This is a genomic window from Pseudomonas sp. PDM24, assembly GCF_019218905.1.
In the GTDB taxonomy this organism is placed as follows: Bacteria; Pseudomonadota; Gammaproteobacteria; order Pseudomonadales; family Pseudomonadaceae; genus Aquipseudomonas.
Window position 1 is genome coordinate 1 of the sequence record NZ_JAHUWR010000009.1, and the last position, 56,916, is coordinate 56,916.

The 56,916-nt window shown below is 59.1% G+C and carries 52 protein-coding genes and 1 other RNA gene (1 of these 53 only partly in view); 36 read left to right on the top strand and 17 right to left on the bottom strand.

From position 1 onward, the window contains the following. Nucleotides 1-2,954 (bottom strand): M10 family metallopeptidase (locus KW837_RS24870; protein ID WP_218398912.1); only part of this gene is annotated, 2,954 nt, incomplete at its 3' end. A 211-nt stretch (nt 2,955-3,165) separates the two neighbouring features. On the opposite strand from KW837_RS24870, the gene KW837_RS24875 reads away from it, so the two are divergent. After that, the gene (locus tag KW837_RS24875; protein WP_218398913.1) at nt 3,166-3,810 is read left to right on the top strand and encodes an MBL fold metallo-hydrolase; all 645 of its coding nucleotides are present in this window, start codon (nt 3,166-3,168) and stop codon (nt 3,808-3,810) included. A 117-nt stretch (nt 3,811-3,927) separates the two neighbouring features. Next, nucleotides 3,928-4,653, top strand: a complete 726-nt coding sequence (locus tag KW837_RS24880) for an OmpA family protein (protein WP_218398914.1) — start codon at nt 3,928-3,930, stop codon at nt 4,651-4,653. A 263-nt stretch (nt 4,654-4,916) separates the two neighbouring features. Here KW837_RS24880 and KW837_RS24885 read toward each other — a convergent pair whose 3' ends face one another. After that, nucleotides 4,917-5,351, bottom strand: coding sequence for a YhcB family protein (locus KW837_RS24885; protein WP_192345494.1), 435 nt, complete (start codon nt 5,349-5,351; stop codon nt 4,917-4,919). 145 nt (nt 5,352-5,496) lie between these two features. Between KW837_RS24885 and KW837_RS24890 the strand changes: the two genes are divergently transcribed. The 3 genes from KW837_RS24890 (at nt 5,497) to zapE (ending at nt 8,694) form a co-directional block, all read left to right on the top strand. Further along, nucleotides 5,497-6,129 carry an alpha/beta hydrolase gene (locus KW837_RS24890; protein ID WP_218398915.1) on the top strand — a complete coding sequence of 211 codons (633 nt, stop codon included), beginning with the start codon at nt 5,497-5,499 and terminating at the stop codon, nt 6,127-6,129. Nucleotides 6,130-6,153: 24 nt separating this feature from the next. Continuing rightward, a complete protein-coding gene (locus KW837_RS24895; RefSeq protein WP_192345496.1) occupies nt 6,154-7,509 on the top strand; it encodes a tryptophan--tRNA ligase in 1,356 nt (451 codons plus the stop codon). Nucleotides 7,510-7,599: 90 nt separating this feature from the next. Further along, nucleotides 7,600-8,694: a cell division protein ZapE gene (zapE, locus tag KW837_RS24900; protein WP_192345497.1), complete on the top strand. Its 1,095-nt coding sequence runs from the start codon at nt 7,600-7,602 to the stop codon at nt 8,692-8,694. 174 nt (nt 8,695-8,868) lie between these two features. Here the strand turns inward: zapE and KW837_RS24905 are convergent, their stop codons facing one another. Continuing rightward, entirely contained in the window at nt 8,869-9,765 is an 897-nt protein-coding gene (locus tag KW837_RS24905; RefSeq protein WP_218399024.1) for a GlxA family transcriptional regulator, read from the bottom strand. Between the two features lie 244 nt (nt 9,766-10,009). On the opposite strand from KW837_RS24905, the gene KW837_RS24910 reads away from it, so the two are divergent. After that, on the top strand, nt 10,010-11,146 hold the full coding sequence (locus KW837_RS24910) for an acyl-CoA dehydrogenase family protein (protein WP_008004989.1): 1,137 nt from the start codon (nt 10,010-10,012) through the stop codon (nt 11,144-11,146). A 133-nt stretch (nt 11,147-11,279) separates the two neighbouring features. On the opposite strand, the gene KW837_RS24915 is transcribed toward KW837_RS24910, so the two are convergent. Further along, nucleotides 11,280-12,320 carry an NADP(H)-dependent aldo-keto reductase gene (locus KW837_RS24915; RefSeq protein ID WP_192345498.1) on the bottom strand — a complete coding sequence of 347 codons (1,041 nt, stop codon included), beginning with the start codon at nt 12,318-12,320 and terminating at the stop codon, nt 11,280-11,282. Nucleotides 12,321-12,565: 245 nt separating this feature from the next. Here KW837_RS24915 and rplM point away from each other — a divergent pair, with 245 nt between their 5' ends. The 7 genes from rplM to KW837_RS24950 all read left to right on the top strand — a co-directional run bounded on the left by rplM (nt 12,566) and on the right by KW837_RS24950 (nt 17,453). Continuing rightward, complete coding sequence (gene rplM / locus KW837_RS24920; RefSeq protein ID WP_007905295.1) at nt 12,566-12,994, top strand: 50S ribosomal protein L13; 429 nt, start codon at nt 12,566-12,568, stop codon at nt 12,992-12,994. Nucleotides 12,995-13,008: 14 nt separating this feature from the next. Then, nucleotides 13,009-13,401, top strand: a complete 393-nt coding sequence (gene rpsI, locus KW837_RS24925) for a 30S ribosomal protein S9 (protein WP_002555064.1) — start codon at nt 13,009-13,011, stop codon at nt 13,399-13,401. A gap of 267 nt (nt 13,402-13,668) precedes the next feature. Continuing rightward, on the top strand, nt 13,669-14,262 hold the full coding sequence (gene petA, locus KW837_RS24930; RefSeq protein ID WP_007905300.1) for a ubiquinol-cytochrome c reductase iron-sulfur subunit: 594 nt from the start codon (nt 13,669-13,671) through the stop codon (nt 14,260-14,262). Further along, entirely contained in the window at nt 14,262-15,473 is a 1,212-nt protein-coding gene (locus KW837_RS24935) for a cytochrome bc complex cytochrome b subunit (RefSeq protein ID WP_030129766.1), read from the top strand. Before petA ends, KW837_RS24935 begins: the two co-directional genes overlap by 1 nt. Next, entirely contained in the window at nt 15,473-16,255 is a 783-nt protein-coding gene (locus tag KW837_RS24940; protein ID WP_008072119.1) for a cytochrome c1, read from the top strand. Before KW837_RS24935 ends, KW837_RS24940 begins: the two co-directional genes overlap by 1 nt. 150 nt (nt 16,256-16,405) lie before the next feature. Then, a complete protein-coding gene (locus KW837_RS24945) occupies nt 16,406-17,023 on the top strand; it encodes a glutathione S-transferase N-terminal domain-containing protein (protein ID WP_007905304.1) in 618 nt (205 codons plus the stop codon). Between the two features lie 16 nt (nt 17,024-17,039). Beyond that, nucleotides 17,040-17,453 (top strand): ClpXP protease specificity-enhancing factor, encoded by a 414-nt coding sequence (locus KW837_RS24950; protein WP_008004998.1) that lies wholly within the window; start codon nt 17,040-17,042, stop codon nt 17,451-17,453. 84 nt (nt 17,454-17,537) lie between these two features. Here KW837_RS24950 and KW837_RS24955 read toward each other — a convergent pair whose 3' ends face one another. From KW837_RS24955 to KW837_RS24970, 4 genes are all read right to left on the bottom strand, one after another. Beyond that, nucleotides 17,538-18,116, bottom strand: coding sequence for a BON domain-containing protein (locus tag KW837_RS24955; protein WP_008072118.1), 579 nt, complete (start codon nt 18,114-18,116; stop codon nt 17,538-17,540). Beyond that, nucleotides 18,113-18,706: a phosphoheptose isomerase gene (locus tag KW837_RS24960; protein ID WP_007904374.1), complete on the bottom strand. Its 594-nt coding sequence runs from the start codon at nt 18,704-18,706 to the stop codon at nt 18,113-18,115. Before KW837_RS24960 ends, KW837_RS24955 begins: the two co-directional genes overlap by 4 nt. Before the next feature lie 104 nt (nt 18,707-18,810). Continuing rightward, nucleotides 18,811-19,173 (bottom strand): YraN family protein, encoded by a 363-nt coding sequence (locus tag KW837_RS24965; RefSeq protein WP_007904371.1) that lies wholly within the window; start codon nt 19,171-19,173, stop codon nt 18,811-18,813. Beyond that, a complete protein-coding gene (locus KW837_RS24970; RefSeq protein ID WP_192345500.1) occupies nt 19,173-20,984 on the bottom strand; it encodes a penicillin-binding protein activator in 1,812 nt (603 codons plus the stop codon). The genes KW837_RS24965 and KW837_RS24970 overlap by 1 nt, the downstream gene beginning before the upstream one ends. Nucleotides 20,985-21,194: 210 nt before the next feature. Here KW837_RS24970 and rsmI point away from each other — a divergent pair, with 210 nt between their 5' ends. The 18 genes from rsmI to lpxC all read left to right on the top strand — a co-directional run bounded on the left by rsmI (nt 21,195) and on the right by lpxC (nt 40,672). After that, nucleotides 21,195-22,067: a 16S rRNA (cytidine(1402)-2'-O)-methyltransferase gene (gene rsmI, locus KW837_RS24975; RefSeq protein WP_218398916.1), complete on the top strand. Its 873-nt coding sequence runs from the start codon at nt 21,195-21,197 to the stop codon at nt 22,065-22,067. A 74-nt stretch (nt 22,068-22,141) separates the two neighbouring features. Further along, nucleotides 22,142-22,495: RNase P RNA component class A (gene rnpB, locus KW837_RS24980), an RNA gene on the top strand. Nucleotides 22,496-22,848: 353 nt separating this feature from the next. Next, nucleotides 22,849-23,304 carry a division/cell wall cluster transcriptional repressor MraZ gene (gene mraZ / locus KW837_RS24985; protein WP_008147486.1) on the top strand — a complete coding sequence of 152 codons (456 nt, stop codon included), beginning with the start codon at nt 22,849-22,851 and terminating at the stop codon, nt 23,302-23,304. Further along, the gene (gene rsmH / locus KW837_RS24990; RefSeq protein ID WP_008072115.1) at nt 23,301-24,248 is read left to right on the top strand and encodes a 16S rRNA (cytosine(1402)-N(4))-methyltransferase RsmH; all 948 of its coding nucleotides are present in this window, start codon (nt 23,301-23,303) and stop codon (nt 24,246-24,248) included. Before mraZ ends, rsmH begins: the two co-directional genes overlap by 4 nt. Beyond that, nucleotides 24,245-24,538, top strand: coding sequence for a cell division protein FtsL (gene ftsL, locus KW837_RS24995; RefSeq protein WP_032830409.1), 294 nt, complete (start codon nt 24,245-24,247; stop codon nt 24,536-24,538). The genes rsmH and ftsL overlap by 4 nt, the downstream gene beginning before the upstream one ends. Next, nucleotides 24,538-26,277, top strand: coding sequence for a penicillin-binding protein 2 (locus tag KW837_RS25000; protein WP_177319036.1), 1,740 nt, complete (start codon nt 24,538-24,540; stop codon nt 26,275-26,277). The genes ftsL and KW837_RS25000 overlap by 1 nt, the downstream gene beginning before the upstream one ends. Next, the gene (locus KW837_RS25005; protein WP_218398917.1) at nt 26,277-27,740 is read left to right on the top strand and encodes a UDP-N-acetylmuramoyl-L-alanyl-D-glutamate--2,6-diaminopimelate ligase; all 1,464 of its coding nucleotides are present in this window, start codon (nt 26,277-26,279) and stop codon (nt 27,738-27,740) included. Before KW837_RS25000 ends, KW837_RS25005 begins: the two co-directional genes overlap by 1 nt. Further along, nucleotides 27,733-29,100: a UDP-N-acetylmuramoyl-tripeptide--D-alanyl-D-alanine ligase gene (gene murF, locus KW837_RS25010; RefSeq protein ID WP_218398918.1), complete on the top strand. Its 1,368-nt coding sequence runs from the start codon at nt 27,733-27,735 to the stop codon at nt 29,098-29,100. Before KW837_RS25005 ends, murF begins: the two co-directional genes overlap by 8 nt. Beyond that, nucleotides 29,100-30,182 carry a phospho-N-acetylmuramoyl-pentapeptide-transferase gene (gene mraY / locus KW837_RS25015; protein ID WP_007904350.1) on the top strand — a complete coding sequence of 361 codons (1,083 nt, stop codon included), beginning with the start codon at nt 29,100-29,102 and terminating at the stop codon, nt 30,180-30,182. Before murF ends, mraY begins: the two co-directional genes overlap by 1 nt. Before the next feature lie 5 nt (nt 30,183-30,187). Then, the gene (gene murD / locus KW837_RS25020; RefSeq protein ID WP_192345503.1) at nt 30,188-31,534 is read left to right on the top strand and encodes a UDP-N-acetylmuramoyl-L-alanine--D-glutamate ligase; all 1,347 of its coding nucleotides are present in this window, start codon (nt 30,188-30,190) and stop codon (nt 31,532-31,534) included. Continuing rightward, nucleotides 31,531-32,748: a putative lipid II flippase FtsW gene (gene ftsW, locus KW837_RS25025; protein ID WP_218398919.1), complete on the top strand. Its 1,218-nt coding sequence runs from the start codon at nt 31,531-31,533 to the stop codon at nt 32,746-32,748. The genes murD and ftsW overlap by 4 nt, the downstream gene beginning before the upstream one ends. After that, complete coding sequence (gene murG, locus KW837_RS25030) at nt 32,738-33,808, top strand: undecaprenyldiphospho-muramoylpentapeptide beta-N-acetylglucosaminyltransferase (protein WP_218398920.1); 1,071 nt, start codon at nt 32,738-32,740, stop codon at nt 33,806-33,808. The genes ftsW and murG overlap by 11 nt, the downstream gene beginning before the upstream one ends. After that, nucleotides 33,801-35,261 carry a UDP-N-acetylmuramate--L-alanine ligase gene (murC, locus tag KW837_RS25035; protein ID WP_218398921.1) on the top strand — a complete coding sequence of 487 codons (1,461 nt, stop codon included), beginning with the start codon at nt 33,801-33,803 and terminating at the stop codon, nt 35,259-35,261. Before murG ends, murC begins: the two co-directional genes overlap by 8 nt. Next, complete coding sequence (locus tag KW837_RS25040; protein WP_123494462.1) at nt 35,258-36,241, top strand: D-alanine--D-alanine ligase; 984 nt, start codon at nt 35,258-35,260, stop codon at nt 36,239-36,241. Before murC ends, KW837_RS25040 begins: the two co-directional genes overlap by 4 nt. Nucleotides 36,242-36,245: 4 nt before the next feature. Beyond that, nucleotides 36,246-37,112, top strand: a complete 867-nt coding sequence (locus KW837_RS25045; RefSeq protein WP_007904320.1) for a cell division protein FtsQ/DivIB — start codon at nt 36,246-36,248, stop codon at nt 37,110-37,112. Nucleotides 37,113-37,127: 15 nt separating this feature from the next. Further along, on the top strand, nt 37,128-38,387 hold the full coding sequence (gene ftsA, locus KW837_RS25050; protein WP_007904319.1) for a cell division protein FtsA: 1,260 nt from the start codon (nt 37,128-37,130) through the stop codon (nt 38,385-38,387). Nucleotides 38,388-38,454: 67 nt separating this feature from the next. Beyond that, a complete protein-coding gene (ftsZ, locus tag KW837_RS25055; protein ID WP_007904318.1) occupies nt 38,455-39,648 on the top strand; it encodes a cell division protein FtsZ in 1,194 nt (397 codons plus the stop codon). 112 nt (nt 39,649-39,760) lie between these two features. Further along, complete coding sequence (lpxC, locus tag KW837_RS25060) at nt 39,761-40,672, top strand: UDP-3-O-acyl-N-acetylglucosamine deacetylase (protein WP_007904315.1); 912 nt, start codon at nt 39,761-39,763, stop codon at nt 40,670-40,672. A gap of 198 nt (nt 40,673-40,870) precedes the next feature. On the opposite strand, the gene KW837_RS25065 is transcribed toward lpxC, so the two are convergent. The 3 genes from KW837_RS25065 to KW837_RS25075 all read right to left on the bottom strand — a co-directional run bounded on the left by KW837_RS25065 (nt 40,871) and on the right by KW837_RS25075 (nt 46,888). Then, the gene (locus KW837_RS25065) at nt 40,871-42,367 is read right to left on the bottom strand and encodes a sensor domain-containing diguanylate cyclase (protein ID WP_218398922.1); all 1,497 of its coding nucleotides are present in this window, start codon (nt 42,365-42,367) and stop codon (nt 40,871-40,873) included. A gap of 271 nt (nt 42,368-42,638) precedes the next feature. Continuing rightward, the gene (locus KW837_RS25070) at nt 42,639-45,731 is read right to left on the bottom strand and encodes a multidrug efflux RND transporter permease subunit (protein ID WP_218398923.1); all 3,093 of its coding nucleotides are present in this window, start codon (nt 45,729-45,731) and stop codon (nt 42,639-42,641) included. Then, on the bottom strand, nt 45,728-46,888 hold the full coding sequence (locus KW837_RS25075) for an efflux RND transporter periplasmic adaptor subunit (protein ID WP_218398924.1): 1,161 nt from the start codon (nt 46,886-46,888) through the stop codon (nt 45,728-45,730). Before KW837_RS25075 ends, KW837_RS25070 begins: the two co-directional genes overlap by 4 nt. Nucleotides 46,889-47,500: 612 nt before the next feature. On the opposite strand from KW837_RS25075, the gene KW837_RS25080 reads away from it, so the two are divergent. The 3 genes from KW837_RS25080 to KW837_RS25090 all read left to right on the top strand — a co-directional run bounded on the left by KW837_RS25080 (nt 47,501) and on the right by KW837_RS25090 (nt 49,714). Beyond that, nucleotides 47,501-47,869, top strand: a complete 369-nt coding sequence (locus KW837_RS25080) for a DUF6124 family protein (protein ID WP_218398925.1) — start codon at nt 47,501-47,503, stop codon at nt 47,867-47,869. Between the two features lie 302 nt (nt 47,870-48,171). Beyond that, a complete protein-coding gene (locus KW837_RS25085) occupies nt 48,172-48,429 on the top strand; it encodes a hypothetical protein (protein WP_123494455.1) in 258 nt (85 codons plus the stop codon). 142 nt (nt 48,430-48,571) lie between these two features. Further along, nucleotides 48,572-49,714: a transporter substrate-binding domain-containing protein gene (locus tag KW837_RS25090; protein WP_218398926.1), complete on the top strand. Its 1,143-nt coding sequence runs from the start codon at nt 48,572-48,574 to the stop codon at nt 49,712-49,714. A 53-nt stretch (nt 49,715-49,767) separates the two neighbouring features. Here KW837_RS25090 and KW837_RS25095 read toward each other — a convergent pair whose 3' ends face one another. From KW837_RS25095 to norR, 5 genes are all read right to left on the bottom strand, one after another. Continuing rightward, entirely contained in the window at nt 49,768-50,517 is a 750-nt protein-coding gene (locus tag KW837_RS25095) for a YkgJ family cysteine cluster protein (RefSeq protein WP_218398927.1), read from the bottom strand. An 83-nt stretch (nt 50,518-50,600) separates the two neighbouring features. Next, nucleotides 50,601-50,927: a hypothetical protein gene (locus KW837_RS25100; RefSeq protein WP_218398928.1), complete on the bottom strand. Its 327-nt coding sequence runs from the start codon at nt 50,925-50,927 to the stop codon at nt 50,601-50,603. Between the two features lie 178 nt (nt 50,928-51,105). Then, nucleotides 51,106-51,564 (bottom strand): GNAT family N-acetyltransferase, encoded by a 459-nt coding sequence (locus tag KW837_RS25105; protein ID WP_218398929.1) that lies wholly within the window; start codon nt 51,562-51,564, stop codon nt 51,106-51,108. Nucleotides 51,565-51,591: 27 nt separating this feature from the next. Further along, nucleotides 51,592-52,494 (bottom strand): chemotaxis protein CheV, encoded by a 903-nt coding sequence (locus tag KW837_RS25110; protein ID WP_007905472.1) that lies wholly within the window; start codon nt 52,492-52,494, stop codon nt 51,592-51,594. Between the two features lie 270 nt (nt 52,495-52,764). After that, nucleotides 52,765-54,318, bottom strand: coding sequence for a nitric oxide reductase transcriptional regulator NorR (gene norR, locus KW837_RS25115; RefSeq protein WP_218398930.1), 1,554 nt, complete (start codon nt 54,316-54,318; stop codon nt 52,765-52,767). A 147-nt stretch (nt 54,319-54,465) separates the two neighbouring features. Between norR and hmpA the strand changes: the two genes are divergently transcribed. Beyond that, entirely contained in the window at nt 54,466-55,647 is a 1,182-nt protein-coding gene (hmpA, locus tag KW837_RS25120; protein WP_218398931.1) for an NO-inducible flavohemoprotein, read from the top strand. Nucleotides 55,648-55,879: 232 nt separating this feature from the next. Then, entirely contained in the window at nt 55,880-56,656 is a 777-nt protein-coding gene (locus KW837_RS25125; RefSeq protein WP_218398932.1) for an ABC transporter substrate-binding protein, read from the top strand. A gap of 124 nt (nt 56,657-56,780) precedes the next feature. Here the strand turns inward: KW837_RS25125 and KW837_RS25130 are convergent, their stop codons facing one another. After that, nucleotides 56,781-56,916: the final stretch of a transcriptional regulator gene (locus KW837_RS25130; RefSeq protein ID WP_063341476.1), read on the bottom strand. 506 nt of this gene lie beyond the right edge of the window; 136 of the gene's 642 nt are visible here — the last part of the coding sequence; its start codon lies beyond the right edge, outside the window; its stop codon occupies nt 56,781-56,783.

Consider the following 56,916-nt stretch of genomic DNA (forward strand, 5'->3'; position numbering starts at 1 on the left):
TCGTCACCGGCACCGCCGCTGAGTGTATTGTTCCCGGTGTTGCCCACCAATACGTTGTTCTGGCTATTGCCGGCGCCGCCGAGGTTGTCGCCGCCGGTGAGGAACAGGTTCTCCACGTTGGCGGCCAGCGTCCAGCTGACCGACGAACGCACGGTGTCGGTTTCGCCGGCCAGTGCGCTGGTTTCAGTGATGGTGTCGCCAAGGTTGTCGATGATGTAGGTGTCGTTGCCCAGACCGCCGATGAGGGTGTCGGCACCGAGGCCACCGTCGAGGATGTTGACGCCATCGTTACCGGTCATGCGGTTGTTGACCGCGCTGCCGGTGCCGTTGAGGTTGGCATTGCCGGTGAGGATCAGGTTCTCGATGTTGCCGCCGAGGGTGTAGTCGATGGACGAGAACACCCGGTCGAGCGCGGTCAGCGAAGCATCGGTTTCGATCAGCGCATCGCCGACGTTGTCGACGTAATAAGTGTCGACGCCATCGCCACCGATCAGGGTGTCGGCGCCGAGGCCGCCGTCCAGGGTGTTGGCTTCGGCGTTGCCGGTCAGCACGTTGCCGAGACTGTTACCGTTAAGGTTGATTGCCGCATTGCCCAGCAGTACGCCGTCTTCGACGTTGGCGCCCAAGGTGAAGCTGACTGATGTACGTACCCGATCATGGCCTTCGTTGGCAGACTCGATCACTTGGTCGTTGATGTTGTCGACAACGTAAGTGTCATCACCGACAAGACCGAAAAGCGCGTCCGCTCCGGCTCCGCCATCAAGGGTATTGTTGCCGATGTTCCCGGTGATGCGGTTTTCGCTGTAGTTGCCGGTGCCGTTGAGGTTATCGGTGCCGGTGAGGGTCAGCGCTTCGAGGTTAATATCCAGGGTGTAGCTGGTGAGCGCGTAAACGCTATCGTAGTCGTTGAACCAGCCCTCGACGATGACGTCAGCGGTGTTTTCAACGATGTAGATGTCATTGCCGTCGCCGCCGATCAATTTGTCGGTACCGAGGCCACCATTGAGGATGTTATCGCCCGAGTTGCCAGTCAGAACGTTGTTCAGTTCATTGCCGTCGAGGTTCAGAGTGGCGCTGCCCAGCAGTTCTCCGTCTTCAAAGTTGGCGTCGAGGGTGTAGCTGACAGAGGTGCGTACCAGGTCACGACCTTCGTTCGCCTGTTCGACCAGCGTGTCATTCAGGCTGTTGATCACGTAGGTGTCGTTGCCTGCCCCGCCTTGCAGGGTGTTGGCAAAATCGTTGCCGATCAGGGTGTTGTCTTTAATATTGCCCAATACATCAAAGGCGCCTGGACCGTTCAGTGTGACGTTTTCGAAGTTGCTCAGTGTGCTGCTGTTCAAATCGATGAGGGTATTGTTTTGCACGCCGTAGTTGAGAATCAGGGTGTCGCTGCCCTGATTGGCGTTTTCTTTCGCAAGATTCAGTTCGGCGACTTGATCAATGACGTAAACGTCGTTGCCAGCACCCCCGATCATTGTGTCCAGGCCACCCTGACCGTCGAGTACGTTGCTGCCGGCGTTACCGGTCAGGACGTTACCCTGGCTGTTGCCCACGACATTGACGTTTGCGCTGCCGCTGAGCTCAAGGTTTTCCAGGTTGTTACCCAGTGTCCAGCTCACCGATGTGCGCACGGTGTCGACCTCGCTCACGACGGTGCTGGTCTCGAGGATGACATCACCGACGTTGTCGACCACGTACGTGTCGTTGCCGGCGCCGCCAATCAGTGTATCGGCCCCTTCGTCACCGTCGAGGATGTTGTTGCCGGCGTTACCGGTGATCACGTTACTCGACGCGTTGCCGTAGCCATTGATATTGGTGCTGGTTTGCAGCGTCAGGTTTTCCACGTTCTGGTTGTTAAGCAGGTTGTAGGTGGCCGTGGAAAAAACCGAATCGATTTCGCTGGTTGAGGTTCCGGTCTCGAAGAGCCTGTCATCCCGATTGTCGACGTAATAGGTATCGTTGCCGGCACCGCCATAGATCGAGTCCGTACCTGTGCCGCCATTCAGGACGTTGTCCAGGTCGTTGCCGCGCAGTATGTCGTTGTAGTTAGAACCAGTGGCATTTTCTATCTTGGCGCCGTAGGCAATGCCCAGACCGCTGATGAAAATAGATCCCCCAGTTCCAGTGAGAAGAGGCAGGCCGATGGAACTGTACGTGCCCTCATTTAAATTGATGCTGACGCTGTCCGCCTGGCTGCTCGCATCAATGGTGTCATTGCCGCCGGCATCCCAGATGGTCTCGAAAACCGGTTGGTAGGCTTCCCAGCTGTAGACGTTGTCACCGGTTTGCCAATGGGTGTTGGCGCCGTACAGCGCCTGGATGGCGAGGATGTCCAGCACCATCGGCGTCGTCGGCTGATAGGAGTAAGAGTTGTTGTAACTCATGACCGTGTAACGGACATCGTCCAGTGCCGGGTCGAGAATCGTGCTATTTGACGAATTGGCGGAGAACGGATGCTTGAGACCCAGGGCATGACCGATTTCGTGGATGTAGGTCATAAAGTCATAAGTACCCTTGGTCGGGTACTCGTTGGCCGGCTCGCCGATCCAGACATCACCGCCCTGCGGAGTGTTGGAGGGGGTGTACGCCCAGGCAGCTGCTTGATTACCCATCAACCCATAGCCACCGAAACGCAAGTCGCCGACGTTCGAGATGTTGTCGGTGGTCTGGGTGAAGTTGATATTGGCCACTGCGCTCCAGGCCGCAAGCGCACTCATGATGCCGTTTTTCTGATCGCCGGAAAGGGTATAAATCGCGTTATATTCGTTATCGGCGCTGTAATTGATGGCGAAATAGGAAGTGTTTGGCTCGATAAAGCTGTAACTCAGGTTGGTCGGGCCGTCGATGGTCCAATTGGAGCCCACCCAGTAGGATCCGGAAAGCAGGCTGTCGAGCGCTTTATAGCCCGTCAATTTTGAAGAAAGACTTAAAGAGTAACCAAGAGGCGTAGGCATGCGAAAATTCCTGAGTGCGCTGCGGCCCTTCCCGGATGCGACCGCTACAAAAGTACGATTTTGCACCATAACTGATGCGTTGACATCATATGGCCACTATTTTTTATTTGGTGGCGTCAAATAACTGGCCCGACGAGCTGTATCGGCGGGTGACGTAGAAATTTAAGCAAAGCGCTCTGCATTTCGTTCAATAACAGGCCATCGACTTCCCATGACCATTGCGAATCCCACCCTCGTCCGCGAAACCTTCCCCGTCGGACCCCTCCAATGCAATTGCACAATCATCGGCGACCCGATCAGCAAAAAAGCCATCGTCGTCGATCCGGGCGGCAATCACGAACTGATCCTCGCGCGCCTTGATGCGTTGGGCTTGAAGGTAGTCAGCATTATCCACACCCACGCGCACCTGGATCATTTCCTGGCTTCCGGGCAGCTCAAGGAGAAAACCGGCGCGACGCTGCATCTGCATAAAGAAGATCAATTCCTCTGGGACAACCTGGAGATGCAGTGCCAGATGTTCGGTGTGCCTTATACCCCCGTGCCATCGCCAGATCGCTGGTTGGCCGACGATGAGGAGCTGGCTTGCGGGTGTGGCGTGGCGTTGCACACGCCGGGTCATACGCCAGGTTCCATGAGCTTTTGGTTTTCAGAGGCTAAGCTGCTGATAGCCGGTGATACGCTTTTCAAGCGAGGGGTAGGGCGCACGGATTTATGGGGAGGCGATCAGGCGACTCTCGTGCGTTCGATCAAGCAACGGTTGTATACCCTCGACGAAGAGGCGACGGTGGTGACCGGTCATGGTCCGGACACGTGTCTGGGCGATGAAATGCGCGGTAACCCCTTTGTACGAGCCTGAAGATGCAGTTGTGAAAGGCACGACGGAATTTTTGGCGTTGGCCATGATCCAACGCCCGCAAAGGTTCATTGCTTAAGTCCGCTGCACCACAGAATGCAAAAAAAGTAGGAGCTCTCCATGTTCACCTCGCGTCGTTTGATTATTGTCGCTACTGCCGTGGCTTTGTTGTCCGGTTGCGCATCGCAGAACCCTTATGACAGCCAGGGTCAGGCTGATGGCGGCTCTACGGGCATGAGCAAAACCGCCAAATACGGTGGCCTCGGTGCCTTGGCCGGTGCGCTGGCCGGTGCTGCCATCAGTCACGATAACCGTGGCAAGGGCGCGCTGATTGGCGCCGCCGTGGTGGGGGCTTCTGCCGCCGGTTACGGTTACTACGCCGACCAGCAGGAGAAAAAATTGCGGGCCAGCATGGCCAACACTGGGGTTGAAGTGCAGCGTCAAGGCGATCAGATCAAGCTGATCATGCCGGGCAACATCACATTCGCCACCGATTCGGCGAACATCGCGTCGGGCTTCTACCAGCCGCTGAACAACCTGGCGGGCTCGCTCAAGGAGTTCAACCAGAACCAGATCGAGATCGTCGGCTACACCGACAGCACTGGCAGCCGTCAGCACAACATGGACTTGTCCCAGCGTCGTGCCCAGAGTGTGGCGACTTACCTGACCTCCCAGGGTGTCAGCGGTGCCAACCTGACAGCACGCGGTGCCGGGCCGGATAACCCGATTGCCAGCAATGGTGATGTGAATGGCCGGGCTCAGAACCGTCGCGTCGAGGTCAACCTGAAGCCGATTCCTGGTCAGGAGTATCAGCAGCAGGGTCAACCTGTTCAGCAATATCAGTAACAGCCTGACTGAATCCCAGGCTTACAAAAAAAACGCTCGATCCTCTACAGATCGGGCGGTTTTTTGTTTTTGTCAGTTAGGGCCTCTTCGCGAGCAAGCCCGCTCCCACATTCGACCGAGTTCTCTCAGGGGTATGCGGTCAAAATGTGGGAGCGGGCTTGCTCGCGAAGAGGCCCGGACAGGCAACGCAAAATAGCAACAGAAACAAAAAAGCCCTCGAACAATCGCTTGTCCGAGGGCTTTTTGTGTCGCGCGAAACCTGATTACTTCTTCAGGCCGTAATGCTCATCGAGCATGCCCGGCGCGTTCGGGGCTTTGGGGGCGTAGTCGCGAGGCGGTTCCTGATCGCGCGGTGGCGTCAGGCGTTCCCGTGGAGACTGCACCGCGTCGGCGTGCAAGGCAGCCAGCAAGCGTTGGCGAGTCTGCTCGTCCAGGGCCAGACGGTTGGCGCCCTCGGCGAGATGATCCTGCACTTCCTGATAGCTCGCAGTCAGTTTCTTGACCAGGTTTGCAGTGCTGTTGAAGTGGGTGACCACTTCGTTCTGATAACTGTCAAAACGTTCCTGAATGTCATCCAGCTGACGTTGCGTGCTGCTAGGCGCGGCATTTGGCACCAGGCGAGCGATCAGGAATCCAATGGCGACACCCACAACCAGGGCAAGAGTCGGCAACAACCAAACTAAGAGCGAGTGTTCCACGAGTCCTTCCTCTATAAACGGCTTTGCTTTACGTTAACGGCTCAAACCTGCGCTGTATACCGCGATTCACTCGCAATAGAATTGGCACAGACAATTGGCTAGACGAGTCGACCCGATTCGAGGTCACGGAGTTCCTTCCTTGCTTATGCGCGAAACCCCTGTAGTGATTGATGGCCCGGTCGGCCAACTGGAAGCCCTGTATTTAGATAGCGAGCAGCAGCCACGTGGCCTGGCGCTGATCTGCCACCCGAACCCGGTGCAGGGCGGCACCATGCTCAACAAAGTCGTCTCGACCTTGCAACGCACCGCGCGCGACGCCGGTTTGATTACCTTGCGGTTCAATTACCGTGGCGTCGGTGCCAGTGAAGGCATGCACGACATGGGCACTGGCGAAGTCGACGATGCCCAGGCGGCGGCCGAGTGGCTGCGGGCCAGGCATCCTGAAATACCTTTGACTCTGTTCGGTTTTTCCTTTGGCGGATTTGTTGCAGCAAGTCTCGGCGGACGCCTGGAAGCCAAGGGCGAGCAGCTCAAGCACTTGTTCATGGTGGCGCCCGCCGTCATGCGCTTGGGCGATCAGGATCAACTGCCGCAACAAGGTACATTGACTCTGATCCAGCCGGAAACCGACGAAGTCATCGATCCGCAGCTCGTTTACGACTGGTCCGACGCACTCGAGCGCCCCCATGAGCTGCTGAAAGTGGCAGAATGCGGACACTTTTTTCATGGCAAGCTGACCGATCTCAAGGATCTGATCCTGCCGCGTCTTTCGAATTGATTGCAGTCTGACAAGCGATTACCCATGACGACTCGTACCCGTATCCTCACCGGCATCACCACCACCGGCACGCCGCATCTGGGCAACTACGCTGGCGCTATCCGTCCGGCGATCATCGCCAGCCGTGACAGCAATGCCGATTCGTTCTACTTCCTGGCCGACTACCACGCCCTGATCAAATGCGATGACCCGCTGCGCATCCAGCGCTCGCGTCTGGAAATCGCCGCGACCTGGCTGGCCGGCGGCCTGGACGTGGACCGCGTGACGTTCTATCGCCAGTCCGACATCCCGGAAATCCCAGAACTGACCTGGCTGCTGACCTGCGTGGCCGCCAAGGGCCTGCTCAATCGCGCGCATGCCTACAAGGCCTCGGTGGACAAGAACGTCGAAACCGGCGAAGACCCGGATGCCGGCATCACCATGGGCTTGTACAGTTACCCGGTGTTGATGGCTGCGGACATTCTGATGTTCAACGCCCACAAGGTGCCGGTCGGTCGTGACCAGATCCAGCACGTGGAAATGGCCCGGGACATCGGCCAGCGCTTCAATCACTTGTTCGGCCAGGGCAAAGAGTTCTTCACCATGCCTGAAGCGCTGATCGAGGAAAGCGTCGCCACCTTGCCGGGCCTCGACGGTCGCAAGATGTCGAAGAGCTACGACAACACCATTCCGTTGTTCAGCAGCGCCAAAGAGATGAAAGACGCGATTTCGCGGATTGTCACCGACTCCCGTGCCCCGGGCGAAGCCAAGGATCCGGACAATTCGCACCTGTTCACCTTGTTCCAGGCTTTCGCTACGCCGGCACAATCCGACGAATTCCGCAGCGAATTGCTCCAGGGCCTGGGTTGGGGCGAGGCGAAGAATCGTCTGTTCCAACTGCTCGACAGCGAATTGGGCGAATCCCGCGAGCGTTATCACCAGCTGATCGAACGCCCGGCGGATCTGGAAGACATGTTGCAGCTCGGCGCCAAAAAGGCCCGCTCGGTTGCGACGCCGTTCCTCCACGAACTGCGTGAAGCGGTCGGCCTGCGTTCTTTCGTCGCTCAGACCCAAGTTGCAGCGACCACCAAGAAGAAAGCCGCGAAAGCCGCGCGCTTCGTCAGCTTCCGTGAAGATGACGGCAGTTTCCGCTTCCGTCTGCTGGCGGCCGATGGCGAGCAACTGTTGCTGTCGCGCAATTTCGCCGACGGTAAAACCGCAGGGCAAGTGACCAAGCAACTGCAATCCGGTCAAGCCTTGGACGTGCGCAGTGAAGACCTGAGCTTCAGCGTCTGGCTGGAAGGCGAGTGCGTTGCCGACAGCCCGGCCTTCGCCGACAGCGCTGCTCGCGACGCTGCCATCGGTGCTTTGCGCGTTGCCCTGACACCGGTTCAGGAATAATCAACGGCTCGGTCCGACCAAGGGCCGATTGCCATTCCCACGGGCCGTCGCTACAGTGACGGCCCGTTTTTGTTGCCTTGCTAACGAATTATGACGCCCCTAGAACGATATCAAGCTGATCTGAAACGCCCGGAATTCTTCCATGACGCCGCGCAGGAAACTGCCGTGCGCCATTTGCAGCGCCTGTACGACGATCTGGTCGCGGCCTCGCAGAACAAGCCAGGCCTGCTCGGCAAACTGTTTGGCAAGAAAGACCAGGTGCCGGTCAAGGGCCTGTACTTCTGGGGCGGCGTTGGTCGCGGCAAGACTTACCTGGTCGACACTTTCTTCGAAGCGCTGCCGTTCAAGGAAAAGACCCGCACTCACTTCCACCGCTTCATGAAGCGTGTGCATGAAGAGATGAAGACCCTGGGCGGCGAGAAGAACCCGCTGACCATCATCGCCAAGCGTTTCTCCGACGAGTCGCGAGTGATCTGTTTCGATGAGTTTTTCGTCTCCGATATCACCGACGCAATGATCCTTGGCACGTTGATGGAAGAGTTGTTCAAGAACGGCGTGACCCTGGTCGCGACCTCGAACATCGTGCCCGACGGCCTGTACAAGGACGGCCTGCAGCGTGCGCGTTTCCTGCCGGCCATTGCGCTGATCAAGCAGAACACCGAGATCGTCAACGTCGACAGTGGCGTCGATTACCGTCTGCGTCACCTCGAGCAAGCGGAACTGTTCCACTTTCCACTGGATGACGCTGCCCAGGAAAGCCTGCGCAAGAGCTTCCGGGCCTTGACGCCGGAATGCACGGCAGCCATCGAGAACGATGTACTGGTGATCGAGAACCGTGAAATCCGTGCCGTGCGCACCTGCGATGACGTGGCCTGGTTCGACTTCCGCGAACTCTGTGACGGCCCACGCAGCCAGAACGATTACATCGAACTGGGGAAAATCTTCCACGCCGTGTTGCTCAGCGATGTCGAGCAGATGAGCGTCACCACCGACGACATCGCGCGACGCTTCATCAACATGGTCGACGAGTTCTACGACCGTAACGTGAAGCTGATCATTTCTGCCGAAGTCGAGCTCAAAGACCTCTACACCGGCGGTCGCCTGAACTTCGAATTCCAGCGCACGCTTAGCCGTCTGCTGGAAATGCAGTCACACGAATTCCTGTCCCGGGCGCATAAGCCGTAGGATGGTTCGGAAAATAAAAAAGGGCCTGCAATGCAGGCCCTTTTTTGTGCGCACCGAAGCACCCATGTGGGAGCGGGCTTGCTCGCGAAAACGGTCTGACATTCAACATTGATGTCGACTGAACCACCGCCTTCGCGAGCAAGCCCGCTCCCACATTGGATTTGTGTTCAGTCCTTAAGCCGCCTGCTGAAACTGCTGCCGATACTGGTTTGGCGACAACTCCGTGTGCTGGCGGAACAGCCGTGCAAAGAAACTCGCGTCGTCGTAACCGACCTCATAACTGATGGTCTTGATGCTCTTGCGGCTGCCGGACAACAAGCCCTTGGCCGTCTCGATGCGCAGTCGCTGCAGGTAATGCAGCGGTTTGTCGCCGGTAGCGGTCTGGAAACGACGCATGAAGTTGCGGATGCTCATGCCGTGTTCGCGGGCCACGTCTTCGAAGCGAAACTTGTCGGCGAAGTGTTCTTCGAGCCAATGCTGGATCTGCAGGATGATCACGTCCTGGTGCAGCTTCTGCCCGCCGAAACCGATCCGCCCCGGCGCATAGCTGCGCTGCACTTCATAAAGAATGTCGCGGGCCACGGCCTGGGCCACGTTGGCGCCGCAAAAACGCTCGATCAAATAAATGTAGAGATCGCAGGCCGAGGTGGTGCCGCCGGCGCAATACAGGTTGTCGGCGTCGGTCAGGTGTTTGTCCTGATTGAGTTGGACCTGCGGGAAGCGCTCGGCAAATGCATTGAAGAAGCGCCAGTAGGTTGTCGCTTCCTTGCCATCGAGCAACCCGGCCTCGGCCAGCCAAAACACGCCGGTAGCTTCGCCACACAACACGGCGCCGCGTGCATGCTGCTGACGCAGCCATGGCAGGACCTGTGGATAACGTTTGCAGAGCGTGTCGAAATCGTCCCAGAACGCGGGAAGGATGATGATGTCGGCATTTTCCAGGCCGCCGTCCACCGGCATGATCACGTCGCTGAAGCTGTTCACCGGTTTGCCGTCGGGGCTGACCAGCCGGGTTTCGAACGCCGGTGTCAGGCCGTGGCCCAGTTGTTTGCCATAGCGCAGGCTGGCCAGATGGAAGAAATCCTTGGCTTGCATGAGGGTGGAAGCGAAAACCCGGTCGATAGCCAGGATGCTGACGCGCCGCAAGGGCGTGGAGACTTGGTTAGACATAATTCAACTTTATTCTTATAGGGGAAAGTGGTCACCAGACGGCTGGATCGTCTTATTTTTTGTCGGATGTGTCCAGTGTCCTGTATCGGAAGCGAGGCTTAGTCTCTAAAGGTCAATTCCGGCTAACAATAACCATAGGTGCCGCATGATCCCCAGAACCTTGTTCAGTTCCGAGCACGAACTTTTTCGCGACAGCGTGCGAACGTTCCTCGAAAAAGAGGCCGTGCCGTTCCATGGGCAATGGGAAAAACAAGGCTATATCGACCGCCAACTCTGGAACAAGGCAGGGGAGGCGGGGATGCTGTGTTCGCATCTGCCGGAAGAATACGGCGGGCTAGGGGCAGACTTTCTCTACAGTGCGGTGGTGATCGAAGAGGTCGGCCGCCTGGGGCTGACCGGCATCGGTTTTTCACTTCATTCGGACATTGTTGCGCCTTATATCCTGCATTACGGCAGTGAAGCGCTGAAACACAAATACCTGCCAAAACTGGTGTCTGGCGAGATGGTCACCGCGATTGCCATGACCGAGCCGGGTGCCGGTTCCGACCTGCAAGGGGTGAAAACCACCGCTGTGCTGGATGGCGACGAATACGTGATCAACGGTTCGAAGACCTTCATCACCAATGGCTTTCTGGCGGATTTGGTGATCGTCGTGGCCAAGACCGATCCAAAGGCAGGAGCGAAGGGCACCAGTCTGTTTCTGGTCGAGGCCAACACGCCAGGCTTCGCCAAGGGCAAGCGTCTGGAAAAGGTCGGCATGAAGGCTCAGGACACCTCGGAGCTATTCTTCCAGGACGTTCGGGTACCGAAGGAAAATCTGCTGGGCCAAGCCGGGATGGGCTTCGCTTACTTGATGCAGGAACTGCCGCAGGAGCGTCTGACGGTCGCGGTAGGTGGCTTGGCGTCAGCTGAAGCGGCGTTGCAATGGACGCTGGATTACACCCGTGAGCGCAAGGCTTTCGGCAAGGCCATCGCCGACTTCCAGAACACTCGCTTCAAACTCGCTGAAATGGCGACCGAAATCCAGATCGGCCGGGTTTTTGTCGATCGCTGCCTGGAACTGCATCTGCAAGGCAAACTCGACGTGCCGACGGCGGCGATGGCCAAGTACTGGGGCACTGACCTGCAATGCAAGGTGCTCGATGAGTGCGTACAGTTGCATGGCGGTTACGGGTTCATGTGGGAATACCCGATCGCCCGGGCGTGGGCGGATGCGCGGGTGCAGCGGATCTATGCCGGGACCAATGAGATCATGAAGGAGATTATTGCGCGGTCGCTTTGATGGTGTGGTGAATTCGAGATCGCCTTCGCGCAAGCCCGCTCCCACATGGGGTCTGTGTCGATGCACAAATATGTGCATCAACACTGATCAACTGTGGGAGCGGGCTTGCTCGCGAAGGCTTTTCACCTGGCTATCAAGGTGCAGGATTCGGATGGTCCTGGTGAATCGCCTCGATCCCCGCCAACACTTCGTCGGAAAGTTTCAGCTCGAAGCTGGCAATGTTGCTGTCCAGTTGCTCAAGCGTGGTGGCGCCAATGATGTTGCTGGTGACGAACGGTTGCTGTGTGACGAAGGCCAGTGCCATCTGCGCCGGATCCAGACCGTGTTCACGAGCCAATGCCACATAACGGCTGCACGCTGCCTCTGACTGAGGATTGAAGTAGCGGCTGAAGCGGCTGTAGAGGCTCAGGCGACCTTTGGGCGGACGCGCGCCACCTTCGTACTTGCCCGACAGAAAACCGAACGCCAGCGGCGAGTAGGCGAGCAGGCCGCACTGTTCGCGGATGGCGATTTCCGCCAGGCCGACTTCGAAGCTGCGATTGAGCAGGTTGTAGGGGTTCTGGATCGATACGGCGCGCGGCCAGCCACGGGCTTCGGCGAGGGCGAGGAAACGCATGGTGCCCCACGGCGTTTCGTTGGACAGGCCGATGTGGCGGATCTTGCCGGCCTTGACCTGTTCGTCCAGTGCTTCGAGGGTGTCTTCCAGCGGGGTGAGGTTGACTTCGCTCGTGTGCTTGTAGCCCAGTTGTCCGAAGAAATTGGTACTGCGTTCAGGCCAGTGCAGCTGATAGAGATCGATGTAGTCGGTCTGCAAGCGCTTGAGGCTTGCATCCACGGCCTGGACGATGTTCTCGCGGTTGTGCTTGAGGTTTTTGTCGCGGATGTAGTCGATGGTGTTGCCGGGGCCGGCGATCTTGCTCGCCAGGATCCAGTCGCCGCGATCGCCGCGACTTTTGAAGTAATTGCCGATGTAGCGCTCGGTGGTGGCGTAGGTTTCGGCCTTGGGTGGCACCGGGTACATTTCGGCGGTGTCGATGAAATTGATGCCCGCGCTCTTGGCTCGTTCGATCTGTGCGAAGGCTTCAGCCTCGCTGTTTTGCTCGCCCCAGGTCATGGTGCCGAGGCAGATTGCACTCACGTTCAGATTGGTTCGGCCTAGCTGGCGATAGTCCATCGGGTGCTCCTTGGGCAAAACAATCATAAAAGCAGGTTGAAATATTTTTCGCAATCTGCATAATTGCGCACCTCTTTCTGCAGTGGAAGTGATGCGCCGCCGCCGAAGAATCTTGCCGTTGAACGGACGCGCCGACCCGAGCCCCCGAAAGCGTCTGTATCCGGCTGCCTTTGACTTGTCAAAGTACGCACTATTCAGTAAGATCCGCCGTCTAATTTACAGGGCGGCCCCTGAGGCTATAAAGAATGAAAACTTTTACTGCTAAACCGGAAACAGTACAGCGCGACTGGTTTGTCGTCGACGCTGCAGGTCAGACCCTGGGTCGTCTGGCCACCGAAATCGCGAGCCGTCTGCGTGGCAAGCATAAAGCTGAGTACACTCCTCACGTTGACACCGGCGATTACATCGTCGTTATCAATGCCGAGCAGATTCGTGTAACCGGTGCTAAAACCACCGACAAAATCTACTACTCCCACTCCGGTTTCCCGGGCGGCATCAAGTCGATCAACTTCGAAAAGCTGATCGCTAAAGCCCCTGAGCGCGTGATCGAGACCGCGGTCAAAGGCATGCTGCCTAAGAACCCGCTGGGTCGCGACATGTATCGTAAGCTGAAAGTCTATGCGGGCGCTGTACACCCTCATACTGCTCAGCAGCCCCAAGAACTGAAGTTTTAACGGAATAGTTCATTATGTCGGCGACTCAAAATTACGGCACTGGCCGTCGCAAGACCGCAACCGCACGCGTTTTCCTGCGTCCGGGTACTGGTAACATCTCCATCAACAACCGTTCGCTGGATAATTTCTTCGGCCGCGAAACTGCCCGCATGGTAGTTCGTCAGCCGCTGGAATTGACTGAGACTGTCGAGAAGTTCGACATCTACGTCACCGTGATCGGCGGTGGTGTAAGTGGTCAAGCTGGCGCAATCCGCCACGGTATCACTCGCGCACTGATGCAGTACGACGAAACCCTGCGTGGCGCTCTGCGCAAAGCTGGCTTCGTTACTCGCGATGCTCGTGAAGTTGAACGTAAGAAAGTTGGTCTGCGTAAAGCGCGTAAGCGTCCGCAGTACTCGAAGCGTTAATTCGCTTTCGCGTTCAAAAAGAACGCCCAGTTTCCTCGCGAAGCTGGGCGTTTTTTTATGGGCGCGATTTATCGAGGAATTGCGCTGTGACAACTTGCCACATCCGCAGAAGCCCTATACTGCAAGGCTTGGCAGTGAAGCCCCTCGGTAATTACCTTGTCAGGATTGGGGCTTTTCATTACCATTCGGCAAAATTTTTATAAGTTCAGATTTTTACTTAGTAGACGCCTGATTTAACAGGCCACAAAGCTGATGGGAGAGGACTGAATGAGCAATGACGGCGTGAATGCAGGCCGGCGTCGCTTCTTGGTAGCAGCCACATCCGTGGTGGGTGCTGCAGGAGCGGTGGGGGCTGCGGTCCCGTTCGTGGGGTCATGGTTTCCCAGTGCCAAGGCGAAAGCCGCAGGTGCACCGGTGAAAGTGAATGTCAGCAAAATCGAGCCAGGTCAGCAAATGATTGCTGAGTGGCGCGGCCAGCCGGTGTTCATTGTCCGCCGTACCGAGGAAATCCTGGGGAATCTGAAAAAGATCGAGGGCCAGCTGTCTGACCCGACCTCCAAGAACTCGACGCAACCGACCTATGTCGACCCGGAGACGCGTTCGATCAAGCCAGAAGTTCTGCTGCTGATCGGTATCTGCACGCACCTGGGTTGCTCTCCGACTTTCCGTCCAGAAGTGGCACCTGCAGACTTGGGCAAGGATTGGGTAGGGGGTTATTTCTGCCCTTGCCACGGTTCTCACTACGATTTGGCTGGCCGCGTCTACAAGTCGCAACCTGCGCCTTTGAACCTGCCAGTTCCCCCGCATTCCTATGAGACCGATGACATCATTGTCATTGGCGTCGATACGGAGAAAGCGTGATGAGCAAGTTCATGGATTGGGTTGATGCGCGCTTCCCTGCGACCAAAATGTGGGAAGACCATCTCAGCAAGTACTACGCCCCGAAGAACTTCAACTTCTTCTATTTCTTTGGCTCCCTGGCACTGCTCGTTCTGGTCAACCAGATCGTTACCGGTGTCTGGCTGACCATGAGTTACACCCCGTCGGCAGAAGAAGCGTTTGCTTCCGTCGAATACATCATGCGCGACGTCGAGTACGGCTCGATCCTGCGTCTGCTGCACTCCACTGGCGCTTCGGCGTTTTTCATCGTGGTCTATCTGCACATGTTCCGTGGCCTGCTTTACGGTTCGTACCAGAAGCCGCGTGAGCTGGTGTGGGTGTTCGGCATGCTGATCTACCTGGCGTTGATGGCTGAGGCCTTCATGGGTTATCTGCTGCCGTGGGGCCAGATGTCCTACTGGGGTGCCCAGGTGATCATCTCGCTGTTCGGCGCGATCCCTGTCATCGGTAACGACCTGACCCAGTGGATTCGTGGTGACTACCTGATTTCCGGTATTACCCTGAACCGCTTCTTCGCCTTGCATGTGGTTGCCCTGCCGATCGTGATCCTCGGTCTGGTGGTGGTGCATATTCTGGCGCTGCACGAAGTCGGTTCGAACAATCCGGATGGCGTCGACATCAAGAAGCACAAAGACGAAAACGGCGTACCGCTGGACGGCATTGCCTTCCACCCGTACTACACCGTGAAAGATATCGTCGGCGTGGTGGTGTTCCTGTTCATCTTCTGCTCGATCGTGTTCTTCTTCCCTGAAATGGGCGGCTACTTCCTCGAGAAGCCGAACTTTGAAGTGGCGAACGCCTTCAAGACCCCTGAGCACATCGCTCCGGTCTGGTACTTCACACCGTTCTACGCGATTCTGCGGGCGGTTCCGGACAAGCTCCTGGGCGTAATCGCCATGGGCGCGGCCATCGCTGTGCTGTTCGTCCTGCCATGGCTGGATCGCAGCCCGGTCAAGTCGATGCGCTACAAAGGCTGGCTGAGCAAGATCTGGCTTTGGGTGTTCTGCATCTCGTTCGTGATCCTGGGTGTGTTGGGTGTTCTGGCGCCAACGCCAGGCCGTACGTTGCTGTCGCAGGTATGTACCTTCCTGTACTTCGCCTACTTCATTCTGATGCCGTTCTACACCAGGCTCGAGAAGACCAAACCGGTTCCGGAAAGGGTGACTGGCTGATGAAAAAGCTATTTGCTGTACTGATTCTTGCGGCGATGCCTGTACTGTCCTTTGCGGCCGAACACGGTGGTCCTGAGCTTGAGAAGGTCGACATCGACGTTTCCGACAAGGCTGCCATGCAGGACGGCGCACGTACGTTCGCCAACTATTGCATGGGCTGCCACAGCGCGAAGTTCCAGCGCTACGAGCGTGTCGCCGATGACCTGGGCATTCCTCACGAGTTGATGCTTGAGAAGCTGGTGTTCACCGGCGCCAAGATTGGCGATCACATGAACATCGGCATGCAGCCGGCTGACGCCAAGACCTGGTTCGGTGCGGCGCCGCCCGACCTGACGCTGGTGGCTCGTGTTCGTGGCACCGACTGGCTCTACGGCTATCTGCGTTCGTTCTATGAAGACCCGTCACGTCCATGGGGCGTGAACAACAAGGTGTTCCCGAACGTCGGCATGCCTAACGTTCTGGTCGGCCTGCAGGGTCGTCAAGTGGTAGGCTGTAAACAAGTTCAAGTCGTCGAAGACGGCAAGAAGCAATACGATCCGCTGACTGGCACCGCTTTGACCCATGAAGCCTGCGATCAACTGACTGTATTGCCGAAAACCGGCACGCTGAACGAAGAGCAGTTCGACGAGAAGGTCAAGAATCTGGTGACCTTCCTGGCCTACTCGGCCAACCCGGTGAAGCTGCAGCATCAGCGCATCGGTACCTATGTGTTGCTGTACCTGGCGTTCTTCTTCGTATTCGCTTACTTGCTCAAGCGTGAATACTGGAAAGACGTCCATTGATAAAGCTGTAAGCCATTGCTGTTAATCGCGCGCGCCCAGGGGCGTCTCTGAAGGTGTAACGAGTCTGGTGATCCAGGCGTTACGGGAGGCGCCCTCTGGGCGCGCGTGTTTTTCCGTTTCCGATAATTTCAACAAGCGAGGAGGACCGCCATGGGCGTGACCAATCGGTTGGCCTGTTACTCCGACCCCGCCGACCACTATTCCCACCGAGTGCGCATCGTACTTGCAGAGAAGGGTGTCAGCGCCGAGATCATTTACGTGGAAGCTGGTCGCCAGCCGCCTAAACTGATTGAGGTGAACCCTTACGGAAGCCTGCCCACCCTGGTCGATCGTGACCTGGCGTTGTGGGAGTCGACCGTGGTGATGGAATATCTGGATGAGCGTTACCCGCACCCGCCACTACTGCCGGTTTATCCTGTGGCGCGTGCCAACAGCCGTCTGCTGATTCATCGCATTCAGCGTGACTGGTGTGGCCTGGTGGATCTGATTCTGGATTCGCGGACCAAGGAAGCAGCCCGTGTCGTGGCTCGTAAAGAGCTGCGCGAAAGCCTGACAGGCGTGTCGCCGTTGTTTGCCGACAAGCCGTTTTTCCTCAGTGAGGAACAAAGTCTGGTGGATTGCTGCCTATTGCCAATACTCTGGCGATTGCCGATTCTGGGTATTGAACTGCCGCGGCCTGCCAAGCCGCTGCTTGATTATATGGAGCGCTCGTTTGCGCGTGAGGCTTTCCAGGCGAGTCTGTCTGGTGTCGAACGCGATATGCGCTAAGGCTTAAGGAGCCGCTATGAACTCCAGTCGACCTTATCTGGTCCGCGCGCTCTACGAGTGGATTGTGGACAACGATTGCACCCCGCACATGCTGGTTAATTCCGAGTATCCATCGGTGCAGGTGCCTCAGGGTTTTGCCAGTGACGGACAGATTGTCCTGAACGTTTCCCCGGCGGCCGTGCGTCATCTGCACATGGACAACGAGGCAGTCAGTTTCGAGGGGCGCTTTGGTGGCGTGCCGCACACCCTGTACGTGCCTATCGCATCGATCCTGGGTATTTACGCCCGGGAGAACGGTCAGGGCATGGTGTTCGATATGGAATCGCCTCTGGAAGACGAGGAAGAGATCGAGCCGGATGATGATGTTCCGCCACCCGACAGTGAGCCGCCGCGTCCCAGCGGTCGACCGAGTTTGAAGGTGGTGAAGTAATAAAAAAGGCGATCCGAATGGATCGCCTTTTTTATTACTTCACCACTTTCAAACCGTAGGCTTCTACCAGCGCTTACAGTCGCGTCAGTCGATGTACTCAAACAACTTCACGATCTTCTGCACGCCGGAAACGCCTTGTACCAAATTGGTTGCCTGAGCCGCTTCCTGCTTGGTCAGCAGACCCAGCAAGTAGACGATGCCGTTTTCGGTCACAACCTTGATGCGCGAACCCGGGATGGAGGCATCGGTAAGCATCTGGGTCTTGATCTTGGTGGTCAGCCAGGTGTCGTTCTGACGCGCCAGCAGCGAGGACGGTTGCAGCACTTGTAGCTCGTTGTGCACCTTCTTCACGCGCTGCACGGAGGCGGCAACCTGTTCGGCCTTGGCCTTGAGGTCGGCACGAGGGGTTTGCCCGGCGAGCAGCACCACGCCGTTGAAGCTGGTGACGACGATGTGCGAGTTGTTGTCCAGGTCCGGATCGGCCTTGGCGATGTTTACACCGGCCTTGGTTTCGATCAGGGAGTCGTCGATCTTGCTGCCGAAGGTGCGGGTGCCGCGGTCATCATCGATCGGCGCTTCACGGCTGGCGTTAACCACCGAGGTGCAGCCGCTGATGCCAAGGCACAGGGTCAAGGCCAGAAGGCCTAGGCGATTAGGGGTCATTCTTCACTCCCGAACAGTTGGCTGTCGATCAGATCGCAAAGGCAATGGATCGCCAGCAGGTGGACTTCCTGAATACGTGCGGTAACGTTGGCCGGTACGCGAATCTCGACGTCCTCAGGCAATAGCAGTGACGCCATGCCGCCGCCATCACGACCGGTCAATGCTACGACAATCATTTCGCGATCATGTGCGGCCTGGATCGCTTGAATTATGTTTGCCGAGTTGCCGCTGGTGGAAATCGCCAGCAAAACATCACCCGGCTGACCGAGGGCGCGGATCTGTTTGGAGAAGATTTCGTTGTAGCTGTAATCGTTGGCGATCGAGGTGATCGTCGAGCTGTCGGTGGTCAGCGCGATGGCGGGCAGGCTCGGGCGCTCGCGTTCGAAGCGGTTGAGCAGCTCGGAGGAGAAGTGCTGTGCGTCACCGGCGGAACCGCCGTTGCCGCAGGACAGCATTTTGCCCTCGTTGAGCAGGGCGTTGACCATGACCTGGCTGGCTTGCTCGATGTGCGGTGCAAGTACGTCCATCGCCTGTTGCTTGGTGTCGATACTGGCCTGAAAAAGCTGGCGAATTCGCGATTGCATGTCCATCTGTGTGACCTTAATTAGCGCGGCTACTCGGCACATGAATGTGCAGCCCGCAAAGCAAAGAGCAAAAGTGTTGGGTGAAGGTGTCCGGTTCGGGACGCAAGCGATCAGCTGTCGAAGGCATTCTGCAACCAGTTCAACTGATCAAGGTTGCTGTCGATGGCAACCACGTCGAAGCGGCAGGGGGAATTGGCCCAACGCGACTCGCGCTGAAGAAAATACTGCGCGGCAAAAATCAGTTTCTGCCGTTTGCGCCCATCGATGCTATCGAGCGCACCACCCCATTGGGTGTTTTTTCTATAGCGTACTTCGACGAATACTACTGTATCGCCATCAAGCATGACCAGATCAAGCTCGCCGCGTTTACACAACCAGTTCTGCGCCAGCAGGCGCAGACCTTGTTGCTGAAGATGCTCGAGCGCATGACGCTCGGCATCTTTACCGCTTTGCTGGCGTGACCTGTCAGGCATCAGCGCGAGGTGTCCGGCAGGCGTTGAACCTGACCGTTGATGAACTCTGCCCATGGCAACTGACGCTCGACCCGTTGACTCTGAGTCATGCCCAGGCTGCCCGATTGACCCTGGATGCGGCTATCCGGCAAGGCCTTGAGTTGCCCCAGGCGCGGTGCCAGGCGATAGGCGTCAACGCCCATCGCGTACAGACGGCCCAGGCTACCGCCGGCTTGTGGCCATTGTGCAGTGACCTGTTTGCGCAGCGGGTCATTGGCATCCAGTAACCATGGGGTTTCGCAGAAGCGAATACCGTTCATGTCGTTGTACTGGTTCTGATCGCCACTGGCGCTGAATACGTGGGAGGTGGCGTAAACCGGCACATCACCCGCGTACTGGAAGTTCAGGGTCGGTTTGATCTGTTGAGCCTGTTGCGGCGTCGCGGCCAGGAAGATGAACTCGATGTCCTGACGACGCGAAGGTTGTGCGGCAACCTGCGAGCCAACGGTGCTTTGCAGGCTCTTGGCACGGCCTTCGCTCTGGCGCAGCTGGAACATGTCGGCAATCTGCTGGGCCAGTTGTACCGGCTGGTCGACGCGCTCGGTAGCGACAATGCTGCCACCGTTGGCTTGCCAATCCTGGCTGAACGCCTTGTAGACGCGGTCGCCCCATTCGCCTTTCGGCACCATGATCGCGGCGCGATGCAGGCCATCGGCGCGTGCACGGCGAGACACTTCGCGGGCTTCGTCTTCAGCGGCAAGACCGAACTGGAACAGTTGGGCCGGACCTTGTGCGCCTTCGCTGTAGTTCAGGGCCAGGGTAGTGATCGGCAGTTGCGGGCGGGCGCTGAGCTGTTTGACCAGCGGCTTCTCCAGCGGACCGACTACCAGTTGCACGCCATCGGCCTGGGCCTTGCGATAGAACTCGTCGAGGGACGTCAGGCGCGAGCTGTCATAGAACTCGATGGCTGGTGGCTTCTGCCCGGCTTGTTGCGCCTGGTAGTGCGCAGCCATGAAGCCTTCACGTAGCGCTTTGCCAACCGAACCCAGTGGGCCGTCTTGCGGAAGCAGCAGGGCGATCTTGCTCAGGGGCTGGCTGGCCAGCTCCTTGAGTTTGGTCAGTGGCAGCGGCAGCTGGATGGCAGCCGGGTGTTTTGGATTCTGCTCGCGCCAGTTGTCGATCGCGGCTTGCTGCTGCTCCAGGGTGCCGGCCGTTTTCACCACCAGCGCCAGACGGATCCAGCCGCCGAGGTCATCGTCGGTGGTCGGCTGCAATTGATCGGTCGGCAGCGAAGCGATCAGGGTCCAGATCGCTTCGTGGTTTTTGCTGGCTGCTTCACCTTCAAGCATCGGCGCAATAAAGATGCGCTCCCGTGCGGCGGCCAGGGTCTGGCCGTCGGCCTCAAGGGCGCGGGCATGAACGGTGCCGGTGCGAACCTGTTGTTCGACGGGCAGTTCGCTCAGGCGTTGCAGGCTCGGATGGCTCAGGGCAGTCAGCGCTGCTTTGGGCTGATTGCGGACCATGGCCAGTTCAGCCGCCAGGGTGCTGGCGAAGACTTGTTGGCCAGGCTTGAGTTGTTCCACCGGCACCTGTTGCAGGATTTGCGCGGACTGGCCGGCATTGCCCTGGCGATAAGCCAGGTCTGCCGCGCTCAAGCGCAATAGAGCGGCTTTTTCCGGATCTTTGCTTCGAGTGGCCTGTTCGAGCAGTTGCTCGATACTGGCGTCCGGGGTCCGTGGAAGTTCGCCAAGGCTGGAAGAGGGCGAGCTGGCGCAAGCCGCCAGCAAGGCAGCGAGGCAGAGGGCAGTGAACAGCCGCAGGCAAGCGATCATGTAGTGTTCCTGATACTCGATCAAATTAGCGTGGAATTGTACCCAAGCGCTGGCCGGGGCGCGATGTTACTGGCGTGAATCGATCAATTTAGCTCGTACAAATGTTGCAGTACTGCACATAACGCTGGAAAACCCGCGGAGGGTGAAGCGTATCGCAAGCGCCGCTACGCGCTACAATGTCGCCTTTTTACCGATCATGAGGTGTGCGCTTTGACTGCTCCAGGTGCTTTGAATTCCGCTGCTGGCTCGCTTTATGTGGTGGCGACGCCCATCGGCAACCTGGACGACATCAGTGCGCGTGCGCTGAAGATCCTGCGTGAGGTCGCCTTGATCGCGGCCGAAGACACTCGCCATTCCCAGCGATTGATGCAGCATTTCGGTATTCCCACGCCGCTGGCGGCCTGTCATGAGCACAACGAGCGTGAGGAGGGTAACCGCTTTATCACGCGTCTGCTGGCGGGCGACGATGTGGCGTTGATTTCCGACGCCGGGACGCCGCTGATTTCCGATCCGGGTTATCACCTGGTGCGTCAGGCTCGTGCCGCAGGAATCAATGTGGTGCCGGTGCCGGGGGCGTGCGCCTTGATTGCGGCATTGTCGGCCGCGGGCCTGCCGTCCGATCGTTTCATCTTCGAAGGGTTTTTGCCGGCCAAGGCTGTCGGCCGACGGGCTCGTCTGGAGCTGGTAAAAGAAGAGCCGCGCACGCTGATTTTCTATGAAGCACCGCACCGCATTCTCGAGTGCCTGCAAGACATGGAGCTGGTATTCGGCGCCGAGCGTCCGGCGTTGCTGGCGCGTGAACTGACCAAGACCTTCGAAACCCTTAAAGGCTTGCCGCTGGCCGAGTTGCGCGAGTTCGTCGAATCGGACAGCAATCAGCAGCGTGGCGAGTGTGTTGTGCTGGTGGCGGGCTGGGCTGCCCCTGAGACCGAAGGCGCTGTCAGCAGTGAAGCCATGCGTATCCTCAATCTGCTGCTCGAAGAGATGCCGCTCAAGCGTGCGGCGGCATTGGCGGCGCAAATTACCGGCGAACGCAAGAATGTGCTCTATCAGGTCGCGCTGGATAAACAGAAGGGCGAGTAAAACCGATGTGCAGCGCCGGCCAGAGGCTTTTAGCGCTTGTTCTTCGGCCGCTCTGCCGTTAATCTTCGCGGCGGAGAGTCGATCGGACAGTCGCTGCCCTCTATGAAAATTAGGGGGGGGAGGAAAGTCCGGGCTCCATAGGGCGAAGTGCCAGGTAATGCCTGGGAGGCGTGAGCCTACGGAAAGTGCCACAGAAAATAACCGCCTAAGCGCTTCGGCGCCGGTAAGGGTGAAAAGGTGCGGTAAGAGCGCACCGCACGTCTGGCAACAGTTCGTGGCTAGGTAAACCCCACTTGGAGCAAGACCAAATAGGGTCCCAAGGCGTGGCCCGCGCTGGGACCGGGTAGGTTGCTAAAGATGTCCAGTGATGGCCATCGTAGACGAATGACTGTTCAAGACAGAACCCGGCTTACAGATCGACTCTCCACCTTTTTTCCTCTCTGCCGGATCATTGGCAGCGATGTGCGTAATGGCAATTTCCCTCCCTGCTGAATCAATAGCAGAAGCGCTTTTGTAATACCGAAAAAATCTTACTCTTAACAAACTACTTTAACTTCTGAGCGCAGCCTTCTGTGCTGATTCAAGTTATCGAGCGAATTCATCCGTCAGATTCTCGTTAACCCTCCTTTTACGCTCCTAAATCTCCGTTCTGTAAGGCTTTTCCTTTAATCCGCGCCTTGACGGTGTGGTGGGCGCATTCCTATAGTGTGCGCAAGTGGCGGAAAGTGGCATGAAGTGGGTTTTTTGAGCGTAAAACGCTAATATTTGGAGAAACGCTGACGTGTTTCGCGGAGCTAACGCTATCAGTCTCGATGCAAAGGGCCGTCTCGCAATGCCGAGCCGGTACCGTGACGAGCTGGTTTCGCGTAGTTCCGGTCAATTAATCGTCACCATCGATGCCGTTGATCCGTGTTTGTGTGTTTATCCCCTCGATGAGTGGGAAATTATCGAAACCAAACTGCGCGCACTGCCTTCGCTTCGCGAAGAGAACCGCCGCCTGCAACGTTTACTGATTGGTAATGCCGTCGACCTCGAGCTCGATGGCAGTGGTCGTTTTCTGGTTCCGCCACGTCTTCGCGAATATGCCAAGTTGGATAAGCGCGCAATGTTGGTAGGCCAACTGAACAAGTTCCAATTGTGGGACGAGGATGCCTGGGATGCGGTTTCTGCCGCTGACCTGGCTGCTATTCAACAACCGGGCGCCATGCCTGATGAACTGCGTGATTTAATCCTGTGACTATTGATAGCGGCTTTAACCACATCACCGTACTGCTTGACGAAGCCGTCGAGGCTCTCGCCGTACGTCCTGATGGCTGCTATCTGGACGGTACGTTCGGACGTGGCGGGCACAGTCGGTTGATCCTCAGCCAGCTCGGGCCTGATGGCCGGTTGCTCGGATTCGACAAAGATCCTCAAGCGATTGCCACCGGGCAAACGCTAGCGGCCGAAGACGGCCGCTTTGTCGTTGTGCAGCGCAGCTTTGCCGAGCTCGGTTCGGAAGTCGCCGAACGCGGTCTGGCCGGCAAGGTCAGCGGTGTTCTGCTCGACCTCGGCGTATCCTCGCCACAACTCGACGACCCGGAGCGCGGGTTCAGCTTCCTCAACGACGGTCCGTTGGACATGCGCATGGACCCGTCCCGCGGGATCAGCGCCGCCGAGTTCGTCAACACCGCGCCGGTGGAAGAAATCGCCCGGGTGTTCAAGCAATACGGTGAAGAGCGTTTCTCCGGTCGCATGGCGCGTGCCGTGGCTGAGCGTCGCGACATCAAGCCGTTCGAGCGCACTGGCGATCTGGCTGAAGTGCTGAAAGTCGCCAACCCGGCATGGGAAAAGGGCAAGAACCCGGCCACCCGTGCATTCCAGGGCCTGCGTATTCACGTCAACAACGAATTGGGCGATCTGGAAGCCGGCCTCGAAGCGGCGCTGGAATGCCTGGAAGTGGGCGGGCGTCTGGTTGTCATCAGCTTTCACTCGCTGGAAGACCGCATCGTCAAACTCTTCATGCGCAAACTGGTGAAAGGCGAAGCCGACAACCTGCCGCGCAACCTGCCGGTCCGTCACGTCGCTTTCGAACCGGTAATCAAAATCCATGGCAAAGCGCAGACCGCCTCGGAGGCCGAACTCAAAGCCAACCCACGTTCCCGTAGTGCCGTCATGCGTGTCGCGGAGAAGCTGCGGTGAGCAAGCTTTTCGCCAAGCCACTTCCCGGCGGAAGCTTTTTCATGCTGCTGTTGTTTGCCGGCGTGCTTGTGTCGGCTATAGGCGTGTCCTATAGCGCGCACTGGAACCGTCAGTTGCTCAATTCGCTGTACGGCGAATTGAGCGTGCGCGACAAGGCGCAGGCGGAGTGGGGCCGGTTGATTCTCGAACAGAGCACCTGGACTGCCCACAGTCGAATCGAAGTCCTGGCCACCGAGCAACTGAAGATGCGCATTCCCGGCGCCGCTGAAGTGCAGATGGTGGCGCCATGATGAAACTCGAAGGCGCACTCTTTCCATGGCGGTTCCGTCTGGTGGTCGGGTTGCTCGGCATCATGGTGGCCGCGATTGCCTGGCGTATCATCGATTTGCAAGTGGTCGACCGTGCCTTCCTTAAAGGTCAGGGCGATGCGCGCAGTGTTCGTCATATTCCAATTCCGGCTCACCGTGGTCTGATCACCGACCGTAACGGCGAGCCGTTGGCCGTGAGTACCCCGGTCACCACCCTGTGGGCCAACGCCAAGGAAATGCAAACGGCCAAAGAGAAGTGGCCGGCACTGGCGGCTGCCTTGGGGCAGGACCCGAAAGCCCTGGCCGAACGTCTCGAAGCCCAGGCCAACAAAGAATTCATTTATCTGGTGCGCGGGCTGACCCCCGAGCAGGGCCAGGCTGTGCTCGATCTGAAAGTGCCGGGCGTTTATGGCATCGAAGAGTTCCGGCGTTTCTACCCGGCCGGCGAAGTCACCGCCCACATGGTCGGCTTCACCGACATCGATGACCACGGGCGCGAAGGCGTCGAGCTGGCCTACGACGAATGGCTGGCCGGCGTGCCCGGCAAGCGGCAGGTGATCAAGGACCGGCGCGGCCGGCTGATCAAAGATGTCCAGGTCACCAAAAACGCCAAGGCCGGCAAGCCCTTGGCGTTGTCCATTGACCTGCGTCTGCAATATCTGGCCAACCGCGAGCTGCGCAACGCGATCATCGAGAACGGCGCCAAGGCTGGCAGCCTGGTAATCATGGACGTGAAGACCGGCGAGATCCTCGCCATGGTCAACCAGCCGACCTACAACCCGAATAACCGTCGCAATCTGCAACCGGCGATGATGCGCAACCGCGCGATGATCGACGTGTTCGAACCGGGTTCGACCATGAAGGCGATCTCCATGAGCGCCGCGATTGAAACCGGGCGCTGGAAGCCGACCGATACGGTTGAGGTGTATCCAGGCACCTTGCAGATTGGTAAGTACACCATCAAGGACGTATCGAAGAGTGAAGGCCCGGTGCTCGACCTGACCGGTATCCTGATCAATTCCAGTAACGTCGGCATGAGTAAGGTCGCGTTCGATATCGGCGGCGAAACGATTTTCCGCCTGGCGCAGAAAGTCGGCCTCGGCCAGGACACCGGGCTCGGTTTCCCGGGCGAGCGCGTCGGCAACCTGCCGAACTACCGCGAATGGCGCAAGGCTGAAACCGCCACGCTGTCCTACGGCTACGGTATTTCCGTGACCGCGATCCAGTTGGTCCACGCCTTCTCGGCCCTGGCCAACAATGGTCGCCTTGCGCCGCTGACCCTGATCAAAACCGACAAGGCGCCGCAAACCACCCAGGTATTGCCGGAAGCCGTCGCGAAAACCATGCAAACCATGCTGCAACAAGTGATCGAAGCCCCGCGCGGTGTATTCCGTGCGCAAGTGCCGGCGTATCACGTGGGCGGCAAGTCGGGTACCGCGCGTAAAACGTCGGTCGGTACCAAGGGCTACGCCGAGAATTCCTACCGCTCGCTGTTCGCCGGCTTCGGCCCGATGAGCGATCCGCGTTACGCAATCGTGGTGGTGATCGATGAACCGACCAAGGCTGGTTACTTCGGTGGTCTGGTATCGGCGCCGGTGTTCAGCAAAGTGATGTCCGGGACCCTGCGCCTGATGAACATCACCCCGGACAACCTGCCTGCCACTCAACAAGCGAACGCCGCACCGGTCGTTCCGCTGAAAGCTAATGGAGGGCGCGGCTGATGTCGCTGAGCCTGAACAAGATTTTCGCCCACGCCGGCCGCGATCTGTTGATCCGCGAATTGGCGCTGGACAGCCGCAACGTACGAGCAGGCGATCTGTTTCTCGCGGTTCCTGGTGGCAAGTTCGACGGGCGTGCGCACATCGCCGATGCCTTGCAACGCGGCGCTGCTGCCGTGGCTTATGAAGTCGAAGGCGCGACTGTGCTGCCGATCACCGACGTGCCGTTGATTCCGGTCAAAGGCCTGGCGGCGCAGCTGTCGGACATCGCCGGGCGCTTTTACGGCGACCCGAGCCGTCATTTGAACCTGATCGGCGTGACCGGCACCAACGGTAAAACCAGCGTGACCCAATTGGTTGCTCAGGCGCTCGACCTGCTGGGGCAGCACTGCGGCATTGTCGGCACCCTGGGCTCCGGTTTCTACGGCGCGCTGGAAAGCGGTCTGCACACCACGCCAAACCCGATTGCGGTGCAAGCGACCCTCGCCGACCTGAAAAAAGCCGGCGCCAAAGCCGTGGCCATGGAAGTCTCTTCCCACGGCCTGGATCAGGGCCGCGTGAGCGCGTTGGCCTTCGATGTGGCGGTGATGACCAACCTGTCGCGCGACCATCTGGATTACCACGGCACCATGCGGGCCTATGGCGAAACCAAGGCCAAGTTGTTTGCCTGGAATGATCTGAAGTGCCGGGTAGTCAACCTGGACGACGATTTCGGTCGGCAACTGGCTGCCGATAAAGGCGAGTCGCGACTGATCACTTACAGCCTGGAAGATTCCAGCGCCTACCTGTACTGCCGCCAAGCGCAGTTCGACGACGAAGGCGTGCGTGCCACGCTGGTCACGCCGCAAGGCGAGCACCATTTGCGCAGCACCTTGCTCGGCCGTTTCAACCTGAGCAACGTGTTGGCCGCGATCGGCGCCTTGCTCGGGCTGGACTACGCGCTGGACGAAATCCTCAAAGTGCTGCCAAAACTCGAAGGTCCGGCCGGTCGCATGCAGCGCCTGGGTGGCGGTACTCAGCCATTGGTGGTGGTCGATTACGCCCACACACCGGATGCGCTGGAAAAAGTCTTGATGGCCCTGCGTCCACACGCCAAAGGCCGGTTGCTGTGCCTGTTCGGTTGCGGCGGTGATCGCGATCGCGGCAAGCGTCCGCTGATGGCGGAAGTGGTCGAGCGTCTGGCCGATGGCGTACTGGTCACCGATGACAATCCGCGCACCGAAGACCCAACAGTGATTTTCGACGACATCCGCGCCGGTTTCACCGCAGTGGATAAAGTTGCCTTCGTCGCCGGCCGTGGCCAGGCGATTGCCCAATTGATCGCCAGCGCTTCGGCGGATGACGTGATTGTCCTGGCCGGTAAAGGTCACGAGGACTATCAGGAAATCAACGGCGAGCGCCATGCTTTCTCCGATCTGGTCGAGGCCGATCACGCCCTGACCGCGTGGGAGGTGGCCCATGCTTAAAGCCTTGAAACTGAGCGAACTGACCAGTGCATTGAATGGCCGTCTGATTGCCAGCGACGCCAGCTTCGACGGCGTCAGCATCGACAGCCGCGCAATCAAGCCCGGCCAGTTGTTTATTGCTCTGGCCGGCCCGCGTTTCGATGGCCATGACTACCTCAATGACGTTGCTGCCAAAGGCTCCGTGGGTGCCCTGGTCGAGCGCGAAGTGGCCGACAGCGCGCTGCCGCAACTGCTGGTCAAGGACACCCGCCAGGCCCTCGGACAACTGGGCGCGATGAACCGTGCGGCATTCACTCAACCGGTCGTGGCCATCACCGGTTCCAGCGGCAAGACCACGGTCAAGGAAATGCTCGCGAGCATCCTGCGCACGCGCGGTCCTGTGTTGGCGACCCGTGGCAACTTGAACAATGACCTGGGCGCTCCGCTGACCCTGCTCGAACTGGCACCGGAACACACCGCTGCCGTGATCGAACTCGGCGCTTCGCGGCTCGGCGAGATTGCCTACACCGTCGGCATGACCAAGCCGCACGTGGCTGTCATCAACAACGCCGGGACCGCCCACGTCGGCGAATTCGGCGGGCCGGAAAAAATCGTTGAAGCCAAGGGTGAGATTCTCGAAGGGCTGGATGCCGATGGCGTCGCCGTGCTGAATCTCGACGACAAGGCTTTTGAAATCTGGAAAACCCGAGCCGCCGGTCGCAAAGTGCTGACGTTTGCCCTGAGCAACATCAGCGCCGACTTCTACGCCAGCGATCTGGACCGCGATGCCCGCGGTTGCCCGGCGTTCAACCTGCACAGCCCTGAAGGTGTGGAACGGGTTCAGCTCAACCTGCTCGGCACCCATAACGTCGCCAATGCCATGGCCGCCACTGCTGCAGCCCATGCCTTGGGCGTGTCGCTGTCCGGCATCGCCACCGGTCTCGGCGCAGTGCAACCGGTCAAGGGCCGCACCGTCGCGCAACTGGCAACTAACGGTATGCGCGTGATCGATGACACGTACAACGCAAACCCCACCTCCATGTGCGCCGCCGTTGATATACTCGCCGGCTTTTCCGGTCGCACCGTTTTGGTGCTCGGAGATATCGGCGAGTTGGGCGATTGGGCGGAGCAGGGGCACCGTGATGTGGGCGAGTACGCCCGCGGCAAGGTTTCCGCGCTTTACGCGGTCGGGCCAATGATGACCCACGCCGTAAACGCTTTCGGCGAGCAGGCTTTTCACTTCAGCACTCAGGCTGAGCTGATCAAGGCCCTGGAAGCCGAGCAGGACCCAAACACCACCATTTTGATCAAGGGCTCGCGCAGCGCCGCGATGGAAAACATCGTCGCCGCTTTGTGCGGGACCCGTCTGGAGAAACATTAATGCTGCTGCTGCTAGCGGAGTATCTGCAACAGTTCTACAAAGGCTTCGCGGTCTTTCAGTACCTGACCCTGCGCGGGATTCTCGGTGTGCTGACCGCGCTGGTCTTGTCGCTGTGCTATGGCCCGTGGATGATCCGCACTTTGCAGAACCGTCAGATCGGTCAATCCGTTCGCAACGACGGCCCGCAATCGCACCTGTCCAAATCCGGCACCCCGACCATGGGCGGCGCGCTGATTCTTTCGTCCATCGGTGTCAGCACCTTGCTTTGGGCCGACCTGGCCAACCGTTACGTTTGGGTGGTGTTGTTGGTCACCCTGCTGTTCGGTGCCATCGGCTGGGTAGACGACTACCGCAAAGTCATCGAGAAAAACTCCCGTGGCCTTCCGAGCCGCTGGAAGTATTTCTGGCAGTCGGTGTTCGGCCTGGGCGCGGCGATCTTCCTTTATATGACTGCCGCGACGCCGGTAGAAACCACCCTGATCCTGCCGATGCTCAAGGACTACAGCATTCCGCTGGGCGCGGGGTTCATCGTCCTGACCTATTTCGTGATTGTCGGCTCGAGCAACGCGGTCAACCTGACCGACGGCCTCGACGGTCTGGCGATCATGCCTACCGTGATGGTCGGCGGCGGTTTGGGGATCTTCTGCTACCTGTCGGGTAACGTGAAATTCGCTGAATACCTGCTGATTCCTTATGTACCGGGCGCGGGTGAGTTGATTGTGTTCTGCGGCGCGCTGATCGGTGCGGGCCTGGGGTTCCTGTGGTTCAACACCTATCCGGCCCAAGTGTTCATGGGCGACGTCGGCGCACTGGCGCTGGGCGCGGCTTTGGGCACCATCGCAGTGATCGTCCGTCAGGAAATCGTCCTGTTCATCATGGGCGGCGTGTTCGTGATGGAGACCCTGTCAGTCGTCATTCAGGTTGCCTCCTTTAAGTTGACCGGTCGCCGTGTGTTTCGCATGGCACCGATACACCACCACTTTGAACTCAAGGGCTGGCCCGAGCCGCGCGTGATCGTCCGTTTCTGGATCATCACCGTGATTCTGGTACTGGTCGGCCTTGCCACCCTGAAGCTGAGGTAGAACGAGTGTCTCTGATCGCTTCTGACCACTTCCGCATCGTTGTCGGCCTCGGCAAGAGCGGCATGTCCCTGGTTCGCTTCCTGGCGAACCGGGGCGTGTCGTTTGCTGTCGCCGATACGCGGGAAAATCCACCGGAACTGGCCACGCTCAAGCGTGACTATCCGCACGTGGAAGTGCGTTGTGGCGAGCTGGACGTCGAATTCCTGTGCCGTGCCGACGAGCTCTACGTGAGCCCCGGCCTGGCGCTGGCGACCCCGGCCCTGCAGGCTGCCGCCGCCCGTGGCGTGAAGTTGTCCGGCGACATCGAGCTGTTCGCGCGTAACGCGAAGGCGCCGATTGTCGCCATCAGCGGTTCCAATGCGAAAAGCACCGTCACCACCCTTGTCGGCGAGATGGCCGCAGCGGCCGGTAAGCGTGTTGCCGTCGGCGGCAATCTCGGCACACCGGCGCTGGATTTGCTCAGCGACGACATCGAGTTGTACGTGATGGAGTTGTCGAGCTTCCAGCTCGAAACCACCGATCAACTCAACGCCGAAGTGGCGACCGTGCTCAACATCAGCGAAGACCACATGGACCGCTACAGCGGTCTGCCGGCCTATCACCTGGCCAAGCACCGGATCTTCCGGGGTGCCAGGCAGTTTGTGGTCAACCGTCAGGACGCCTTGAGCCGTCCGCTGATGGGCGAAGGTCAGCCGTGCTGGACCTTCGGTTTGAGCAAACCCGATTTCAAGGCCTTCGGGATCCGGGAAGAGGATGGCGAGAAATACCTGGCCTTCGAATTCCAGAACCTGATGCCGGTGCGCGAATTGAAAATTCGTGGCGCGCATAACCAGTCCAACGCGCTCGCGGCATTAGCGCTCGGCCACGCCGTCGGCCTGCCGTTCGACGCCATGCTTTCGGCCCTGCGCAATTTCGCCGGGCTCGAGCATCGCTGCCAATGGGTACGCGAGCTCAATGGCGTGAGCTACTACAACGACTCCAAAGCCACCAACGTCGGTGCTGCTCTGGCCGCCATCGAAGGCCTGGGTGCGGACATCGACGGCAAGCTTGTGCTGATCGCCGGTGGCGATGGCAAGGGCGCCGAATTCAAGGATTTGCGTGATCCGGTGGCGGCCAACTGCCGCGCCGTCATTTTGATGGGCCGTGATTCCGACAAGATCGGCGAGGCCATCGGCGATGCCGTGCCACTGATTCGCGTCGGCTCGCTGATCGAAGCGGTCGAGCAATGCCGCGCCATCGCCGAAAAGGGCGACGCGGTGCTGCTGTCGCCGGCCTGCGCCAGTTTCGACATGTTCAAGAACTACGAAGATCGCGGTCATCAGTTTGTCCGCGCCGTGGAGGATTTGGCATGAGCCTCCTGAATATCATCAAGCCGTACCCGTCGCCGATCATCACCGGGCGCGGCATCGACCTCGATTTCCCGATGCTCGCTGGCTGCCTGGCGCTGCTCGGCCTGGGTCTGGTCATGATTGCGTCGGCCTCGACCGAAGTGGCGGCAGTGCAGTCGGGCAGTGCCTTTTATTACATGATTCGCCACCTTATCTACGTGGTGCTGGGCCTTGGTGCCTGCATCGTCACCATGATGATTCCGATCGCGACCTGGCAGCGCCTGGGCTGGCTGATGCTGATTGGTGCGTTCGGTTTGCTGGTGATGGTGATCATCCCCGGCATTGGCCGTGAAGTGAACGGTTCGATGCGCTGGATCGGCTTCAGCTTTTTCAACGTTCAGCCTTCCGAGATCGCCAAGGTGTTCGTGGTGATCTACCTCGCCGGTTATCTGGTGCGTCGCCAGAAAGAAGTGCGTGAAAGCTGGATGGGTTTCTTCAAGCCGTTCATCGTTCTGCTGCCGATGGCGGGGCTGTTGCTGATGGAGCCGGACTTCGGTGCCACCGTCGTGATGATGGGGGCGGCTGCAGCAATGCTGTTCCTTGGCGGTGTCGGGTTGTTCCGTTTTTCCTTGATGGTGGTCCTGGCGGTCGGTGCGGTGGTGTTGTTGATTCAAATGCAGCCGTATCGAATGGCGCGTCTGACCAACTTTGCCGATCCGTGGGCCGACCAGTTCGGTGCTGGCTATCAGTTGTCTCAAGCGTTGATCGCTTTCGGTCGCGGCGAATGGCTGGGCGTTGGCCTGGGCAACAGTGTGCAGAAACAGTTCTACCTGCCGGAAGCCCACACTGACTTCGTGTTCTCGGTCCTGGCCGAAGAGCTGGGTGCCGTGGGTTCTTTGTGCACCGTAGCGCTGTTCGTCTTTGTCTGTATTCGTGGCATGTACATCGGTTATTGGGCCGAGAAGGCCAAGCAATTTTTCGCCGCCTATATCGCATATGGCTTGTCGTTCCTGTGGATCGGTCAGTTCCTGATCAACATTGGAGTGAACGTAGGCCTGTTGCCAACCAAGGGTCTGACCCTGCCGTTCCTCAGTTATGGCGGCAGTTCGTTGGTGATCTGCTGTGCCTGTCTTGGCTTGTTGCTGCGCATCGAGTGGGAGAGTCGAACCCACTTGGGCAGTGAAGAGATGGAGTTCCATGAGAGCGACTTCGCCGAGGAGCCGACCCATGGGCGCTAACGTATTGATCATGGCGGGCGGCACCGGGGGCCACGTGTTCCCGGCACTGGCCTGCGCTCACGAGTTCCAGGCCCGCGGTTACACCGTGCACTGGCTGGGCACGCCGCGCGGGATCGAGAACGATCTGGTGCCGGCGGCCGGCCTTCAATTGCATCGGATCAACGCCAGCGGTTTGCGCGGAAAGGGCAAATTGTCCCTGCTCAAGGCACCGTTCATGTTGCTCAAGTCGATCTGGCAGGCGCGGGCGATCATTCGTCAGCTGCGGCCAGTCTGCGTGGTCGGCTTCGGGGGTTATGTGACCGGGCCCGGCGGCGTTGCAGCCAAATTGTCCGGCGTGCCGGTGATCGTTCATGAGCAGAACGCCGTGGCCGGTACCGCCAATCGGTTGCTGGTGCCGTTGGCCGCCCGAGTCTGTGAAGCGTTCCCCGACACCTTTACCCTGTCGAGCAGCCGTCGCACCACCGGTAACCCGGTGCGTACCGAGCTGTTCCTCGAAACACCGCGACCTGCCCTGGCCGGTCGCAAGGCGCGTTTGCTGATCCTGGGCGGAAGTCTGGGCGCAGAGCCGTTGAACAAGTTGCTGCCTGAAGCCCTGTCGCAAGTCGCTCCCGACCTGCGCCCGGACGTGTTTCATCAGGCCGGCAAAAACCACGATGAAGTGACTGCAGAGCGCTATCGCGCAGCTGGCGTCGAGGCGCAAGTGCAGCCTTTCATCAAAGACATGGCCCAAGCCTATGGCTGGGCCGACCTGGTGGTGTGCCGCGCAGGCGCATTGACCATCAGTGAACTGGCGGCTGCCGGTCTGCCCTCGATGCTGGTGCCTTTGCCCCACGCGATCGACGATCACCAGACCCGCAACGCCGATTATTTGGCCCGTGAAGGCGCTGCCTTCCTGATGCCGCAAAGAACGACTGGCGCAGCGGATCTTGCCGCTCGCCTGACAGAGGTCTTGATGCAACCGCAACGACTCAACGACATGGCCACCGCGGCACGCCGCCTGGCCAAACCCGATGCCACTCGTAACGTGGTCGATACCTGCCTGGAGGTGGCCCATGGTTGAGAACAAGAAAGCCATGCCGCACCCGGAAATGCGCCGTATCCGTCGCATCCACTTCGTCGGTATCGGCGGCGTGGGTATGTGCGGCATTGCCGAAGTGTTGCTGAACCTGGGCTATGAAGTGTCCGGTTCCGACCTCAAAGCATCGCCGGTGACCGAGCGCCTGGAATCCTTCGGTGCCCACATCTATATCGGTCACCGTGCCGAGAACGCCACGGACGCCGATGTGCTGGTCACCTCCAGCGCCGTGAACACTTCCAACCCGGAAGTGGCCACGGCCCTGGAACGCCGGATTCCGGTGGTGCCGCGTGCCGAGATGCTGGCCGAACTGATGCGCTACCGCCACGGCATCGCCGTTGCCGGTACCCACGGCAAAACCACCACCACCAGCCTGATCGCTTCGGTGTTCGCCGCTGGTGGCCTGGACCCGACGTTCGTCATCGGTGGTCGTCTGAATGCCGCGGGCACCAATGCCCAGCTCGGCACCAGCCGTTACCTGATCGCCGAAGCCGACGAAAGCGATGCCAGTTTCCTGCACTTGCAGCCGCTGGTGGCCGTGGTCACCAACATCGACGCCGACCACATGGCGACCTACGACGGCGACTTCAACAAACTGAAGAAAACCTTCGTCGAGTTCCTGCACAACCTGCCGTTCTACGGTCTGGCGGTAGTGTGCCTGGACGATCCGGTGGTGCGTGAAATCCTTCCGCAGGTGAAACGTCCGACGGTCACTTACGGTTTCGGCGACGACGCTGACGTGCGTGCCATCAATGTGCGTCAGCAGGGCATGCAGACCTTCTTTACCGTGCTGCGCCCTGATCGCGAGCCGCTGGATGTGTCGGTGAACATGCCGGGCAACCACAACGTGCTGAACGCGCTGGCGACCATTTGCATCGCCACCGACGAAGGCGTCAGCGATGAAGCCATCGTCCAGGGCCTGTCCGGGTTCCAGGGTGTCGGTCGTCGCTTCCAGGTGTACGGCGAACTGCCGGTTGATGGCGGTAACGTGATGCTGGTGGATGATTACGGTCATCACCCGACCGAAGTCGCGGCCGTGATCAAAGCCGTGCGCGGTGGCTGGCCGGAGCGCCGACTGGTGATGGTTTATCAGCCACACCGTTACAGCCGTACCCGCGACCTGTACGACGACTTCGTCAACGTGTTGGCCGACGCCAACGTGCTGCTGTTGATGGAAGTCTATCCGGCCGGCGAAGAGCCGATCCCGGGCGCCGACAGCCGCAAGCTGTGCAACAGCATTCGTCAGCGCGGTCAACTCGACCCGATCTACATCGAGCGTGGCATCGACCTCGCACCAATCGTCAAGCCGCTGCTGCGTGCCGGCGACATTCTGTTGTGCCAGGGCGCCGGTGATATCGGCGGTCTCGCACCGAAACTATTGAACAGTCCGTTGTTCGCTGGCGCGGTTGCCGCGCCAAGCGTGGGGAAGTTGAAATGACTGCTGCTTACGCCAACCTCGTCTCCACGATCGCGCCGAAAGACTTCGGCCGTGTCGCCGTGCTGTTCGGCGGCAAGAGTGCCGAACGTGAGGTCTCCCTGAAGTCGGGTAACGCGGTGCTCGACGCACTGCAAAGCGCCGGTGTGGACGCCTTCGGTCTTGATGTGGGCGATGACCTGCTGCAGCGTCTGCTGAACGAAAAAATCGACCGCGCCTTCATCATCCTCCACGGTCGTGGCGGTGAAGACGGCAGCATGCAGGGCCTGCTCGAATGCCTGGGCATTCCGTACACCGGCAGCGGCATTCTGGCCTCGGCACTGGCCATGGACAAACTGCGCACCAAGCAGGTCTGGCACAGCCTCGGTATTCCGACGCCACGCCATGCGGTACTGAGCTCTGAGGCCGATTGTATTTCGGCGGCCACGGAACTGGGCTTCCCTTTGATCGTCAAACCGGCCCATGAAGGTTCCAGTATCGGGATGGCCAAAGTGACCTCCGCGTCCGAATTGATCGACGCATGGAAAGCGGCCAGTACCTACGATTCGCAAGTGTTGGTCGAGCAATGGATTCAAGGTCCGGAGTTCACCATCGCCACCCTGCGTGACCAGGTGTTGCCTCCAATCGCCCTGGGCACAACCCACAGTTTCTACGACTACGACGCCAAGTACGTGGCTTCCGATACCCAGTACCGGATCCCGTGTGGCCTGGACAGCAATAAAGAAAAAGAACTCATGGACCTCACGGCCAAAGCCTGTGAGGCGCTGGGTATCGCCGGTTGGGGCAGGGCAGACGTGATGCAGGACGCCGACGGGCAGTTCTGGTTCCTGGAAGTCAACACCGCACCGGGCATGACCGATCACAGTCTGGTTCCGATGGCGGCCCGTGCCGCTGGCCTGGATTTCCAGCAACTGGTTCTGGCGATTCTGGCCGCCAGCGTTACTGGCAATGCTGCCGGTAACCAAGAGCCGACAAGAGGTTAAGACCATGCAAGGCGCTCAGCTACGTCATCAGCCTTCCGCACCCGGCCGCAAGCCGGTGCCGCGGGGTGCCAGCCGAATGGTGGCCAAAGAGCCGATGTCTGCGCGCCTGCCGAAAGCCAATTTTGGTTTTCTGAAAAGTCTGTTCTGGCCCGTGCTGTTGGTCGCGCTGGGGTTCGGCACTTATGAAGGCGCACAGCGTTTGCTGCCGTACGCCGACCGGCCGATCACCAAGATCGCGGTGCAGGGCGACTTGAGTTACATCAGCCAGCAAGCGGTGCAGCAGCGGATCGCCCCCTACGTGGCGTCGAGCTTCTTCACCATCGACCTGGAGAGCATGCGTACCGAGCTTGAACAGATGCCATGGATTGCCCACGCCGAAGTGCGTCGGGTGTGGCCGGATCAAGTAGTGATTCGCCTGGAAGAACAACTGCCGGTGGCCCGCTGGGGCGATGAGTCGCTGCTGAACAACCAGGGGCAGGCGTTCACCCCGCGTGAACTGGCGAACTATGAACACTTGCCGCAGTTGTTCGGCCCGCAGCGGGCCCAGCAGCAAGTGATGCAGCAATACCAGGTACTGAGCCAGATGCTCAGGCCATTGGGCTTCTCGATTGCACGCCTGGAGTTGCGTGAACGAGGCAGTTGGTTCCTGACCACCGGCGCCGGCAGCGCGGGCCCGGGAATCGAACTGCTGCTGGGACGCGGCAAGCTGGTGGAAAAGATGCGCCGCTTCATTGCCATCTATGACAAGACGCTCAAAGAGCAGATTACGAACATTGCGCGCATCGATCTGCGCTACGCCAACGGCCTCGCTGTTGGCTGGCGGGAACCTGTAGCGCCCACGACAGCCCAACCCGCTGTCGCGAAGAATTAAGAAGAGGCAGGACCCATGGCAAACGTGCAAAGCGGCAAAATGATCGTCGGTCTCGATATCGGCACCTCCAAGGTGGTGGCGCTGGTCGGCGAGGTCTCGGACGACGGCACGCTCGAAATCGTCGGGATCGGTACTCATCCGTCCCGCGGCCTGAAAAAAGGCGTAGTGGTGAACATCGAGTCCACCGTCCAGTCGATCCAGCGCGCGATCGAAGAAGCGCAGCTGATGGCCGGTTGCCGGATCCACTCGGCGTTTGTCGGCGTGGCTGGCAATCACATCCGCAGCCTGAACTCCCACGGCATCGTGGCGATTCGTGATCGCGAAGTCAGCTCCGCCGACCTTGAGCGCGTTCTCGACGCTGCCCAGGCTGTGGCGATCCCGGCTGACCAGCGTGTGCTGCACACCCTGCCGCAGGATTACGTGATCGATAACCAGGAAGGCGTTCGCGAGCCGCTGGGTATGTCCGGCGTGCGTCTGGAAGCCAAGGTTCACGTCGTCACCTGCGCCGTCAACGCCGCACAGAACATTGAAAAATGCGTGCGCCGCTGCGGTCTGGAAATCGACGACATCATTCTCGAGCAGTTGGCCTCGGCCTACTCGGTCCTGACCGACGACGAGAAAGAGCTGGGCGTGTGCCTGGTGGACATCGGCGGCGGCACCACCGACATCGCGATCTTCACCGAAGGCGCGATCCGTCACACCGCGGTGATCCCGATTGCGGGCGATCAGGTGACCAACGACATCGCCATGGCGCTGCGCACCCCGACCCAGTACGCCGAAGAAATCAAGATTCGCTACGCCTGCGCCCTGGCCAAACTGGCCGGTGCCGGCGAAACCATCAAGGTGCCGAGCGTCGGCGACCGTCCACCGCGCGAGCTGTCCCGTCAGGCTCTGGCCGAAGTGGTCGAGCCGCGTTACGACGAGCTGTTCACCCTGATCCAGGCCGAACTGCGTCGCAGTGGCTACGAAGACCTGATCCCGGCCGGCATCGTGCTGACTGGCGGTACGTCGAAGATGGAAGGCGCGGTGGAACTGGCCGAAGAGATCTTCCACATGCCGGTTCGCCTGGGCGTGCCGCATGGCGTCAAGGGCCTGGACGACGTGGTCCGCAACCCGATCTATTCCACTGGCGTTGGCCTGTTGATGTACGGCCTGCAGAAGCAGTCCGACGGGATTTCGTTCTCGGGCATCGGCAGCCGCGACAGCTACAGCAATGACGAACCGAAAGTCGCCTTGCTCGATCGCTTCAAGAGCTGGGTACAAGGCAATTTCTAAAGCTTTACCGCAACACCGCTTCAAACAGCAGTAGGCGAAAAAACTAGAGAATGTAAGGAGAGGGAAAATGTTCGAACTCGTAGACAACATCCCCGCAAGCCCGGTAATTAAAGTTATCGGTGTTGGCGGTGGCGGCGGCAACGCTGTCAATCACATGGTCAAGAGCAACATTGAAGGCGTTGAATTCATCTGCGCCAACACTGATGCCCAAGCGCTGAAAAGCATCGGCGCGCGGACCATCCTGCAACTGGGCACCGGCGTGACCAAAGGTCTTGGCGCCGGCGCCAACCCTGAAGTAGGTCGTCAGGCCGCTCTCGAAGACCGTGAGCGCATTGCCGAAGTCCTGCAGGGCACCAATATGGTGTTCATCACAACCGGCATGGGCGGTGGTACCGGTACCGGTGCTGCGCCGATCATTGCCGAAGTGGCCAAGGAAATGGGGATCCTCACCGTTGCGGTGGTGACCCGTCCGTTCCCGTTCGAAGGTCGCAAGCGTATGCAGATCGCCGACGAAGGCATTCGTCTGCTGTCTGAAAGCGTCGACTCGTTGATCACCATTCCCAACGAGAAGCTGCTGACCATCCTCGGTAAAGACGCAAGCCTGCTGTCGGCTTTCGCCAAGGCCGACGATGTACTGGCCGGTGCCGTTCGCGGTATCTCCGACATCATCAAGCGTCCGGGCATGATCAACGTCGACTTTGCCGACGTGCGTACCGTGATGAGCGAAATGGGCATGGCGATGATGGGCACTGGCTGCGCCAGCGGTCCGAACCGTGCACGTGAGGCCACCGAAGCGGCCATTCGCAACCCGTTGCTCGAAGACGTGAACCTGCAAGGCGCACGCGGCATCCTGGTGAACATCACCGCCGGTCCTGACCTGTCCCTGGGTGAGTACTCCGACGTGGGTAGCATCATCGAAGCCTTCGCTTCCGAGCACGCAATGGTCAAGGTCGGTACCGTTATCGATCCGGACATGCGCGACGAGCTGCACGTGACTGTTGTTGCCACCGGTTTAGGCGCTAAAATCGAGAAGCCTGTAAAGGTCATCGACAATACCGTTCACACCTCGATGGCTTCCCAGCCACAACAACAAGCCCCTGTTCGTCAGGAACAGCCTGCGGTGAATTACCGTGACCTGGATCGTCCGACCGTCATGCGCAACCAGGCTCAGGCCGGTGCTGCGACTGCCGCGAAGATGAACCCGCAAGATGACCTGGACTACCTGGACATCCCGGCTTTCCTGCGTCGTCAGGCCGATTGATGAAATGTATCAGGGGTATTAGGGTGATTGGTGTTCAGCAAAGGTCTGGTCTGCTATCATCGCCAGCCTTTGTTGATACCAGTTCGCAATTTGCGCTGAAGCGGCCCATGCCATGATAAAACAACGCACCCTGAAGAATATTATCCGTGCCACAGGTGTCGGCCTGCACTCCGGGGAGAAGGTCTACCTGACCCTCAAGCCAGCGCCCGTCGACACCGGCATTGTGTTTTGTCGTGCTGACCTCGACCCTGTGGTGCAGATTCCTGCCCGCGCGGAAAACGTTGGCGAAACCACTATGTCGACCACGCTTGTTAGCGGTGACGTCAAAGTGGACACGGTGGAGCACCTGCTCTCGGCCATGGCTGGCCTGGGCATCGATAACGCCTACGTCGAGCTCTCCGCGTCCGAAGTCCCGATCATGGATGGTAGCGCTGGACCCTTCGTATTCCTGATTCAATCGGCCGGCCTGGAAGAACAGGACGCCGCCAAGAAGTTCATCCGGATCCTGCGGGAAGTGACAGTGGAAGACGGCGACAAGCGCGCCACTTTCGTCCCTTTCGAAGGTTTCAAAGTGAGCTTCGAGATCGATTTCGATCACCCGGTTTTCCGTGACCGCACACAAAGTGCAAGCGTGGATTTTTCCAGCACTTCGTTCGTAAAAGAAGTCAGCCGCGCCCGTACCTTTGGTTTCATGAGTGACATCGAGTACCTGCGCAAGCACAACCTCGCACTCGGCGGCAGCGTTGAAAACGCTATTGTGGTCGACGCGGATGGTGTACTGAACGAAGACGGCCTTCGCTATGAAGACGAATTCGTGAAGCACAAGATCCTCGATGCAATTGGTGACCTCTACCTGCTGGGCAATAGCCTGATTGGTGAGTTCAAGGGCTTCAAGTCCGGACATGCATTGAACAACCAGCTGCTGCGCAAGTTGATTGAGCAGACAGATGCTTGGGAAGTCGTGACTTTCGAAGACGCCAGCACTGCACCGATCTCTTACATGCGTCCTGTTGCGGCCGTGTAAGCAAAAAACCTCTCTAGTTTTTAAAGGCTGCCTTCGGGTGGCCTTTTTTTATGGGGGCGGGAAAGTGGTGTTTTGTGGTGTCTGTCATGGCCTCTTCGCGGGCAAGCCTCGCTCCTACAGGACAGCGGCGCATTTAACTTCCACACTCTGTAGGAGCGAGGCTTGCCCGCGAAGAGGCCGGCCGCCACACCGTAGATCTCAGTCTGCTGCAACCACCCGATTGCGCCCACTTTCCTTGGCCTGATACAGCGCCTTGTCTGCCGTATACAACAACTGCTCCAGGCTGATATCGGATGCTGTCGTCCAGGTACTGATACCGATACTGACAGTAATCGGCGACGTATCGCCCCCCACCAACGGCAACTGCTCCACTGCTGCGCGGATGGTGTCGGCAATCTGTTGCGCGCCGGCGCTGTCGGTTTCAGCCAGAATCACCGAAAACTCCTCGCCACCGTAACGGGCGACCAGATCCGCCGGTCGTCGAACATGGGTGCCGATCACTTTGGCCACCCAGCGCAAGGCATCGTCGCCGCCCTGATGGCCATGGCGATCGTTGAACGCCTTGAAGTGATCGACATCGATCATCAGCACCGACAATGGCAGACCGGAACGTTGGGCGCGAAACCATTCATGGTGCAAGGCCTGATCCAGGCTTCGACGGTTGGCCAGACCGGTCAAAGGGTCGGTAGCGGCCAGTTGTGCCAGTTCCTGCTCGGCACTTTGACGCCGACGCAATTCCCGGCAGAGCAACCAGGTCAGCCACAGCAAGCTCACACACAGGGCAATGGTCGCGAAGCTGACCACCACCGCAGTGCGCTTCCAGGCCGCAAAGACTTCATCGCTCGATAGCGCAACGATGACGATCAACGGCAAGTTCCCGACCTTGGAGAAGGTGTACAAGCGCTTGTCCTGGTAGCGGCTGGACATGCTGGTGAAGCTGCCGTTGCCTTCTTTGACGATGCGCTGAAAATTGGGGCGATTACTGAAGTTCTTGCCGATCAGTTCTTCGGCCAGACGTGGTTGATGAGCCAGAAGAGTCCCGTCCTTGCTGATCAGATTGACCGTGCTGTCGCGGCCGATGCTCAAACTGTTGAACAACTGATCGAAGTAACTCAACCGCATGGCGGCTTCGGCCACGCCCAGGAATTCACCCTGGGGGCCGTTCACCCGGCGGCTGAAACTGATACGCCAATCCTGTTCGGGCGACCGGGCTCTGAAAGGCGGGCTGATGAACATGCCCGGGTCCGGGTTGTTCACGTGAGACTGGAAGTATTCGCGATCGGCATAGTTGCCCTGCCTGGGCTCCACCGAGGCCGAGTCGGCGATCACGTCGCCCTTGTTGTCGAGCAACAAAATGTTGCCCTTGTACGGCGCGGCGGTGGCGCGGTCGAAATAGGCCAGATGGCGAATGGCTGGAGAAACGCTCTTGAGGTCTTCTCGCTGGGAGGCTGCGATCAAACCCAGCAGGGACACATCATAGAGTTCGACATTGCGCAGCACGTCGGCGTCGATCAATTGCACGATATTGTTGGCGGCGCGAGCAGCGGACAATTCGGCATTGGCGCGTTCACGGATCAGCAGAAAGGTCACGATGCTGAATATCGCAATCACCAACAACACACTGCCGAGAACCAGAAGCCGCTCCGATCGTGTCGAACGGATCGGATGTTGAGATTTCGCACTGCTCACACTCATGGTTCTGACTTCTGCAAATAAGGCGTTAAAGAGTTCTTTTACAAGAATCGGGCAGAGTCCCAGAAACCAGTCGCGTTCAGAGGCGACTATATAAATCCCGAATAAAAAAAAGGCCAGCAAAACATGCTGGCCTTTTGCTAATTGGAGCTTAGAAGACATTCAGGGGGTAGTCGATAATTACGCGGTGTTGGTGTGGTTTGGTATTTCTGTGGCGAGGTGGCTTGCCCCCGTTGGGCTGCGAAGCGGCCCCTGAACCGCGTGAGACCCCGCCTCAGTCCGTGGTTGCCATCGCCTGCAGCGGTGCGGGCTTAGGCCGATGGAATAGCCGCTCGAGCCACAAGTATATGACCGGCGTGGTGAACAGCGTCAGCGCCTGGCTCACCAGCAAACCGCCGACTACTGCGATGCCCAATGGCTGGCGCAGTTCGGCGCCGGTGCCATAGCCGAGCATCAACGGCAGGGCGCCGAGCAAGGCGGCGAGGGTGGTCATGATGATCGGCCGGAACCGCGTCATACACGCCTCATAGATCGCCTCTTCCGGCGGCAGGCCTCGGTTGCGTTGGGCTTCCAGCGCGAAGTCGATCATCAGGATGCCGTTTTTCTTGACGATGCCGATCAGCAACACCAGCCCGATCAGCGCCATGATCGAAAAGTCCTGGCCGCAGATCCACAGCATGATCACCGCCCCGAGCCCCGCCGAGGGCAGCGTCGAAATGATGGTCAGCGGGTGCACGAAGCTTTCATACAGAACGCCAAGAATGATGTACACCGCCACCAGCGCCGCCAGAATCAGCCACGGCTGGCTGGCCAGCGAACTCTGGAATGCCTGGGCTGCGCCCTGGAAATTACCGCTGATGGCCACCGGCATGCCGATGTCGGTCTTGGCTTGGTTGAGCATGATCACCGCATCGCCCAACGCGACGCCGGGTGCCAGGTTGAACGACAGGTTGGCCGCCGGGAACATCCCGTCGTGAGCGATGGACAACGGGCCGATGGTTGGCGCATCGAATTTAGCCAGGGCCGACAGCGGCACCATTTCCCCGCTCAGCGGCGAGCGCAGATAGAAATAGTTGAGGCTTTCGGCCTTGCCGCGCTGTTTGGTGTCCAGTTCCAGAATCACGTTGTATTGGTTGGTCTGGGTCTGGAACTCGTTGATCTGCCGCTGACCGAAGGCGTCGTACAGCGCTTCATCAACATCGCTGGCGGTCAGGCCGAAACGCGCCGCTGCACTGCGGTCGATGCTGATGTGGGTGATGCTGCCGCCCAGTTGCAGGTCGTTGGAAATATCGCGGAACGCCGGGTTGCCGCGCAGTTTTTCCGTCAGGCGCTGGGTCCAGGTGCTCAGGAGTGCCCCGTCGTTGCTCTTGAGCACGTATTGGTACTGCGCGCGGCTCGGGCCGGCGCTGAGGTTGATGTCTTGCCCGGCACGCAGGTACAGCACGATGCCCGGGACTTTCATCAGCTGCGGGCGAATCCGGTCGATGAATTGGCTGGCCGACACGTCTCGGTCGCCGCGTTTTTTCAGCGAAATCCAGAAGCGGCCGTTGGCGATGGTCTGGTTGCTGCCCGCAACGCCGACCGAGTGTGAGAACGTCTCGACAGCGGGGTCGGCGGCGACGATTTCGGCCATTGCCAAGTGTTTTTTCACCATGTCGCCGTAGGAAATGTCCGCTGCTGCTTCGGTGGTGCCGAAAACGAAACCGGTGTCTTGTACCGGGAAGAAGCCTTTAGGGATAAATATGTAACCGGCGACGGCCAGCCCCAGCGATAGACCGAATACACCGATCATCAATTTCTGATGGGCGAGGGCGCGGCGCAGGCCTTTCTCATACAGCGCCAGCAAGCGCTCGCCGAAGCCCGATTGGCTGTGTTCCGGCGCACGCATGAATAGCGCGGCCAACGTCGGTGCGAGCGTCAGGGACACCACCACAGAAATCATGATGGTCGAGGTGGCGGTCAGAGCGAACTCCTTGAACAACCGCCCGACCACGCCGCCCATGAACAGCAGCGGAATGAACGCCGCCACCAGCGAGAAACTGATCGAGACCACGGTAAAACCGATCTCGCCGGCGCCCTTGATGGCCGCCTCGCGCATGCCGTCGCCGGCTTCCAGGTGACGGTGAATGTTTTCCACCACCACAATCGCATCGTCCACCACAAACCCGACGGACACCACGATCGCCACCAGCGTCAGGTTATTCAGGCTGAAACCCATGATGTACATCAGGGCAAAACTGGCGATCAGCGACACACCGAGCACCGACGCCACGATCAGGGTCGCCGACAACTGCCGCAGGAACAGTGCCATCACCGCTACCACCAGCAGGATCGCGATCAGCAGGGTGACTTCCACCTCATGCAGCGAAGCGCGGATGGTCTGGGTGCGGTCGATCAACACCTTGACCTGCACCGATGCCGGCAGCATGGCCTCCAGCGTCGGCAGGGCCGCTTGAATACGGTCGACGGTCGCGACGATGTTGGCCCCCGGTTGCCGGAAAATCACCAGGTTCACCCCCGGTTGACCGTCAGCCCAGGCCTGGATGTAGGCGTCTTCCGAACCGTTGACGACTTTGGCCACATCCTTGAGATGAACCGGTGCGCCGTCCTTGTAGGAAACAATCAACTGACCGTATTCCTCGGGGTGGAACAATTGGTCGTTGGTGGACAAGGTCGAAATGCTCGACTCGCCATACAACGCACCTTTGGCCAGGTTGAGGCTGGTCTGCTGGATCGCCAGGCGGATGTCTGCCAGGGTCAGGCCGATGGCGGCGAGTTTGTCCGCCGAGGCCTGCACGCGGATCGCCGGACGTTGCTGACCGGTGATGTTGATATTGCCTACGCCGTCGATCTGGCTGATCTGACGGGCGAGCAGGGTTTCCACCAGGTCACTGACTTCGGTGCCGGGCATTTGCGGCGAGTTGATGCTGAGGATCAGCACCGGGCTGTCGGCCGGATTGACCTTCCTCCAGTTCGGCAGGTTCGGCATGTCTTTGGGCAGTTTGCCGGCGGCGGTGTTGATCGCGGCCTGGACTTCCTGCGCGGCGGTGTCGATGCTTTTGTCGAGGGTGAATTGCAGGGTCAGAATGGTCGAGCCCAGGGCGCTGCTCGAGGTCATCTGGGTCACGCCGGGGATGGCGCTGAATTGCACTTCAAGCGGCGTAGCCACCGACGAGGCCATGGTTTCGGGGTTGGCGCCAGGCAGTTGCGCGGCCACCTGGATGGTCGGGAATTCTGCTTCCGGCAGTGGCGCAATCGACAGTCGCGGAAAGGCGATTACCCCCAGCAACACCAAGGCAAAGGTCAGCAGGACCGTCGCCACCGGATGATCGATGCACCACGCGGAAATCGAGCCATGGCCCTTCATGGTTTCGGCTCCGATTGCACCACTTGCGGTGGGTCGGTCACTACCTGCACGGTCGAGCCAGGTTTGAGCCGCGACTGGCCATCGCTGACCAGCACATCGCCCGGTTTCACGCCTTTGATGAGGTCCTGGCCGCTGCCTTGATAAACGATCTGCACCTGAACGGCTTCGACCTTGTCGCCGTTGACCCGGTAGACGAAATGTTGATCGAGGCCACGTTGTACGACGGTGGGTGGCACCACCAATGCATTTTTATCCAGTGCTGTCTGAATCTTTACCGTTACCAGCAGGCCCGGCCAGAGTTTCTGTGCGGGGTTGGCGAACTCGGCCTTGGCGCGGATGGTGCCGGTATTGGCGTTGATCTGGTTGTCGATCAGGGTCAGGCGGCCTTCGCCTAGCAGGTTGCCGGTTTCGCCGTCGGTGTCGGCACCGATGTAAGCCTTGACCGGCGTGTGCTGGGGATCGTTGATCAGGCCTTGCAGGGTCGGCAACAGGTGTTGCGGCAGGGAAAATTCCACGGCGATCGGGTCGATCTGGGTCACCGTGAACAAGCCTTGGGTGTCGGTCATGCGCAGGAAGTTGCCTTCATCCACTGTGCGAATACCGACGCGACCGGTGACCGGGGAGCGAATCTGTGTGTAAGAAAGCTGCACCAGAGCGGCATCGATCGATGCCTGATTGCCTTGGGCGGTGGCTTTGAGTTGGTTGACCAGGGCTTGTTGCTGGTCATAGGTCTGCTTGGACACGCCGTCGTCGACGCTCAGCAGTTTGTAACGTTTGAGGTTGACCTGCGCCACTTGCAGTTGCGCCTGGCTTTCGCCCAGTTGCGCCCGGGCCTGGTCGAGGCTGGCGCGGATCGAGCGGTCGTCGATGGTGGCCAGCAGATCACCTTTGTTCACCAGTTGGCCTTCCTTGACCAGCAGTTTGGTGAGGATGCCGTCGATCTGCGGGCGCACGACCACGCTGTGCAGCGAAAGCACCGAGCCAATGCCGCTGATGTAGCGGGGCACGTCTTTTTCGGCGACGCTGACCACTCGTACGGGAATGGCGGTGGAGGGGGCCAGTTTGGTCGTGGCGGGTTTGGCGGCGTACCACACGCCCAGCGCTGCCAGGGTGATCAGAAGGGCGGCGAACAGGGCGTTTTTTTTATGAATTCGCATGCGAGTGGGGCGCCGGGCAGAGTGGTCGGAGTGTTGTCAGGCTTATACCTTCCTTTATAAACCTGTTCGCCCGTCAGGAGAGTGACTGGTAACTGACGGCGCTGTCAGTTTGGACCTCTTTGGATTGATGCTGATTCCCCGTGATCAAAAGATCGCAGCCTCGTTTCACTCGACAGCTCCTACAGTAATCCGTGTCAGACGAAAAATCGGTGTCAGACGTGGGATTGATCGTTCTCACGCTTCCGCATGGGAATGCTGCCAGGGACGCTCCGTGTTCCGCTTTGAATGTTTAACGGATGTGTCAAAACATGGAACTTTCCCACGCATTTTTCAGGTTGTCGGTCGGACGCGGGCCCAATAACCTTTGGCTGTCGCTGACAACTCAGCGATCGGGTGTGAGAAGCCCGGCAACTTATGGTCATCCAGTGTCTGTACACGCATAATCGCCGCCAGTTAATTAGCTGCCTGCAAATGCGTTATGGCGGCTGTGTGCGGGCGGACTTCGGTCCGACCGGGTGTCCATAACCGGTCTTCTCACCTCGCACATAGCTGCCACCTCTTTGCCGTGTGAGAAGCGGCAAGTGGAGGCTCCAACGCTGGAGAAATTTTTCAATGGACAAGTTAATCCCCGACCCACCCTTCAACACCACCACCCCCAACGCCGAAGCCTCGCGCACCGAAGAATTACTCAAAGACCGCGAAGCCATAAAACGCGCCCTCGATTACTACCTCGATCCCCCGGCGCCATACACCGAAAAAAAACGTCGTCCCAGCACCCTGTTCATGGTCGTCCCGGGTGCCGATACCGAAAGCCTGCTGGCCCACGCCTGTGAATCGTTGGCCTCAGCAAGTGTCCTGGCCAGCGATTTCGCCAACAACCTGACCGGCCCGCAGCGCCATACGGCGATGGCGATTCAGCAGGTCATCATGCTGGCGGAGTTGGTAGTGAATCGGGCGCTGGATAACGTCGATCCGGCGTAGACACACCGCAAACAATGTGGGAGCGGGCTTGCTCGCGAAGACGGCGGTACATCCAACATCACCGTGACGGACACACCGATTTCGCGAGCAAGCCCGCTCCCACAGGATTTGTGTGTCATACACAGATTTTGTATCGCTGCCCTTGTGGGAGCGGGCTTGCTCGCGAAAGCGGCAGGTCGGTCAGCACAAAACCCGACGGACTCACTTGCGGCGTGAAGCTTGCGGCTCCCGACACAGGTATACTGCCGCCTTTCGCGGCTCGCCTACCGGGCCCGACTCTTTAAGCATCACCCGGAGCTTTCATGACTTCCCCGACACAACCGCCGGTTGCCGACGCTTTGAGCGACGACCAGGCAGACCTGCCAGCCAGCGTCGACTCCAGCGCAGACAGCGAAACCAAAGCGGCGATTCCAGCGTTCAAGTTTCCGTTCAAACCAGGTGAATTGGCTGCGGCGAAGAATGCCAGCCAGCCTTGGTACAAGAATGGCGCGAAGAATGGCCATACCAAGACTCCCGGCGCAGCACCTCCCGGCACGCGTCGTTCGATGGGTAAACGCTGATAGTCAGGCATTTTGTTGGCGGGTAACTATTCCTCCCGCCAATGAGACAGTTCCCACAAGGACGCGCGATTACTCCTCTAGGAAAGACGGTTGTCATTCATCAAGAATTCATGCCCTGTGAATTTTTGATGAAGGTCGCCAGATGTCTCTGCTGAAAACCCTGTCCCTGCTCACTCTGGTGGTCCTGACCACCGGCTGCGTGTCCTCTGCGGTCGATCCGCAGATCCGCTTCGGGGTCGAAGCCCTGGTTCCACCGTTCGAGAGCCGTAACGACAAAGGTGAGCTGGTCGGATTGAACATCGAGTTGGGCAACGCACTGTGTGCTGAGCTCGAATCCCGCTGTGTCTGGATCGATCAGGATTACGCGACTAACCTCCATGCCCTTGAAGCCGGCCGCTTCGACGTGATCATGCCGATGACGGCTACACAGGCACGGCGCGAGCGGGTCGATTTCACCGACAATCTTTATCCCCTGAGCAGCCGTCTGGTAGCGCGCAAAGGCGCGACGTTGCAACCGGATGTGCAATCGCTCAAAGGCAAGCGTATCGGCGTCCTGGCGGGCACCAGTCGTGAAGCGTTCGCCAAGGCGCGTTGGGCGGACGCAGGCGTAACGGTGCGCAGTTTTCAATTCAACGATCAGTTGATTGCCAGTCTTCTGGCGGGCGAGATCGATGCCACCCTGCAAGACTCCATCGAAATCACTCAAGCCTTGCTAAGCCAACCTCAAGGACAGGCGTTCGACTTCGCCGGTCCTGCCCTCAACGATCCGATGCTGGGCAATGGTGTGGCGATGGCTGTGCGCAAAAGCGACACCCGCTTGCGCGATAACCTGAATGCGGCCCTTGAGCGTCTCAAGCAAAATGGCCAGTACCAAGCGATAACCGAGCGCTACTTGCCGCCAGCAGTACCCGATTCACCACGTTACTTTCCGAATGAAGAAGGCTTGCCATTTTCCGATGCGGTACAGGCCGGTGAGACCCTTTATCTTTCCGGGATGCTCGGTCTGGATGCTGATGGCCAACTGGTCAAGGGCGGGATTGGCCCGCAAATGACCCAGGCCATGGAGAACCTGCGCACCGAACTGCAACGTCGAGGCTCATCCCTCGCTCATGTGGCCAAATGCACGGTCATACTTGCCGATATCAAAGACTTCGATGCCATGAATGCGGTTTACCGCCGGACTTTCCCAGCCGATCGCCTACCTGCCCGGACAACGTTCGCGGCTAAAAAACTGCTGGCGAATGCTCGGGTGGAAGTCGAATGCCTTGCGGTTGCTGCTCGCTGACTCACCATCAGACAAGCCACTGTGCAACTAAAGTTGTGCAGTGGTTGGGTGTTTCAGGCTGCCCGCAACGAAATAAACGCATAGCTAACCGGTGTGTCGGTTGCCACCTGTGCGCCCGCCGCCTGCACTTGCCCGGCAATATCCTCACCCGACACGTGAAACAGCCAATCACTGCTCGACTCTAGCTGCGATTGCGCTGAAATCTGATCGATAACCGTGGCAAACGCGTTCATATCCGGCAAATAAGCGGTAAATCCATCGCCCTTCAACGCTGTCGTCCGAATCCCCAATAATGCGCAAATCGCCTCCTTGGTCTGAATCTCATCGCGATCGGCCTGACGGGAGCGCTGAATTAATCCTGCCAGTTCCTGATCCACTAGCTCACCCCCGATGATCAAATCCGGCCCTGTTACCCAGGACTCGGGCGGGCATTCCTTGATAGATGGGTTGAGCGGGATGTGCGGGTTGATTTCCATCGGATAGATGCGGCACACCAGCGGTCGGCGTTCGTAGATGCGGCAGAGGTTGTCTTCGTCAAGATTCCGGCAGGGGCCGACGTTGTACGCGGCAAAGGTGATCGCCACATGGGCCTTGCTGGCGCCGCTTCGAACCACCACCGAACGGCGTTCGGCATGTTCGCGCTGCTGCATGGGCAGGCCCAGGCCATTGGCGAGGAAGGCCTCCACCAGCACGATCACCTGACCGCCATCGGCCGCCCACATCCGGGCTTCGGCCAGTGTCAGGGGTACATGGTGGTCGTTGCAGCATTTGCCACAACCTACGCAGGAAAACGTTGTATTCATTGAACGGCCAGTCACCTGTGAGGGCATGAAATGGCGACAAAAAGCCACCGCAAGGGCCTGTGCCGAAGCAAGTTATGCGCCAGTCACTGCGCTTTTGCTGTTGGGCGGATGGAGTCCCACTCGGTCACGTAGGCGGTTTTGCTTTTCTTGTTGTAGAGGCACAGCTCGGTGCCTTGCTGGCCTTTCATGTGTTTTTGCGGGTACTGGCCTTGCAGCAGGAGCGCGGTATAACCGACCCGATCATCGAACTGCGCGGCGTTGCCGATGGGTTTGACGTTCTTCAGGCCGCTGGCCTTGGTGCAACTGGCGAGCACGGCTTTGTCGTAGGCGGCCCAGGCTTCGGGGGTGGATGCGTGGGCTTGGGTGGCGAGGGCGGTGAGGCAGAGGAAGGTCAGGGTGGTGGCTTTCATGGTTTGGGCATCCTTGGCGTGTAGTGGCCGAGGTCAGGAGTATGCCTGATGGATCGATGTTGGTTGTGCCGGCCTCTTCGCGAGCAAGCCCGCTCCCACAGTTGATTTGTGTCGTACACCGAATCTGTGAACGACGACGAACCACTGTGGGAGCGGGCTTGCTCGCGAAAGCGGTGTGTCAGACAGGCACGGGTTCCCGGCGGACCACATACATCCCGGCACTTTCATACAAACGCTGGGCCCGAAGGTTGTTTTCCAGCACCTTCAGATCCACAAAGCCTTCGCGACGTTGCTGAAACACCTTGAAAGCATTGAGCAGCAGCGCACGGCCAAGTCCGAGGCCTTGAGCGCGCGGATGCACCACCAGGCTCTTGATGTAGGCACTGGTCCAGCACTGGGCAACGCCGACGATTCCTTCGGCATCGAACGCGATGAAGCACAGGGACGGATCGTATTCGGGATCGGTTTCGAAACGCTGTTGCCAGACTTCCAGCGCCGGTACGCGACCGCCACCTTCTCGATAGCCGAGGTCCATCAAGTGATGGACGGCTTCGGCGAGTTCAGGACGGTACTCGGTCAACTCAATGCCATTTGGCCAAGTGCAAGGCGGCACATCCTCAGCGAGGTTGCGCCGCATCAGAAAACAAAAGTCCTCGGCCACCACTCAATGACCTTGTTCGGCGACGGCCCTGGCCGCCGCGATCAGGCATTTGGTCAATTCCGGCGAGGAGAATTTGGTCAGCACGGCGTTGGCCCCGGCCAGTCGAGCCTTCTCGCTGTTCATCGCGCTGTCCAGCGAGGTGTGCAGCAACACATAGAGGTGCGAGAAGTCCGGCGTTTCGCGCAATGTGCGGGTGAGGGCATAGCCGTCCATTTCCGACATTTCGATATCGGAAACGATCAGGTTGATCTGCTGGGCGGTGCCTTGCAGGTCCAGCAGGCAGTCGATGGCTTCCTTGGCGCTGCGAGCGGTGTGGCATTGCAGGCCGAGGTTGCGCAGGGTGTGTACCGATTGTTGCAGGGCGACCTGGCTGTCATCGACCACCAGGATTCGCGCGTTGCCGAGGACTTCGGCGTCTTCCATGCTCAGTTCGGTGGGGGCCGTTTCGATCTGCGCCGGAGCGATGCCGTGGATGACCTTTTCGATGTCCAGCACTTGCACCAGCGTGCCGTCGACGGAGGTCACGCCGGTGATGTACGAGCGCACGCCACCGGAGCCGAAGGGCGGTGGACGGATGTCGGTGGTCAGGCAATGGACGATCTTGCTCACCGCCTGAACGTGCAGGCCCTGCTTGGAGCGGCTGACGTCGGTGACGATCAGGCAGCCACCGTTCGGGTCTTCCAGTGGTCGCTCGCCGATGGCGCGGCTCAGGTCGATCACCGACAACGATGCGCCGCGCAGGGTGGCGATGCCTTTGACGTGGGGGTGCGACTCCGGCAGCTTGGTCAGCGGTGGGCAGGGGATGATTTCGCTGACTTTCAGCAGGTTGATCGCCATCAGCTTGCCGCTGCGCAAGGTAAACAGCAGAAGCGAAAGTGAATCTGCGCGGGCTTTGTTGGAAGACATAAAAACCTTCTGTGGAAAAAGGTGATGGGCGATTGTGAAGATCGCCAACAGCTATCGATGCCGGGTTATCGACTTGTTGGGGGTAGGCTTTAGGCATATTCCCCAGCATAACGACCAACGCGACCTTTGTAGCAGCTGCCGAAGGCTGCGTTCGACTGCGAAGCAGTCGTAAACCTGCGCAGGCGATATATCCAGGTACAACGTGGTGACCGGTTTGGCGAGGACTTCGTCCTCGAACGCAGCCTTCGGCAGCTGCTACAAAGCATCGCGTTACTTCATACCCAACCGCTTGGCCATCCGTCCAAGGTTCGCCCGATCCAGCCCCAGCTCCCGCGCCGCGCTGGCCCAGTTGTTCTGGTGCCGTTCCAGGCAAGCGCTGATCAGTTGGCGCTGATAATGCTCGGTGGCCTCACGCAAATCCCCTGCAATTAATGCCGCCGCCGGTGCCGCAACCACCGGTTCTGGCGCAGGTTCAACGCTGCCATTGGGCAAGTCCAGATCCGCCGCACTCAAACTGAGAATCTTCGGCCGTTGCTTGCAGTTACCCAACGCCTTCAATGCACTGCGACCAATCAAATGCTCCAGCTCTCGCACGTTCCCCGGCCAGTCATACGCCAACAATGCCGCTTGCGCATCACTGGTCAGGCGCAGGCTGTTGAGGCCCATGCGTGAGCGGTTTTGTTCCAGGAAGTAGCCGCTGAGCAGCAGCACATCCCGACCGCGATCGCGCAGTGCGGGCACCAGCAGCGGGTAAACGCTCAAGCGATGATAGAAGTCGGCACGGTAGCGACCGCTGCGCACTTCTTCAGCCAGGTCACGGTTGGTCGCGGCGATCAATCGCACGTCGACCTGATGTTCCTGGTCCGACCCCAAACGCTGCAATTGCCCGCTCTGCAGCACTCGCAGCAATTTGGCCTGAACCGTCAGCGACAGTTCGCCCACTTCATCGAGAAACAGCGTGCCGCCATTGGCCAGCTCGAACTTGCCGCGCCGATCATTCGTCGCGCCGGTGAAAGCCCCGCGCACATGGCCGAACAATTCGCTCTCCACCAGCGTATCTGGCAGGGCGGCGCAATTGAGGCTGATGATCGGTTTGTCGGCCCGTGGGGACGCCGCGTGGATGGCTTGGGCCACCAGCTCTTTGCCGACTCCGGTTTCGCCGGTGATCAGCACCGTCAGGTCGCTGCCGCCCACCAGGCTGATCTCTTCCACCAGTCGTTTGTAAGTCTTGCTCTGGCCGATCATTTCGCGGTTCTGCTGGCCGCTGGCCTGACGGTAAACCTCGGCGCGCTGATGTTCGTCCTCAACGCGATTGGCCAGCCGCTCGATGCGCTCGGCGGCGTTGACCGTGGCGGCGGCGAGGCTGGCGAAGGCTTGCAGGGCGTCCAGTTCGATCGGTTCGAAACGTTCAGGGTCGAGCGCGTCGAGGGTCAGCAAACCCCACGGACGCTCGTCGATAAACAGCGGGCAGCCCATGCAGTCGTGGACCTCCAGATGTTCGTGAAGACCATCGACCAGACCGTCATAAGGGTCGGGCAAATCGCTGTCGGCGGCGAAACGAGTCGGGCCGGGGCTGCTGAGCAGCGCTTCGAAACGCGGGTGTTCGCTGACTTTGAAACGTCGGCCGAGGGTGTCGGTGCTCAACCCGTCCACCGCCAGCGGCACCAGCCATTCGCCGTCCAGTCGCAGCAGGGCCGCGGCGTCGCACGGGAGCAGGGCGCGCATGGCTTCGAGCAAGCGTCGGTAGCGCTCGCCTTCGGGCAGTTCGCGGGACAGGTCGGAGACCAGAGGCAGCAGGGTCGTGAGCAATAATTTTGCAGTCATAATGACTCCGTGTAGTCGGTGTGACTATAAAGCGTCGCGTGTCGATATGACTACTGTGTTTTTAACTTACTGATTTATAAGGTTTTAATTGTTGGCATGGAAACTGATACGTAAAGGTTATTCATATAAAGCCCAGGGGTTGCTCTTATGCTTAGCGTTCAAGATCGTGCCATCATCAAGTCCACCGTTCCGTTGCTGGAAAGCGGCGGCGAAGCGTTGATCACTCACTTCTATCGCATGATGCTCTCCGAATACCCGGAAGTCCGCCCGCTGTTCAACCAGGCCCACCAGGCCAGTGGCGATCAGCCTCGCGCCCTGGCCAACGGTGTATTGATGTATGCGCGGCACATCGATCAGCTCGATCAGTTGGGCGACCTGGTGGCCAAGATCATCAACAAGCACGTGGCCCTGCAGATCCTCCCGGAGCATTACCCGATTGTGGGCAGCTGCCTGTTGCGAGCGATCTCCGAAGTGCTGGGCGAAGAGATTGCCACTCCGGAAGTGATGAGTGCCTGGGGCGCGGCCTACAATCAACTGGCTGATATTCTGATCGGTGCCGAAGCCAGCATTTACGACCAGAAAGAGCAGGCTCCGGGCGGCTGGCGCGGTGCGCGGGAATTCGTCGTGGCGGGCAAGGTCGAGGAAAGCGCGGAAATCATTTCTTTCTACTTCGAACCGGCGGACAAGGGTCCGATTCTCGCGGCAGAGCCTGGCCAGTACATCGGCATGAAACTGATCCTCGATGGCGAAGAAATTCGACGTAACTATTCGCTGTCGGCGCTGGCCAACAAGGGCCAGTACCGCATCAGCGTCAAGCGCGAAACCGGCGGCCGCGCTTCCAACCATTTGCACGATCAACTGCACGTCGGCGCAAGCATCATGCTGTTCCCGCCAGCGGGGGATTTCACCCTGACCGCCAGCGACAAACCGTTGGTGCTGATCAGTGGCGGCGTCGGCATCACCCCGACGCTGGCGATGCTCGAAGCGGCGCTGGCGACCGAGCGGCCGGTGCACTTCATTCACTGCGCGCGTAACGGTAGCGTGCATGCTTTCCGTGACTGGATCGATGGCCTGGCCGAGCGTCATCCGCAGCTCAAGCGTTTTTATTGCTATGCCGAAGACGATGGGATCAGCCCGGCAGCGGACAAGGTTGGCCTGTTGAGCCAGGAGCAACTTGGCGCGTGGTTGCCAAAAGAACGCGATGTGGATGCGTACTTCCTGGGGCCTAAAGGCTTCATGGCGGCGATCAAGCGTCACCTCAAGGCTTTGGGTGTGCCAGAGCAGCAGAGCCGTTACGAGTTCTTCGGGCCGGCTGCCGCGCTGGAATAACTCTCTGGGCGGTTCCTGAGGGCCGGGTCGGTGTTTCGCTAGTTTGCGAAGCACCGACCCGGCCTTTTTTGCATTTGGCTAGCACCCGACCAGAGGCCGGGTATAAGGCTGTCTGCCCGATTGACGGATAATACGTAAAAGTCCAGTATGGAAATATAAGTACAAAAAAGTGCTTCCCCGTTTCAGCTTCTTCTGTCTTGCCAAACCAACAACAACCCGCGAGAGAACGAATATGAAGAAATTCCCCCTCATCACCGGTCTGGCCTTGAGCCTGTTGGCGTGCAGTAGCTTGTTCGCCGCCGAGAAAGACCTGCGTATCGGTATCGAAGCGGCTTATCCGCCGTTTGCGTCCAAAACCGACAAAGGCGAGATTGTCGGCTTTGACTACGACATCGGCAATGCGCTGTGCGCGCAGATGAAGGTCAAGTGTGTGTGGGTCGAAGGCGAGTTCGACGGTCTGATTCCTTCCCTGAAAGTGAAGAAAATCGACATGGCGCTGTCGTCCATGACCATCAACGAAGACCGTAAGAAATCGGTGGATTTCACTCACAAGTATTACTTCACCTCATCGCGTCTGGTGATGAAGGACGGCGCAGTGGTGGATGACCAGTACGCCAGCCTCAAGGGCAAGAATATCGGCGTGCAGCGCGCAACCACCACCGACCGTTACGCCACCGAGGTTTTCGAACCCAAGGGCATCAACGTCAAGCGCTACAGCAACAACGAAGAAATCTACATGGACCTGGCAGCCGGTCGTCTCGATGCGATTTTTGCCGACACTATTCCACTGAATGACTTCCTGTCGATGCCGCGTGGCAAGGGCTATGCGTTTGTCGGGCCGGAATTGAAAGACCCGAAATACGTGGGTGAGGGCGCCGGGATTGCCGTGCGCAAGGGCAACACGCAGTTGGTGGCGGATCTGAACAAGGCGATCGACGAGATTCGCGCCAATGGCGAGTATCAGAAGATTTCGCAGAAGTATTTCAAGTCGGATATTTACGGCGATTGATTAATCGCTTTCGCGAGCAAGCCCGCTCCCACAGTTGATCGAGTTCTTCCTGAAGAAATGCGATTGAATGTGGGAGCGGGCTTGCTCGCGAAGGGGCCCTGTCAGACAGCCAAAATCCCAGGGCCTATCCCTTCAATTCCTTCAAATGCTTGTACACCGTCGCCCGCCCCATGTTCAGCACATTGGCCACATAGTTGGAGGCGCTTTTGCCTTTGAAGGCGCCTTCGGCGTGCAGCGCCAGCACCAGTTCGCGTTTGTGG

What these genes read in the sequence shown, in the direction of transcription:
- KW837_RS24875 (WP_218398913.1), top strand. Translation starts at nt 3,166, where the DNA reads ATGACCATTGCGAATCCCACCCTCGTCCGCGAAACCTTCCCCGTCGGA.
- KW837_RS24880 (WP_218398914.1), top strand. Translation starts at nt 3,928, where the DNA reads ATGTTCACCTCGCGTCGTTTGATTATTGTCGCTACTGCCGTGGCTTTG.
- KW837_RS24890 (WP_218398915.1), top strand. Translation starts at nt 5,497, where the DNA reads ATGCGCGAAACCCCTGTAGTGATTGATGGCCCGGTCGGCCAACTGGAA.
- KW837_RS24895 (WP_192345496.1), top strand. Translation starts at nt 6,154, where the DNA reads ATGACGACTCGTACCCGTATCCTCACCGGCATCACCACCACCGGCACG.
- zapE (WP_192345497.1), top strand. Translation starts at nt 7,600, where the DNA reads ATGACGCCCCTAGAACGATATCAAGCTGATCTGAAACGCCCGGAATTC.
- KW837_RS24910 (WP_008004989.1), top strand. Translation starts at nt 10,010, where the DNA reads ATGATCCCCAGAACCTTGTTCAGTTCCGAGCACGAACTTTTTCGCGAC.
- KW837_RS24915 (WP_192345498.1), bottom strand. Translation starts at nt 12,320, where the DNA reads ATGGACTATCGCCAGCTAGGCCGAACCAATCTGAACGTGAGTGCAATC.
- rplM (WP_007905295.1), top strand. Translation starts at nt 12,566, where the DNA reads ATGAAAACTTTTACTGCTAAACCGGAAACAGTACAGCGCGACTGGTTT.
- rpsI (WP_002555064.1), top strand. Translation starts at nt 13,009, where the DNA reads ATGTCGGCGACTCAAAATTACGGCACTGGCCGTCGCAAGACCGCAACC.
- petA (WP_007905300.1), top strand. Translation starts at nt 13,669, where the DNA reads ATGAGCAATGACGGCGTGAATGCAGGCCGGCGTCGCTTCTTGGTAGCA.
- KW837_RS24935 (WP_030129766.1), top strand. Translation starts at nt 14,262, where the DNA reads ATGAGCAAGTTCATGGATTGGGTTGATGCGCGCTTCCCTGCGACCAAA.
- KW837_RS24940 (WP_008072119.1), top strand. Translation starts at nt 15,473, where the DNA reads ATGAAAAAGCTATTTGCTGTACTGATTCTTGCGGCGATGCCTGTACTG.
- KW837_RS24945 (WP_007905304.1), top strand. Translation starts at nt 16,406, where the DNA reads ATGGGCGTGACCAATCGGTTGGCCTGTTACTCCGACCCCGCCGACCAC.
- KW837_RS24950 (WP_008004998.1), top strand. Translation starts at nt 17,040, where the DNA reads ATGAACTCCAGTCGACCTTATCTGGTCCGCGCGCTCTACGAGTGGATT.
- KW837_RS24955 (WP_008072118.1), bottom strand. Translation starts at nt 18,116, where the DNA reads ATGACCCCTAATCGCCTAGGCCTTCTGGCCTTGACCCTGTGCCTTGGC.
- KW837_RS24960 (WP_007904374.1), bottom strand. Translation starts at nt 18,706, where the DNA reads ATGGACATGCAATCGCGAATTCGCCAGCTTTTTCAGGCCAGTATCGAC.
- KW837_RS24965 (WP_007904371.1), bottom strand. Translation starts at nt 19,173, where the DNA reads ATGCCTGACAGGTCACGCCAGCAAAGCGGTAAAGATGCCGAGCGTCAT.
- KW837_RS24970 (WP_192345500.1), bottom strand. Translation starts at nt 20,984, where the DNA reads ATGATCGCTTGCCTGCGGCTGTTCACTGCCCTCTGCCTCGCTGCCTTG.
- KW837_RS25000 (WP_177319036.1), top strand. Translation starts at nt 24,538, where the DNA reads ATGAAACTCGAAGGCGCACTCTTTCCATGGCGGTTCCGTCTGGTGGTC.
- KW837_RS25005 (WP_218398917.1), top strand. Translation starts at nt 26,277, where the DNA reads ATGTCGCTGAGCCTGAACAAGATTTTCGCCCACGCCGGCCGCGATCTG.
- murF (WP_218398918.1), top strand. Translation starts at nt 27,733, where the DNA reads ATGCTTAAAGCCTTGAAACTGAGCGAACTGACCAGTGCATTGAATGGC.
- mraY (WP_007904350.1), top strand. Translation starts at nt 29,100, where the DNA reads ATGCTGCTGCTGCTAGCGGAGTATCTGCAACAGTTCTACAAAGGCTTC.
- ftsW (WP_218398919.1), top strand. Translation starts at nt 31,531, where the DNA reads ATGAGCCTCCTGAATATCATCAAGCCGTACCCGTCGCCGATCATCACC.
- murG (WP_218398920.1), top strand. Translation starts at nt 32,738, where the DNA reads ATGGGCGCTAACGTATTGATCATGGCGGGCGGCACCGGGGGCCACGTG.
- murC (WP_218398921.1), top strand. Translation starts at nt 33,801, where the DNA reads ATGGTTGAGAACAAGAAAGCCATGCCGCACCCGGAAATGCGCCGTATC.
- KW837_RS25040 (WP_123494462.1), top strand. Translation starts at nt 35,258, where the DNA reads ATGACTGCTGCTTACGCCAACCTCGTCTCCACGATCGCGCCGAAAGAC.
- KW837_RS25045 (WP_007904320.1), top strand. Translation starts at nt 36,246, where the DNA reads ATGCAAGGCGCTCAGCTACGTCATCAGCCTTCCGCACCCGGCCGCAAG.
- ftsA (WP_007904319.1), top strand. Translation starts at nt 37,128, where the DNA reads ATGGCAAACGTGCAAAGCGGCAAAATGATCGTCGGTCTCGATATCGGC.
- ftsZ (WP_007904318.1), top strand. Translation starts at nt 38,455, where the DNA reads ATGTTCGAACTCGTAGACAACATCCCCGCAAGCCCGGTAATTAAAGTT.
- lpxC (WP_007904315.1), top strand. Translation starts at nt 39,761, where the DNA reads ATGATAAAACAACGCACCCTGAAGAATATTATCCGTGCCACAGGTGTC.
- KW837_RS25065 (WP_218398922.1), bottom strand. Translation starts at nt 42,367, where the DNA reads ATGAGTGTGAGCAGTGCGAAATCTCAACATCCGATCCGTTCGACACGA.
- KW837_RS25070 (WP_218398923.1), bottom strand. Translation starts at nt 45,731, where the DNA reads ATGAAGGGCCATGGCTCGATTTCCGCGTGGTGCATCGATCATCCGGTG.
- KW837_RS25075 (WP_218398924.1), bottom strand. Translation starts at nt 46,888, where the DNA reads ATGCGAATTCATAAAAAAAACGCCCTGTTCGCCGCCCTTCTGATCACC.
- KW837_RS25080 (WP_218398925.1), top strand. Translation starts at nt 47,501, where the DNA reads ATGGACAAGTTAATCCCCGACCCACCCTTCAACACCACCACCCCCAAC.
- KW837_RS25085 (WP_123494455.1), top strand. Translation starts at nt 48,172, where the DNA reads ATGACTTCCCCGACACAACCGCCGGTTGCCGACGCTTTGAGCGACGAC.
- KW837_RS25090 (WP_218398926.1), top strand. Translation starts at nt 48,572, where the DNA reads ATGTCTCTGCTGAAAACCCTGTCCCTGCTCACTCTGGTGGTCCTGACC.
- KW837_RS25095 (WP_218398927.1), bottom strand. Translation starts at nt 50,517, where the DNA reads ATGAATACAACGTTTTCCTGCGTAGGTTGTGGCAAATGCTGCAACGAC.
- KW837_RS25100 (WP_218398928.1), bottom strand. Translation starts at nt 50,927, where the DNA reads ATGAAAGCCACCACCCTGACCTTCCTCTGCCTCACCGCCCTCGCCACC.
- KW837_RS25105 (WP_218398929.1), bottom strand. Translation starts at nt 51,564, where the DNA reads ATGCGGCGCAACCTCGCTGAGGATGTGCCGCCTTGCACTTGGCCAAAT.
- KW837_RS25110 (WP_007905472.1), bottom strand. Translation starts at nt 52,494, where the DNA reads ATGTCTTCCAACAAAGCCCGCGCAGATTCACTTTCGCTTCTGCTGTTT.
- norR (WP_218398930.1), bottom strand. Translation starts at nt 54,318, where the DNA reads ATGACTGCAAAATTATTGCTCACGACCCTGCTGCCTCTGGTCTCCGAC.
- hmpA (WP_218398931.1), top strand. Translation starts at nt 54,466, where the DNA reads ATGCTTAGCGTTCAAGATCGTGCCATCATCAAGTCCACCGTTCCGTTG.
- KW837_RS25125 (WP_218398932.1), top strand. Translation starts at nt 55,880, where the DNA reads ATGAAGAAATTCCCCCTCATCACCGGTCTGGCCTTGAGCCTGTTGGCG.